Raw genomic sequence first — 56,251 nt, 5'->3', positions numbered from 1 at the left:
CGACCGCGCGGTGGACGCCGCGAAATCCGTCGAGGGTGTCGATGCTGTGATCAACCAGATGACGATCCCGCCCTTGCGCGGCTGAGGCGCGCTGGATTCTCGCGCAGGAAAGACGGTACGACGCCAGGGCGCGTCGTGCCTGAAAAGGCCGGACCGCCTGCGGCGGCGCATCGCGGATCGTCAGATCGCGGTCAGCGTCCAGCGGACGATATCCGCAACCACGTCGGCCGCCGCGCGGTCGAGACCCTTGATATAGGCCGGTGCCTCGGTGCCGGTCACCGGCACGGTGGCGCGGAACGCCTTCTGGGCCCGGACCGTGCCGTTGCGGTCGTTGACGATCTTGGCGAAGATTTCGACCACGGCGGTGCGCGACCCCGTGGTGTCCACCTCGAAGGAGCGGATTTCGGTCACGACCTGGTAGTCGATCGCCAGGCCCTCGCCGGGCTTGCCGACGCCGCCGACCTTGCCGGTGTTCTCGAAGGCCTGCACCAGCTTCGACTGGACCATGCGCGGCAGCCGGTCGCCCCACTGCGATTTTGCCAGATATTGCAGCTCGGAGCCCGAAAGACGGATGACGATCTGGTCGCTGTCGAGCGCCTTCAGCGCCGTCGGCTCGGGCACCAGGATCTGCTTGCTGGTGGCCGCCGGTCCCTGCACCGAGGGAACGGAGGACAGGCTGTAGGTGTCGTTGTTGGCCTTGCCCGCGCAGGCACTCAGCGGTGCCGCAACGAGAAGAAGAGCCAGAGCCCGGAGGAAACGCGATTTACCAGTACCGTTGACGTCCGGAAACATACAGCCATGACCCTTATTGATGGGGAGCAATCTAAGCGGCGACTTGAACAAGACAAGGGCGAAACGCCCCCATGGCATCGCCCGTAGCGCGGAAAAGCGACAAGCTGTGCAGCCATGTCACGATTCGTGCAGCAACGCGTCGCAAGAACACGCGCCGTGCGTCAAGCGACGGCTCTCAAGCGTGCAAAAAGCGCACGATCCGCGATGAAACCGGCGGTCGCTGCCGCCGGTTCAGCCTGCACCCGAATCACGCGAACCCTCGAGGGCGCCTTAGCGACGCGTGCGGCCGTCATACTGCTTGACCGTCTCGCCACCGAAAAGAAGCCGCTGCGGGTTCTTGTCGAAGGTGGAGATGGTGCTGTCGAGCGACTGGACCGTGCGGCGGGTGTCGTCTACCAGAGCCTCGATGTCGCGCAGGCCGGAACTCGTGAAGCGCTTCAGATTGTTGGCGATCGGGCCGATCTGGGCGTTGATGTTGTCGGCCACGCTGCGGAACGAGGCAAGCGTCTGGCGGGCGTCCTGCGAGATGCCGGGCGCGTCCGCATCGCCGAGGAAGCCGTCGAGCTTGACGAGGATGCCATCGACGCGGCTCGATGCGGCGTTCAGCTTGTTGGCCATCTGCGTCACGTCGGTGATGGTCTGGTCGATTTCCGGCTGCCGCTCCCGCACGCTGTCGGCCAGCGACGCGAAGGTCGAGATGGCGCGACGGGCGTCGGCGCTCGCAACCGAGGCATCGTTGATGACGTTGCCGACCTTCTGCGAATCGACCGCGCCCAGCAGCGTATCGACCTTGGCGAGCGTCGTCGTCGCATTGGCGCCGAAGCGCTCGTATGTCTCGGCGGTCTTGCGGATCGTCGCGATCGTGTCGGACACGCCGGCGGAGGCCGCGGTCAGCTCGTCGCTCATGCGGGCGACGTTGGAGACGATGCGGTTCACGTCCTGCGGATTGACGGATTTCACCAGCGCATCGGCGGAGGTGAGCGTCGAATCGAGTTTTTCGGCCGCACTGTTGATCGAGTCCGACAGCGCACTGACGCTTTCGAGGAATTTGTCGATGCCTTCCGAATTGTCGGCCAGCGACTTCGAGAAGCGTTCCGCATTGGTAATGGTGCCGGTCAGCGGTCCGCGGACGTCGGAGACGAAGCCCTGGATATCGCCGATGGCGTCGTTGGCGCGGTCCATGATCTTGTCGGCGGTCGCCAGCAGGCTGGTCACGCTCGACTGGTCGGCCTGAATCTGCGCCGAGGTGCCTTCGTCCAGCGCCTTGCGCAGGATGCTCGGCTCGCCCTTGTTGCCGCCGCTGAGCTCGATATAGGCAGCCCCCGTCAGGCCCTGCACTTCGAGCGTCGCCTTGGTCGAGGTCAGAACCGGTGCATCGGCCGAGACCTCCGTCACCGCCACCGAATAGCGCGGATCGTTGGCATTGATCGCGAGACTGCGGACGCTGCCGACCGGGATGCCGTTGAAGCGCACGGGCGAACCGACGCTCAGGCCGTTGGCCGAGCCGGGAATGCTCACCACGAGTTCCACCATCTCGCCGCCGCGGCCGAACTGGGACATCCAGTAGACGAACCCGAAGGCGGCGACGATCACGGCGATGGTGAAGAATCCGACGATCGTGTAATTGGCTTTGGTTTCCATCTTTGGCGTCTACCCTGTGGCCGCTCGGGCCTTATTGGAACTGTCTGAAAGTCTTGGGGACCGGTCAGCCCGCGCGCCCGTTCTGCCGGCTGCCCTGCGGGTTGCCTTGTCGGTTGCCCTGCGGGTTGGCTTGCCGATTGCCCGGCCGATCGCCCGGCGTGTCGTTCTCATGGCGCTGCGGCGCGTTCGCATCGTGGTGGCGCAGGTCCTCGCCGTCGTCGCGCACGATCGAGCGCGCCCGCTTGCCGCGGAAGTAGGACTGCACCCAGTCGTCGTCGGAGGCGAGCATGTCCTCGATCGTCCCCTCCACCATGACCTTCTTGTTGCCGAGAACCGCGATGCGGTCGCAGACGGAGAAGAGGCTGTCGAGGTCGTGAGTCACCATATACACGGTCAGCCCCAGAGTGTCGCGCAGCCGGGCGATCAATTCATCGAACTCGGCCGCGCCGATCGGGTCGAGGCCCGAGGTCGGCTCGTCGAGGAAGACGAGGTCCGGATCGAGCGCCAGCGCCCGCGCAAGGGCCGCACGCTTGATCATGCCGCCGGAAAGCTCTGAGGGAAACTTGTCGGCCGCTTCCGGCGCAAGGCCGACGAGCTCGATCTTCAGCCGCGCCAGATCGTCCATGATCTCCTGCGGCAGGTCGAGATATTCCCGCATCGGAACCTGGATGTTCTCCTTCACCGTCAGCGACGAGAACAAGGCGCCGTGCTGGAACAGCACGCCGAGCCGCGTGTCGAGCTCGACGCGCTCTTCCTCGCTCACCGCATCATATTCGGCCCCGAGAATCTCGATCTTGCCGGAGCGGCGCGGCAGCAGCCGCAGCACGGTGCGCATCAGCACCGACTTGCCGGTGCCCGAAGGACCGACGAAGCCGAGGATCTCGCCGCGATAGATATCGAGGTTCAGCGCATCCAGAACGACATTGGACCCGAAGGCGACCGTCAGGTCCTTGACGGACAGGATGACCTCGCGCTCGCCCTCGCCCTTGCCAGTCCCACCGGTCTCCCGGGGTCCGCGCTCGTCCGTCCGGTCCGGCGTCTGCGCGGCCGGGGTCTGCGTCTCGTCGGCGGTCTGCATCGATGTCGCCTCCATCAGAAATTGATCGCCGAATAGAAGATGGCGAAGAGGGCGTCGATGAGGATGACCACGAAGATCGACTTCACCACCGATTGCGTCACGTGCTTGCCGAGCGATTCGGCGCTGCCGCCGACCTTCATGCCTTCGACCGAGGCGACGATGCCGATGATCAGCGCCATGAAGGGCGCCTTGATCATGCCCGCCAGCACCGAGGAATAATCGACCGCCTCCTGCAGGCGCGCCAGGAAGGTGGAGAGCGTGATGCCGGAATAGATATTGACCACCATGGCCGCACCGGCGAGCGCCGCGAAATTGGCGATGATCGTCAGAAGCGGCAGGGCGATGGTCAGCGCCACGAGGCGGGGGAAGACGAGAATGCCGATGGGGCTGAGACCCATGACCTTCAGCGCGTCGATCTCCTCGCGCATCTTCATCGAGCCGACTTCGGCCGTGATCGCGCTGCCGGAACGCCCCGCGATCATGATGGCGGTCAGGAGCACGCCGATTTCGCGCAGCTGCAGGATGCCGACGAGATCGACCACGAAGAGTTCGGCGCCGAAATAGCGCAGCTGGAAGGCACCCTGCTGCGCGATGATCGCGCCGATCAGGAAGGACATCAGCGTGATGATCGGCACGGCCTGGACGCCCATGCGGTCGATCTGGTTGATGATTGCGGCCGGCGACAGCCCGCTGTGGCGACCCACCTTCAGCTGCGCGCCGCGCACGGCCGAGCCGACGATGTACATCGCCGCGACCATGTCGTCCCACATCGACAGGACGGCCTTGCCGATCGGCTGGAACGCGCGGTCGGCGAGCGTGCGCGGCGGGCCATCGTCTGCCTGCGGTTCGCGCAGTTCGGCCGGCAGCGCCTTCACCAATTCGAGATAGCCGGCATTGCCGCCGTCGAGCGTCACCGCTTCATCGCCGCCGAGCTTCGTCATGAAGCGGCGGATGATCCACGCGCCGGCCGTGTCCATCGCGGCGATGTCGGACAGGTCGAATCGTACCTGCGCGCCCTGCGGCCCGCCGGCGGGTTTCGCCATTTCGTCCAGGCGCTTGACCACGGGGGGCAGGCCGGACGCGCGCCAGTTGCCGCCGAAACGATAGACCGTGTCCCCCTTCTCGCCGGAATCGTCGCGTTCGACGGTCGCTTCAGTCTTGACGAGGGTTTTGGTCACGCGGTTCTGGATTCTCTGTGCAAAGGTTGCATCGGTGTCGATCAGCAAACACTCATAGCGACTGCCGCTGACGATGTCACCGATGGAAAGGGGGCGAAGGACAAAGGTTAAGACAGGCAGTTGACGACCGTGATGTCGATGCCACGTTCTCCGGCAGGATCGTTGAGAAAGTTCGTTTCGGAAGGGCTATACGCAGATGACCACGCTTGAGATCACCGTCGAACATTTTCCCATTGCGGGCGCGTTCACCATTTCGCGCGGCTCCAAGACGGCGGCCTCCGTCGTCACCTGCCGGCTGCGCGAGGGCGGGTCGAGCGGCATCGGCGAATGCGTCCCCTATGGCCGCTACGGCGAGACGATCGAAAGTGTGGTCGAGGCCATCGAAGCCTGCCGCCACGCGATCGAGCGCGGCATCGGCCGGGCGGAACTCGCCCGCATCATGCCGCCCGGCGCCGCCCGCAATGCGGTCGATTGCGCGATGTGGGATCTGGAGGCGAAGAAGAGCGCCCTGCCCGTCTGGCAGCTCGCCGGCCTGTCCCTGCCGCAGCCGCTCGTCACCGCCTATACGATTTCGCTGGCCGACGCCGAGACCATGGCCGCGCGCGCCGCAGAGGCCGCCTTCCGTCCGCTGCTCAAGGTCAAGGTCGGCACCGCCGACGACACCGCCCGCATCCGTGCCGTGCGACGGGCCGCGCCCGAAACGATCCTCGTTCTCGATGCGAACGAGGCCTGGACGGAAGACAATCTCGCCGCCCATTTCGCCGTCTGCGAGGAAGCCGGCATCGCGCTCGTCGAGCAGCCGCTGCCGGCCGGCCGCGACGAGATCCTGGCCCGCCTTTCCCGGCCCGTCCCCGTCTGTGCCGATGAAAGCGTCCACACCATCGCCGATCTCGATCACCTCGCCGGCCGCTACGACGCCGTCAACATCAAGCTCGACAAGACCGGCGGCCTCACCCACGCCTTCGACATGCGCGACCGGGCGCGGGCATTGGGCCTCGACGTCATGGTCGGCTGCATGGTGGGCACCTCGCTTGCCATGGCGCCCGCGGCGCTCGTCGCGCAGGGTGCGGCCTTCGTCGATCTCGACGGCCCGCTTTTATTGTCGCGCGATCGCGAGCCCGGCCTGCGCTACGAAGGCTCGCTGCTCATGCCGCTGGAGCCGGAACTCTGGGGCTGAAGCGTCCAGGCGACGATCAGGAGCGCAAAGCCGATGAAGGCGGCGACGGCCATGGCGAGGAAGCCGTGCACCCCGAACCAGCCGTAGAAAATGCCGGAGACGAAGGTGCAGAGCGCGGTGAACATGCCCGTATAGAAGAAATAGAGCCCCTGTGCCGCCGTCTCCTGCCGCTCCGCCACGCGCCGCACCAGCATGGTCTGCAGCCCCGTATGCATGATCGCATAGGTGAAGGCATGGGCGCATTGCAGCGCGAAATAGCCCCAGAAGCCGAGATCGAGCGGGAAGAGCAGCCAGCGCAGGATGGCGAGGCCCGCACCCGTGAAGATCATCGCCCAGAGGCTGACCCGGACGAGAATCATCTTGGCGGCCACGAACATCGCGATCTCCGCCGCAACCCCGGCGCTCCAGAGCAGCCCGACCTCCGTTCCGGAAAAGCCGATGCTCGTCCAGTAAAGCGCCGAAAACGCAAACAGCATGCCGTGGCTGCCGTTCACCAGCCCGACGCCCATCAGCAGCAGCTGGATATCCAGCGCCCGCAAGGCCTTTGGCGGGGGATCGGCAAGCGTCGTCAGCGTGGACGGGCGACGCGGGGCGCCGACCCGCGGCGCCAGAAACGTCACCGCGACCATGGCGACGAAACCGACCGTCATCGCCGGCAGCACCATCGCGCCACCGAACCGGCTCATCAGCGCGCCGCCGATCATCGTCGCGCAGATGAAGGCGATCGACCCCCAGAGCCGCATCCGCGCATAGTCGAACCCCCAGCGCCGCACGCCGGTCAGCGCCACGGCCTCGACGATCGGCACATAGGGCGAATAGACCACGCCCTGCAGCGTATAGACGACGAGAACCACCCAGAACCCGTGGGAGACGAACAGCCCGAGCGCCGTCAGAAGCGACAGGCCGGCCGACCAGAGCAACAGCCGCGTCCGCTCTCCGAGCCTGTCCGCGATCATGCCCGCGACCGGCGCCGAAAACACCCGCACGAACATCGGCACCGCGAGGATGATCGAGATCTGCGCCGCGTCGAACGACAGCGACGACAGCCAGACGGGAAAGAACGGCATGGCAAAGCCGTTGATGAACAGCGGCGCACTGAAAAGCAGCGCGATCCGGACCACGAATCGCGACGGCGGGGCCGGCTCGGACAGCCGGGACGGGAAAGGAGAATCCATCGGGAACGACCTGCTGCAACCATCCAGAGACCGGAATCGGTGTCGGGATGCTCTTCTCCGGCCGGTATTATGCGTTCCACCGGAGCGGAGCACGTCATTTTTGACGGAGAGCGCGGGAATATCGCCCTGCCGGTCATCCCGACTCCGACACCATCCGGCGCCGGGCACGTCGCCGGGCACGTCGCCTCAAGCGGCGTGACGCGCGAGAAACGACCCGACCAGAGCCTGCGCCTCGCTGGTGTCCTCGGTCGCCTGCGGCACACCGGCCAGCACGTTCCAGGTGATCAGCTCCATGCGTCCGTCCGCATGCTCGGCGATCGCCGTGCAGCTTTCCACCCAGTCGCCGGAATTCATGTAGCGGATGCCGTCGATATCCTCGATCACGGCATGGTGGATATGTCCGCAGACCACGCCGTCCGCCTCGGCCTTGCGGGCTTCGGCCGCAACCACCGTCTGGAACGCGCCGATGAAGTTGACCGCGTGCTTGACCTGCTGCTTTGCCCAGGCCGAGAACGACCAGTAGGGCATGCCGAGCCGCCGGCGCACGGCGGCCAGACCGATATTGATGACGATCGCCGTGTCGTAGGCCCAGTCGCCGAGATAGGCGAGCAGCCGGGCATTGCGCACCACGACGTCGAACTCGTCGCCGTGCAGCACGAGATAGCGCAGACCGTCGGCGCTCTCGTGGATGTGGCGCGAGGCCACTTCGATGCCGCCGAAATGCGTGCCGGGGAAGGCGCGCAGGAACTCGTCGTGATTGCCGGGGATATAGATGATCCGCGTGCCCTTGCGGGCCTTGCGCAGCAGTTTCTGCACCACATCGTTGCAGGATTGCGGCCAGTACCAGGAGCGCTTCAGCCGCCATCCGTCGACGATGTCGCCGACGAGAATGATCGTATCGGCATCGTGCAGCCGCAGGAAGTCGAGCAGGTAATCGGTCTTTGCGGCCTTGGAGCCGAGATGCACGTCGGAAATGAACAGGGTCCGATAGTGCCGGACGGCGGGTTCGCTCACTCTCTTGTCCATCTGGTGTCTCCGCGTTTCAGGTCCTGACATGGTTGAAAACAGACTCCTGTTTCAGGAGCGTGACAATGGCGTCCGGGAACGTGAGAACGCGGCCAAAACCCGACCGGCGAACTGTACGGACCCGCGAAATCATGCCAAAAGGACCCCGTTCAGAGAGAGGGTATTGCGCAATGAGCAGTGGCGATAACACGACGACACCGAAGACACCGGCCGGCGGCGATCTTGACGAACAGGCGCTGTTCTTCCACCGATACCCACGGCCCGGCAAGCTGGAGATCCAGGCCACCAAGCCACTCGGCAACCAGCGCGATCTCGCGCTCGCCTATTCCCCTGGTGTGGCAGCCCCCTGCCTTGCCATCCGCGACGATCCGTCGATGGCGGCCGAATACACGGCCCGGGCGAACCTCGTCGCGGTGGTCTCCAACGGCTCCGCCGTTCTCGGCCTCGGCAATATCGGCCCGCTCGCCTCCAAGCCCGTAATGGAAGGCAAGGCCGTCCTCTTCAAGAAATTCGCCGGCATCGACGTGTTCGACATCGAGATCGACGCGCCGGAAATCGCGCGCATGGTCGATGTCGTCTCGGCGCTGGAGCCGACCTTCGGCGGCATCAATCTCGAGGACATCAAGGCGCCGGAATGTTTCGAGGTCGAGCGTCAGCTGCGCGAGAAGATGGACATCCCCGTCTTCCACGACGACCAGCACGGCACCGCCATCATCGTCGCCGCCGCCATCCTCAACGGCCTGGAACTGGCCGGCAAGGATATCGCCAAGGCGAAGATCGTTACCTCGGGCGCGGGTGCCGCGGCTCTCGCCTGCCTCAATCTCCTGGTCGAACTCGGCGCCATGCGCGAAAACATCTGGGTCCACGATCTCGAAGGCCTCGTCTACGAGGGCCGCGAGGTGCTGATGGACGAGTGGAAGTCGATCTACGCCCAGAAGAGCGACAACCGGGTCCTGGCCGACAGCATCGCCGATGCCGACGTCTTCCTCGGCCTGTCCGCCGCCGGCGTGCTGAAGCCCGAACTGCTCGCGCAGATGGCCGAACGCCCGCTCATCATGGCGCTTGCCAATCCGAACCCGGAGATCATGCCCGATCTCGCCCGCGCCGCCCGGCCGGACGCGATGATCTGCACCGGCCGCTCGGATTTCCCCAACCAGGTCAACAACGTCCTCTGCTTTCCCTACATCTTCCGCGGCGCGCTCGATTGCGGCGCCCGGACGATCAACGAGGAAATGAAGATGGCCGCCGTGCGCGCCATCGCCGGCCTTGCCCGCGAGGAGCCGTCGGACGTCGCCGCCCGCGCTTATTCCGAGGAAACGCCGATCTTCGGGCCGGATTATCTCATCCCCTCGCCCTTCGACCAGCGGCTGATCCTGCGCATCGCCCCGGCGGTCGCCAAGGCTGCCGCCGACAGCGGCGTCGCCGCCCGGCCGATCGCCGATTTCGACGCCTATCTCGACCAGCTGAACCGTTTCGTGTTCCGCTCCGGCTTCATCATGAAGCCGATCTTCACGCTGGCGAAAGCCGCCGAGAAGAAGCGGGTCATCTTCTCGGAAGGCGAGGACGAGCGCGTGCTGCGCGCCGCCCAGGTCCTGCTCGAGGAAGGCACGGCCCTGCCGATCCTCATCGGCCGTCCGCAGATCATCGAATCGCGCCTGAAGCGGTTCGGCCTGCGCATCCGCCCGGAGGTCGATTTCGAGGTCATCAATCCGGAAAGCGACCGCCGCTTCAAGGATTACGTCGACCAGTATCTCTCCATGGTCGGCCGTCTCGGCGTCATCCCGGAAGCCGCCCGCACCACCGTGCGCACCAACTACACCGTCATCGGCGCCCTGGCGCTGAAGCGCGGCGAGGCGGATGCGCTGATCTGCGGCCTCGAAGGCCGCTACAGCCGCCATCTGCGCGACATCGCGCAGATCATCGGCAAGCGGCCCGGCGCGCTCGATTTCTCGGCCATGAGCCTTCTGATCTCGCAGCACGGCGCGACCTTCTTCACCGATACCTTCGTCACCTTCGACCCGACCTCGGAAGAGATCGCGCAGAAGACGATCATGGCGGCCGAGGAGATCAAGCGCTTCGGCATCACCCCGCGCGCCGCCCTCGTCTCCCACTCCAACTTCGGCTCGCGCGAGTCCGAAAGCGCCAGCAAGATGCGCCGGGCGATGGAGTTCGTGCGCGAACTGGCGCCCGATCTGGAAGCCGACGGCGAAATGCACGGCGAATCCGCGATCTCGACGGTCCTGCGCAAGCGGGTCATGCCGAGCACGACGCTGCACGAGGACGCCAACCTCCTCGTCTTCCCCAATCTCGACGCCGCCAACATCACCTTCGGCGTGGTCAAAAGCATGATCGACGGCCTGCATGTCGGGCCGATCCTGCTGGGTGCCGCCCTGCCCGCCCACATCCTCTCGCCCTCGGTCACCTCGCGCGGCGTCGTCAATATGGCGGCCTTGGCCGTGGTAGAAGCGTCACACCCGGTCTGAAGCGTGCGGCAGAACCCTGCGTCCCCGCGAAAGTGATCGCGGGGCGCGTTGCGGCGGACCGGAAAGCGGCTATGATGAACCTTCGACCGCGCCCGGAATGGCGCGGACCTTGCGATCTATCCGAGATCGACCAATTTCGCAGATGCAGGCAAGACGTTTGACGATCCGCAGACTCTCCATGGCCGCAGTGCTGGCGCCGCTTCTGTTCCTGTCAGCGGGCGCCGAAGCGTCTACGCTCTGCGACAGGCTCCATGCGCGCCTTGCCGACCTTCCCGAGGCGACGTCGAACGACCGTGACAACGGGCGAGACGGTTTCGGCGAGGCCAGCCAGCGAAACTTCACCGGCGCCATCTCGCGGCGAAACATCGAGCTGCGCAGCGCGCGCAGCGAGCAGCGGGCGCTCGGCTGCAGCACGGAGAGCGTGACCGTCATCAACGGCGACAACGAGGAGGCCTGCGCCGATCTCGACAACCGCATCGCCGCGATCAGCGCCGACCTCGAGGACATGAAAGCCCGCCGCCGGCAGGACATCGCAGGATCCGCCGGCTATGCGGAGCGCCGGCGCGTGCTGGTCGCGATGCAGACCAACCGTTGCGAGGCGATCGATAGCGATCTCGTCAGCGCGTCGGTCTCGGGCCCGGATGCCACCATGAACGCCGGCACGGACGCAGACCTGGGGATCGCAGACTTGGGAATCGACGAGTCACGGCCGCGCCGCTTTCGCAATATCATCGCGGACCTCCCGCCGATCGGCAGCGAGGAGACGAGCCTGCGCGGCCCCTCCGACGGCGCGGTGTCCGAGCCGTCGCTCTCGGATCTCTCCGCCCCCGACCTGCACCGGCTGACGCTGGATGGCCCGCTGCGGACCATGTGCGTGCGCACCTGCGACGGCTCGTTCTTCCCGATTTCCGCCAATGCGACGCCCGACGATTTCGCGCGCGACGCGCAGGCCTGCAGCGCCCGCTGCCCGGGCGCCGAGACCGAACTCTATTTCCATCCGCTGTCCGGCGAGACGCAGGACATGATCTCGGCTGGCACCGGCAATCCCTATACGGATCTTCCCACGGCCTTCGCCTATAAGAGCGGCAGCCCCGCAAGCCGCAGCCAGTGCGGCTGCCGCCTGCCGAACGCCGCGGCCGCCAGGTCGTCCGGCGCCGGTTTCTCCACCCTGCCGGGCGATGCCCCGGCCCCGCGGATGAGCACGCCCTCCGACAAGGCCGTGGTGTCCATCACCACCGATCCCGCCGCGTCGAAAAGCCTTCTGCCAGAAACCACAACGGCAACGGCGCCGGCAGACGCCGCACCGCGCGAGATCCACGAGCGCCCTTACGACCCCAAGGCCAACCGCGTCCGTCAGGTCGGCCCGACCTTCCTGCCGACAGAGGAATCCTCCATCGACCTGCACCATCCCGCAGGCCCCGGCTATCAGCCGGAGCAGACGAACTGACGCCAGGCGTCGATCATTCCGGCGCGTAGCGGACGAAGGCGAACGTCTTGCCGTCCGGCGACCAGTTCGGCACGTTGATCGTCCCCTGACCGCCGAAGAGCGCGAACAACGTCCGCGCCTGTCCGCCATCGGCATCCATCAGCCGCAGCCGCACCGTCAGGTCGCGCGGATGGTCGAACACATCGCCATCGTAGGAAAGCACGAGCAGGTGGCGCCCGTCCGGCGAGGGATGCGGAAACCAGTCGCCATAGGGACTGTCGGTGATCTGCTCCGCATCACCCCCTTCGGACGGTACTCGCCAGATCTGCATCCGGCCCGATCGGCTGGAGTTGAAATAGATCCAGCGCCCGTCCGCCGAATAGTCCGGCCCGTCATTGCGGCCCTCGCCATGGGTCAGCCGCGTCTCCTCGCCGCCCTCGACCGCAATCGTGTAGATATCGAACACCTGGTCGCGAATGCCGCAATAGGCAAGCCGCGTCCCGTCCGGCGACCAGCCATGCCAGTAGGACGGCAGGTTGCGCGTCACGAGCGTCGGCACGCCGCCGCCGATCGGCAGCGTGTAGATCGCCGATTTGCCGAATTCGGTCTTGTCGCTGATCGCGAGCCGGCGTCCATCCGGCGAGAGGCCGTGATCGTTGTTGAGACGATCGGCAAAGCCGGTATCGATCGCCTCCGGCACCGGATCGGCAAGACCGATACGCAGCAGCCGGCCGTCGCCGTTGAGGATCAGCCCGTCGCCGGCCGGCGTGAAATTCGGCGCCTCGACCAGCCGGTCCGTCTGCCAGACGACGCGCGTCTCGCCCGTCTCCACACTGTATAGTTCGACCGAACTGCGCATCTCGTCCTCCTTCGCGCGGGCTTCCTCTTATCCCGGCGATCCGCGGGAGATCACGCGCATTGTGCATGGGAAAGCACATTCATCCTCTGTTCAACATGACACCGATATGACAGTCATGCGAAGAATTTGTGAAGGGAGCCGGCCATGGCGAGTTTTCAGTCTGCCGTGAACGCAAGACCCTCCGCGGACGTCTATGGGTCCACCGGCGCGCAGGATGCACGCCCGTCGCGGCTTCTGTCCAACGTCCGCAGCGTCGTCGTCTCGTTCCTGCTCGCCGTCTCGCTGATCTTCGTCGTCGAATGGATCGCGCGCAATTCCGCGACCGAAGCCACCGCCTTCTTTCTCGATCCCGCACGCCCGGCCTGGGTCACGGCTTTCATCTTCTTCCTGCTGTTCCTCGCCGTCGATGCCATCGCCGGCCGCGCGGAATACGGCATCGTCCTCATCGCCCCGCTCGCTCTGGTGCCGGCCGTCACCACGCGCCAGAAGCAGATCTTCCTCTCCGATCCGCTCTATCCCACCGACTTCCTGTTCGGCCGCCAGATCATGGAGCTGATGCCGGTGCTGGTGCGCGATCGCCCGGGCACGGCCATCGCCATCGCGGTCGGCCTCGTCCTGTCGCTGGCCGGCCTCACCTGGCTCATCCGCCACGCCTGGCGCCGCTTCCCGCGCCTCACGCGCCAGCAGCGCCTGGCCCGCCTTGCCGTGGCCCTGCCGCTCCTCGGCGGCTTCTATCACCTGATGGACTACAACCAGTTCTCCTGGGTGCGCGACCGGCTGCAGATCATTCCCATCATGTGGGACCAGGCCGAGAACTATCGCCACAACGGCTTCACGCTCGCCTTCGTGCTGAACCTGCCGATGGCCAATGTCGCCGCGCCCGCGGGCTACATGGCCGATGCCATCGACAAGATCCCGACCGAGCCGGTCGCCGCCGGCACGACGCATCGCGGCAAGCCGGATGTCATCGTCCTCATGAGCGAATCCTTCTGGGATCCGACGCGCCTGCCGAACGTTACGCTCTCGCCGGACCCGATGCCGACGATCCGAAGCATGCAATCCGGCAACGTGTTTTCCCCGGAATTCGGCGGCATGACCGCCAATGTCGAGTTCGAGGCGCTAACCGGCTTCTCCAACGCGTTCCTGCCCTATGGCAGCATTCCCTATCAGCAATATATCCGCAATCCGATCCCGTCGCTTGCCACCTTCTTCCGCGGCGAAGGCTATGTCGCGCGCGCCGTCCACCCGTTCCAGGGCTGGTTCTGGAACCGCAGCGCCGTCTACAAATCCTTCGGCTTCGAGCAGTTCCGCTCGGAGGAGAGCCTGCCGCCCATGGAAAAGCGCGGCATCTTCGCTTCCGACGAGGCCCTGACGAAGGAGATCATGCGCCAGGCCGACGAGCTGCGCGATCCCTTCTTCTTCTTCACGGTGACGCTGCAGGGCCACGGCCCATACGAGGCCAATCGCTATGCGCAGAACACCATCAAGGTCGAAGGCGATCTGCCGGAGACCGACCGGCAGGTTCTGGCCACCTATGCACAGGGCGTGAAGGAGGCCGACGACAGCCTGAAGATGCTGATGGACTGGGCGAAGGAGCGCGACCGCGAGACGATCATCGTGCTCTTTGGCGATCACCTGCCGCCGCTGAACACGGTCTACACCTCGACCGGCTACATGCCGGACGTCACGGCCTCGCGCAAGGGCACGGTCGACCAGATGGCCTCGAGCCACGAGACGCCGCTGGTCATCTGGTCGAACAAGACAGGCCCCGTGAAGAACGTCGGCACCATCAGCCCGGCCTTCCTGTCCTACCAGATCCTGAAGACCGGCGGCTTCGAGCACCCCTATTACACCGCCTTTCTCGGCGACGTCTTCGACCGCTACCACGTCATCGACCGCTACATGCTGATCGACGCCGCCGGCAAGGACACCGAAGCCTGGTCCCGCAACAAGAAGATCGCCCCCGTGCTGCGCGACTACCGCTTTCTCCAGCACGACATGATGTTCGGCAAACGCTACGGCACCGACCGCTTCTTCGAGACCCACGGCGAACTCTTCCCCCAGCCGGCGATGTGACGCCTGGCGGGGGCGCCGATCGGCGCCTCCCCATGCCTCTGGCCCCTCCTCAACCGTCATTCCGGGTCAAGCCCGGACTGACGGAGAGGGATGCGGCGGCTGGCAAGTCCACGGCACAAAACACCGCCGTGCCGAAACGCAGAAAGGGGCGCGGACATCGCCCGCACCCCTCTCGTCCCGTCCGCGCCTGTAAAACCTTACGCCGCGCGGCGGGCGCCGGTGTCGTAGCCCTGCTCCAGCCGGAACCGGGCGAGGAGCTGCTGCAACTGGCGGCTCTGGTCGGCAAGCGTTTCGCTGGCGGCGGTGGTTTCCTCCACCATGGCGGCGTTCTTCTGCGTCATCTGGTCCATCTGGTTGACGGAGGTGTTGATCTCGCCGAGCGCCGTCGATTGCTCGCGCGCCGCCGTCGCGATGCTCTCGACATGGGCGTTGACCTGATTGACCAGCGTCTCGATCTCCAGCAGCGCTGCGCCGGTGGAGCGGACCAGCGTCACGCCGCCCGCCACTTCGGTGGCCGAGGCGCTGATCAGCGTCTTGATCTCCTTGGCCGCATTGGCCGAGCGCTGGGCAAGTTCGCGAACCTCCTGGGCGACCACGGCAAAGCCGCGTCCGGCCTCGCCGGCGCGGGCCGCCTCGACGCCGGCATTCAGCGCCAGAAGGTTGGTCTGGAAGGCGATCTCGTCGATGACGCCGATGATCTGCCCGATGCGGCTGGAAGAGCCTTCGATGCGTTCCATGGCATCGACGGCGCTGCGCACGATCGCGCCGGAGCGCGCCGCACTCTCCTTGGTCTCCCGCACCATCTCCTGCGCCTCATGGGCGCGGGTGGACGAGGTGCGCACCGTGGCTGTGATCTCGTCCAGCGCGGCGGCCGTCTCCTCGAGCGCTGCGGCCTGCTGCTCGGTGCGCTTGGACAGATCGTTGGCCGCCCCGCTCAGTTCCGCCGAGCTTTCCGAAATCGTCGAGCCCGCGCCGCGCACGCTCTCCATGGTCGAGCGCAGCGTCACCATCGTCGCGTTGACATTGGCCTGCAGCTCGCCGAAGGCGCCCTGGAAGCGGCCGTTCATGCTCTGCGTCAGGTCGGCCTGCGACAGGGCCTCGATGACGCGACGAAGTTCCGCGATCGCATTGTCGACGCTGCCGACGAGCTCGTTGACGCTCGCGGCAAAGCGGTTGAGATCGGGCGATCCATAGTCGCGGTCGATGCGCGCGGTAAAATCGCCGGCAACGGCTGCGGCAACGACGGAGGCGATGCTCGACTGAAGGTCGCTGCTGCTCGCCTGAAGGGCGGCTTCCTGCGCCTTCATGTCGCGCATGGCGATGGCGTTGCGGCGGAAAACGTCGAGCGCGCGGCCCATTTCGCCGATCTCGTCGCGCCGCGCGGTGTCCATGGTCCCGACATCGAGCCGGCCCTCGGACAGTTCGCGCATCACGCCGGTCATGGCCCGCACGGGCGCGACGATGCCGCGGCGCGCCACGAGCAGGCTGACGAAACCGCCGAGCGCGATGGCCGCGACGGCCGCGCCGATGGCAACGAACATCGTCATCGACGAGCTGTCGAGCGCGGCGGAGCGGGCAGCCGCCAGCGCGTCGCCGGAATAGGTGCTGTATGCCTTGACCGCCGTCGTCACCGCCTTCTGCGCATCGAGCGCCAAAGCCAGCGGTGCCGTCATCGAGGCGCTGCTGGCGCCCGGAGCAGCGGCAGCCTCCACCATCGTGTCGATCGTCGCGAAGTAGGCCTGAAGTTTCTCCGCCACCGTCTTCAGCTGGGCGCGCTGCGTGTCGTCGGCGGCGAGCGCGATCTTGGGCAGTCGCGCCAGCATTTCGCCCTGCCGCCGCGCCGATTCCGTGCGGACATCCGCGGCCTTGGCGGGATCGGCCGCCAGCTGATAGGTCATGCGGCTGATCGAGATGACGTCCACCCGAAGATCCATCGCCTCGCGGGCCACCTCTTCGCGCGCACCGACGGAGACCATCGTATCCTCCAGCGCACCGATACCCTGGATTCCGACGGTGGCGATGGCGGCCGAGGACAGTCCCATGACGAGGACGACCAGCCCAACCTTTTTCAGGATGGAAAGATTTTGAAACGACATGCGGAAAACTCCGGCGAAGCGCATCACCGCGCAAACAGACAGGTAAGGGGGAAAAACGAGGACTCATGTCCGTCAAAGGCGCATCGGGAGTGCCGCACATCGCGCAGCAGCATTTTTAGCGCGGAAACGGATAACTAAGGCTTAACTTACCCAAAATCCGGCGGGTCCGATTCGTTTGCCGGCGCGAACCGACACAGTTCCGCCGGAAACAAGGCGACATCGCTGGCAGAGATCCCGTCCAGGACCCGGAGCCCGCATGTCCAGCATCGAAGATATATCCCGCCGCCTCTTCAACAAACCGGCAACCGCGCTGGGCCGGGTGGAGCGCCACGTGCTCGGTCGGGCCCATGCGCGCCAGACGCTGTCGGAAGACGTCAATGCCAGCTTCGTCGCGAGCCAGAGCGTTGGCGACCGCGTCGCCGACCAGATCGCCCGCATCGGCGGCTCCTGGGGCTTCATCATCAGCTTTCTCGTGTTCCTCGCGGGCTGGGCGCTGCTCAACACCGTGCTTCTGACGCAGAGCGAGGCCTTCGATCCCTATCCCTTCATCTTCCTCAACCTGGTCCTCTCGATGGTGGCCGCGCTGCAGGCGCCGATCATCATGATGTCGCAGAACCGCGAAGCGGCAAAGGACCGGCTGAACGCCTCCAAGGACTACGAGGTCAATCTGAAATCCGAGATCGAGCTGATCTCGCTGCACCACAAGATCGACGATGTCCTCCTTAAGGAAATCGCCCTGCTCCAGGCCAATATCGCCCGCCTCCACGATCGCCTCGAAGCCTATGAGGCGCGGCGCGACTGAGCCCGTCGTTTGACGGTCGGTGCGCAAACGAAAGGGCCGGCGATCGCTCCCCGGCCCTGTCCTGTTCGTGCTGACTGAACGATCCCGCCTGGGATCATGCCCAGCCGTTGACGATCATCCGCTTCTCGTCTCGCCCGCCCTTCATCCGCTCGGCGAGCAGGAAGGCCAGTTCCAGCGCCTGGTCGGCGTTGAGACGCGGGTCGCAATGCGTGTGGTAGCGGTCGGCAAGGTCGGCGCCGGACAGCGCGCGGGCGCCGCCCGTGCATTCCGTCACGTCGTTGCCGGTCATCTCGATGTGGATGCCGCCGGGATGCGTGCCTTCGGCGCGGTGGATCTGGAAGAAGCTCTCCACCTCGCTGAGAATCCGCTCGAACGGCCGCGTCTTGTAGCTGTTGAGCGTGATCGTGTTGCCGTGCATCGGGTCGCAGGACCAGACGACCTTCTTGCCCTCGCGCTGCACGGCGCGGATGAGGCGCGGCAGGTGCTCGGCCACCTTGTCGTGGCCGAAGCGGCAGATCAGGGTCAGCCGGCCCGCTTCGTTGGCGGGGTTCAGGATATCGATCAGCTCGATCAGCCCGTCGGCCGTCATCGACGGGCCGCATTTCAGGCCGATCGGGTTCTTGATCCCGCGGCAGTATTCGACATGCGCATGGTCGGGCTGGCGCGTGCGGTCGCCGATCCAGATCATATGGCCCGACGTCGCATACCAGTCGCCCGAGGTCGAATCGACGCGGGTCAGCGCCTGCTCGTAGCCGAGCAGCAGGGCCTCGTGGCTGGTGAAGAAATCGGTCTCGCGCAGCGACGGGTTGGACTCCGGCGTGATGCCGATGGCCTTCATGAAGTCCATCGTTTCGGAAATCCGGTCGGCGAGCTTGCGGTAGCGCTCGGCCTGCGGGCTGTCCTTCACGAAGCCGAGCATCCATTGGTGCACGTTGTCGAGATTGGCATAGCCGCCCATCGCGAAGGCGCGCAGCAGGTTGAGCGTCGCCGCCGACTGGCGGTAGGCCATGATCTGCCGTTCCGGGTTCGGAATGCGGGCGTCGGAGGTGAAATCGATGCCGTTGATGATGTCGCCGCGATAGCTCGGAAGCTCGGTTTCGCCCTGGCGCTCGATGTTGGACGAGCGCGGCTTGGCGAACTGGCCGGCGATGCGACCGACCTTGACCACCGGCTGCTGCGCGCCGAAGGTCAGAACGACGGCCATCTGCAGGAAGGCGCGGAAAAAGTCGCGGATCGTGTCGGCGCCGTGCTCGGCAAAGCTCTCGGCGCAATCGCCACCCTGCAGCAGGAAGCCGCGGCCTTCCGAAACATTGGCAAGCGCCTTCTTCAGGTTGCGCGCCTCGCCGGCAAAGACGAGCGGCGGATAGGTCGCAAGCTGCGCCTCGGTCGCCGCCAGGGCGGATGCATCCGGGAAGTCGGGAACTTGGCTGATCGGCTTCTGCCGCCAGCTGGTCGGTGTCCAGTTCTGTGCCATCTCGATCGCCTTTCACGGTCCCGCCTCGTCCGGCGGGCCTCGTCGCACCGGCGCCTCCTCCGGCGCCCTCTTCGATGCGGGCTTATAGACGTTAAGATGCCGCTTGCAAAGCCCGTCGGCAGGCCAGACGCGGCGCGCGGCCGATCAGGCGGTCGCCGTCTCGCAGGCGCCGGAAAACCGGCCGGCCTGGGCTTTCAGGAGAGCCGCCAGGCGCTCGATCACCAGCCGCACTTCGGGCCGGCGCCGCTCGTCGTCGTGGCTGACGATCGTCAGCGTGTGGTCGAGGTCGGCGATCGGCGCGCCGATCCGCCGGAGCGCGGGGTCGGCATCGCCGACGAAGACCGGCATCAGGCTGCGGCCGGCACCGTTGCGCACCAGCCGGTGCAGAAGATCGGCGCTCGTCGTCCAGGTGTGGATATCGGCCTCGTGGTTCTCGAAGACCCAGCGCTCGGGCGGCAGCCGCGCCGTATCGGTCGCCATCGAGATCCAGCGGCCCTCCGCCTGCGGCGGCGCGTTGCGTGCGGCATAGACGGCGTAGCGCATGCCGACGGAGCGCAGGGCCGCCACATTGCCGGCGGCGGGCGCCTTCGGCAGCAGGCTCACATCCACGCCGCGAAAGGCCAGGTCCTCCGTCATCCCGCTGCAGCAGATCCGGAACGCATCCGACGGCCCCCGCAGATCGCTTAGATGGTCGGCCATGAACCCGGCCATCCAGCTGTCGCCGGCCAGCGTCACGATGGGAAAGGCGAAGCCCCATCCGGCAATGCCGTCGGCCGCCGCCTGCATGGCGCGGACATGATCGAGCAGAATCTCGCCGTCATGCGCCAGCCGGTACCCCTGCTGGCTGCGCTCGAACAGCGTCCGGCCGAGGGATTTTTCGAGCGCCAGCATCCGCCGCCCGATCGTGGGTGCGCTCAAGCCCGTGCGCACGGCCGCCGCACTCAGCCCGCCCGCCAGCGCCACCTGCAGGAAGAGCTGCAATTCGTCCCAGGCCGTCTCGTCCATCGCAAGCCCCACCTCTGCCGGTCATCTGCTTCATCCCGCCCCACCCTGTCCGGGCCTGCCTTGTCCGGTCCCGCCCTGCCCCGTCAGCAGCCCGACAGCCTATAGCACAAGGGTTCCGGCGCGGCGCCCCACACAGATGAAACGCCCCTTTCATTCCTGCGTCTACGATCGCGTCGCGTCGATGGCTATGTCCGGTTCAGGCACACTGACCAAGGAGATATCCATGCGCGACCAGCTCGTCATCCACGCCCTTTCGCATCGCTCAGGCGCCGCCGCTCGGGGCCAGACATCCGGCGCCGGCGGAAAGCGGGACGCCTTCGCCGATCCGCTCGACCAGCCGGCCTGGGAGGGCCTCACCTGGATCGTGCCTTTCCTCACGGCGGTCACCGGCGGGGCGCAGCCGCGCCCGGCAAAGCCGTCGAGAACGCCCCGGCCGCAGCCGGTCCGGTTCTATACCCGCTCGCCGTTGCGGATGCGGTAGCTCGGCGCATACATCGTCACCAGCTCTTCCGACGCCGTGGGATGCACGGCCATGGTCCTGTCGAAATCGTCCTTGGTCACGCCGGCCTTCAGCGAGATGCCGAGAAGCTGCGCCATCTCGCCGGCGCTCGGCCCCAGAATATGCGCGCCGACCACCTTTCGGTCCTCGCCGTTCACGACCAGCTTCATGATCGTCTTTTCGGCGCGGCCGGACAGCGTCGCCCGCATCGGCCGAAACTCGGTCCGGTAGATCTCGACGCCGGAGAGCGTCTGCGCCGCCTCGTCTTCAGAGAGGCCCACCGTGCCGATCTCCGGCTGGGAGAACACGGCGGTGGCGATCAGGTCATGGTCGGGCGAGGTCGGGCGACCCTTGTACTCGGTCTCGATGAAGCACATGGCCTCGTGAATGGCGACCGGCGTCAGTTGCACGCGGTTGGTCACGTCGCCCAGCGCATAGACGCCCGGCGCGCTGGTGCGGGAGAACGCGTCCACGATGATGGCGCCCTGATGGTCCGTCTTCACGCCCGCAGCCTCGAGCCCCAGCCCCTGCGTGTTCGGCACGCGGCCGAGCGCCAGCATCACCTGGTCCACGGTCAGGGTCTCGCCCTTCAGCGTCGTCACCAGCCGCCCGCCCGTCTCGGCATCCGAGATGGTCTCGATGATGTCCTCGCAGAGAATGTGGATGCCCTTTTCCACCATCGCCTTGTGCAGGCCCTGGCGCATGTCCCTGTCGAAGCGCGAGAGGATTTCCTTGCCGCGATAGATCAGCGTCGTCTCGACCCCGAGCCCGTGCAGGATATTGGCGAATTCCACGGCGATATAGCCGCCGCCGGCGATCAGGATCGATTTCGGCAGTTCGGGCAGGTCGAACACCTCGTTCGAGGTGATGGTCAGTTCATGCCCCGGCAGGGCCTCGTGCGGGGCCGGCCGGCCGCCGACGGCGATGACGATCCGCTCGGCCGTGACGATCTGCCCGGTCGAAAGCAGCTTGATGCGGTTCGGCCCGACCAACTCGGCCCGCGTATGGAAAATATCGGCGCCGGCATTGGCGAGCCCCTTCTGGTAGAGCCCTTCCAGCCGGGTGATTTCCGCGTCCTTCGCCGCCACCAGCTTTCGCCAGTCGAAGGACGTCTCGCCGACGCTCCAGCCGAAACCTTCCGCGTCCCGGAAGTCGGTCGAAAACGCCGATGCGTAGACATAGAGCTTCTTCGGCACGCAGCCGCGGATGACGCAGGTGCCGCCATAGCGGAATTCCTCGGCGATCCCGACCTTCTTGCCGAGCGAGGCCGCGACCCGCCCGCTGCGCACGCCGCCCGACCCGCCGCCGATGACGAAGAGATCATAGTCGTAAGATGTCATGGAAGGCTCCGGGGACCGAGAAGACGAGAGGGGTCAGATGGCGCGGCACGGTCCGTCCGGCGCTGCCTGCTGGCCTGTCGCTGATATAGTGCGCCCGGTCGGCAAAAGAAAAGCCCCCCGGGATGCCCGGAGAGCTTTGAAGATGTTGAGCGGCCGTTGAGCGGCAGCATGAGAGCGCCTTGGCGCTCGTCAGGGAGACGCCGGTTAGGGCGCCGGGGCCGGTGCCGGTGCGGTGGCCGGTGCGGGGGCCGGAGCCGTCGGCGGCTGGCCGGCGGCGTCGGCCGGCGGTGCGAGCGTCGCCTGCAGGGCCTTGGTGGCTTCGGCGTTCAGGTCGCGCGAGACGCCGGCCGCCCAGATATCGGCCGCCTTCATCATTTCGCGCGAGGCGATCGGGCCGTCGTTGAGCAGCTTCTTGCCGGCTTCCGACTGGTAGAAGGTGCTGATCGCGTTCAGCTGCTCGATCGTGAACGTCTTGGCGTAGATGGTCGCGGCTTCGCGCTCGAGGTCTGCACGCCGGCCGGCCAGTTCCAGCGCCTTGGTATCGACCGTGGTCGAGATCAGGTCCTGGTAGTTCGGCGAGGACTGGATCAGGTTGACCTTCAGGCGCTCGGCGAGGTTCGGGAGGATATTGTCGAAATTGTCGGTGGCGCCGATGGCGGAAATGGCGGCGCGCGCAGCCTTCAGGTGGTCTTCCGTCACGTCCTGGGCGAAGGCTGCCGGTGCGGTCGTGGCGAGAAGAACGAAGGCGGTCAAGACGCGGACCCGGCCTGCAAATCTGTTCATTCGAAATAGCTCCTGTATGTTCAAGGGCGTCGCGTCGGTTCGACGCGTCCGGTAAAGTCTGTGGGGATCAGGCCGATCGAGCGCCCATCATCATCCTGGCACCCGCCGCGCCGGCGATGATCGCCAGGGACGCCATGCCGATGAAGAGGCCGTGTTCGACCACGCCCGGAAGTCCGTTCAGCTCGCGCGCCAGCGCATCTGCATCAGGAATGCGGCCAAAAGATGCATCGACGATCAGATGCCCGCCATCGGTCTCGAACAGTCCGTCGCCCGAGCTGCGGAGCGTGAGATCGCCCGACAGGCCCAGTTTCGCGGCGGTCTTCTCGATGGCGATCAGCGTCGCCTTCTGCCCGAAGGGGTTGATCTCGATCGGCAGCTTGAAGGCGCCGAGCGTGCCGACCACCTTGCTCTCGTCGGCGATCACGATCATCCGTGCCGAGGACGAGGCGACGATCTTCTCGCGAAGAAGCGCGCCGCCGCCGCCCTTGATGAGGTTGAGGTCGGGATCGACCTCGTCCGCCCCGTCGATGGTGAGGTCGAGTTCCGGCAGCTCGTCGAGCGAGCGCAGGGGAATGCCGAGATCGAGGCACAGCCGCGCCGTGCGCTCGGAGGTCGGAACCCCCTCGATGCGAAAACCGTCCGCGACTTTCTCGGCCAGAAGCCGGATGAACTCCTCGGCCGTCGAGCCGGTGCCGATCCCGAGCCGCATGCCGTCCTCGACATGGGCCAGCGCCGCCTCGGCGGCTTTGATCTTCATGTGGCGGGCATCCATGCGCCGCTGTCTCCCGTTGAACCCGTCGTCCGGGCAGGGCCCGGCCGCCCGGAGGTTTACACGGCCCATGCGGCAGAGGAAAGCCCCCGGCGCGAAGACCCCCTGCGAAGGTGCCCGCGAGTTCCCCTGTGGGGCTGCGCGTCCGAAACGCCCGGGAGCCTGGGAGCCTGGAGCCTGCGCCCGGGATTATGCGAAGCTCGATGCGGACCGATTGCATTTCGCTGCCCGGTCGCTTACGCCCGCAGTCGCCATCAGACCGCAAAGGCCCGCCCCCATGCCCGCTTCGCTCTCCTCCGCCTCGACCGCTTCCGCTTCGATATCCGGCGCCCTGCCGCCCGCCACCATCGTCTTCGACCTCGACGGCACGCTGGTCGATACCGCGCCCGATCTGGTGGCGAGCCTCAATCATGCGGTCACCCAGGCGGGCCTCGCGCCGGTCGGCTATGACGACCTGACGCATCTCGTCGGCCATGGCGCCCAGGCGATGATCGAGCGCACCTTCGCGATGCGCGACAAGCCGCTGAGCAAGGACGATCTCGCCTGGCAGATGAAGGAATTCGTCGCGCACTACCACGCCACCATGCCCGGCGCCTCGATGCCCTATCCCGGCGTGCTCGACGCGATGGACCGACTGTCGGCTGCCGGCTATCTGCTGGCCGTCTGCACCAACAAGCTCGAAATGCTGGCGCGGACGCTGATCGACAGCCTCGGCCTCACCGCGCGCTTTGCCGCCATCACCGGCGGCGACACGTTCGATGTGCGCAAGCCCGATGCCGAGCACCTGCTCGCCACCATCCGCCTGGCCGGCGGCACGCCCGCGCGGGCGGTGATGATCGGCGACAGCCGCAACGACATCCTCGTTGCCCATAACGCCGCCATCCCGTCCATCGCCGTGCCCTTCGGCTATTCCGACGTCGCGGTGGAAACGCTCGGCCCCTCCGTCGTCATCACCCATTTCACCGAACTGACGCCGGACCTCGTCGAGCGCCTTCTCGCCGGCACAGCCTGACACGCACGCGTCTCTCCGAGGCGCGGTTAGCCCCGCGCCGCCTTCGCCGCCATCGTCTCGATCACAACGGCGGCCGCGCGTTCGCCCGGTGGCACCTCCGTGCGCATGATGTCCCAGACCGCGTCGAAGCCGCCGATCATCGCGCGGCGCTCCGGCGTGTCGGTCGCCAGCCGCTCCATCCACCGGGCCAGCGCGCCCGGCCGAATGGATTCGTTGAAATATTCCGGGACGATCACATAGTCGCCGATCAGGTTCGGCAGGTTCGCGGTCCAGATCCGGATACGCTTGTGCATCATGCGGATCAGCCAGTCGGCCTTGTAGTTGGACACGACGGGAATGCTGCAGAGGCCGAGTTCGAGGATGACCGTGCCGGAGGCCGCCATGGCGACGTCGGCCTGCGCGAAAGCGTCCCATTTCGCCTGCGCGCCCACCCGCACCTCGACCTCCACCGGCCAGTCGCGCAGCATCGCGCGCACGGCGTCGGCCTGGCGCGGCACGGTCGGCAGCACGAAGCGGAAGCCCGGCGAGCGTCGCGCCAGGATCTCCACCGCCTCGCGGAACACCGGCAGCAGCCGCGTGATCTCCGAGCCGCGCGATCCGGGAAGGATCAGGCAGGTCCGCTGCGTCTCGCCGCGCGCATGGGTGCCGCCCTTCGCCCATTGCGCGGCGCGCACGGCGAGAACATTGGCATCGGAGGCGAGCCGGTGCCCCACATAGGTCGTCGGCGGCCCGCCGAGCGTTTCCATCGCCTCCGGCTCGAATGGCAGGATGGCGAGAACATGATCGACATAGGGCCGCATGCGCAGCGCCCGCTCCGGCTTCCAGGCCCAGACGCTCGGGCACACGTAATTGACGATCGGCAGCGCGGGCAGCGCGGCGCGAACCGCCTTCGCCACCCGGTGGGTGAAATCCGGGCTGTCGATGATCACCAGCACGTCCGGCTTCGCGGCGATGATCGCATCGGCCGTCTGGCGGATGCGCATCAGCAGTTTCGGCAGCCGGGCAAGCACCTGCGAAATGCCCATGATCGACAGTTCGGAATAGTCGAACAGCGAGACCAGCCCCTCGGCCTCCAGCGCCTCGCCCCCGACGCCCACGAGCGAGACGGAACCGACTTTGAGCTTCAGAGCCCGGATCAGGTCGCCGCCGAGAAGATCGCCCGACACCTCGCCGGCGATGACCGCAACCTTGATCCGTCCCGGGATTGGCCCGGGCTTGTTTTCATTCGGCATGCACGCACCTCGATGATCAGACAGTTTCACGCAGCCTGACGAAAAGCCGCACCGACGCGAGCCCGACTCACACCCGATTCACACGAGCGGCTGCGTCCGGTCGAGCCCCGTCACGAACAGTCCGGAACGATCGGCAAGCGCAATGGTTGCGGCGCGCTCCAGAACCAGCGCCCGGCCCGCTTCCACGGCGATGCCGGCAAGACCGGCCGCCAGCGCGCTTTCCACGGTCGAAGGCCCGATGGAGGGCAGATCGGCCCGCAGGTCCTGCTGCGGCTTGCAGAGCTTGACCAGCACGCCGCGCCGGCGCTGCGAAATCCGCCCGTCGCGGCGCAGGCCAGCCACGCGCGCGATCATCGCATCGGTGCCCTCCGGCCCCTCCAGCGCGACCACCCGCCCGCCGACGGCGATGGCGCCTTGCCCGACATCGAGCGCACCGAGCGCATTGGCCGCCGCCGTCGCCGCGGCGATATCCCGCTGGTCGTCGCTCTCCGGCACGATCCGCCCGATCGGCCCGATCTCGGCCAGAAGCTCCGGCACGATGTCCTGGACGCCGATGACGCGGGCGCCGCTCGCCTCGATCAGGGCGATCGCCATTTTCAGAACGGCATCGTCGCCGCCCGAAATCAGCGTCTTCAGCACCGCCGGCACGCGCGACAGCGTCTTCAGCGTCGGGCGGATGTCGCGCCATTCCGGCCGCCGCTGCACGCCGCCGGTGAGCACCACCCGGTCGATGCCCTCACGACGGAAAGTGGCGCTGATATCCCGGAAATTGCCGATGCCGAGCGTGCGGTTGTCGTAACCGCTCCAGCCGTCGCCGGCCTCGCCGGTCAGCGCGATGATATAGGGGTTTTCACCATGGGCGCGGGCCGCATCGGCCACATGGTGCGGCAGACGGCCGCCGCCGGCGATGATCGCCAGCCGCCCCCGCACCTCAGGACCCGCTCGTGGCGACGTCCCGTCCGGACCCTCGGGCGGTTGGCCGGGCATGGCGCTCAGCCCTTCTTTCCCCGGGTGGGGGAGGACAGCGCGCGGTCGCTTTCCGCGCCGATGAAGTCGAGGATTTCCATGACCGGCGCGCAGCCGAGATAATCCTCGCGGATCGCCGCCGCATTCGCGCGCACGGAGCCCGTGCCCTCGAAGATCTGCTTGTAGGCGCGGCGCACCTCGTGGATGACGGCCTTGTCGTGGCCCCCGCGCGACATGCCCACGACGTTCAGCCCGGAGAGAATGCCGGGATTGCCGTTCAGCATGCCATAGGGAATGACGTCGTAGCTGACGGCCGAAAGGCCGCCGACGAAGGCCTGGCGGCCGACGCGGGTGAACTGGTGCACGGCCGAGCCGCCGCCCAGAATCGCCCGGTCCTCGACCACGACATGGCCGGCCAGCATCACATTGTTCGACAGGATGATGTTGTTGCCGAGCCGGCAGTCATGCGCCACATGCGCATAGGCCAGAAACAGGTTGTTGTCGCCGACGGAGGTCAGACCGCCATGCTCCACCGTGCCGGTGTTCATGGTCACGCCCTCGCGGATCGTGCAGTTCGCGCCGATCACCAGCCGCGTGCCGACCGCGCTGTGATGCACGCTCTGCGAATCGCCGCCGATGACGGCCGACGGAAAGATTTTCGTGCCGCGGCCGACGCTGGTGCGGCCGATGACGACGACATGGCTCATCAGCACGACATCGTCGGCAAGCTCCACCTCCGCGCCGACATGGCAGAACGGACCGATGGTGACGTTCTCGCCGATGACGGCCCCGTCTTCGACGACGGCGGAGGGATGGACCTTGGCGCTCTCGGCAATCATGTCAGGCTTCGTCCTTGCTGATGATCATGGCACCGATATCCGCTTCCGCGACCAGCTGCCCGTCAACTTTGGCGTCGCAATGAAACTTCCAGATACTGCCGCGCTGCTTCTGCTTGACCACGTGATACTCCACGCGATCGCCGGGCACCACCGGCTTGCGGAACCGCGCATTGTCGATCGTCATGAAATAGACGAGATTGCTGCCGGTCGCGGTCTTGCGCGCACAGATCGCGCCCGCCGTCTGCGCCATGCCCTCGATCAGAAGGACGCCCGGCATGATCGGCTGGTCGGGAAAGTGCCCGGTGAAATGCGGCTCGTTCGCCGTCACGTTCTTGATGCCGATCGCCGAATTGTCGCTGTCGATCTCGATGATCTTGTCGACCAGCAGAAACGGATAGCGGTGCGGCAGGAGCTTCATGATCTCGCGGATATCGGCCGTGCCGAGAACCGTTGCGCCCACGTCACCTTTCGTCTCGCCCCCCGTATCGCCCATTGGGGTTTCGCTCATTGCTTGTCTCCCGTCGTCGTCTTGCGCTTTCTCAGGTTGGCCCGCGCCGCAATCTCGGCCGCTTCCCGCAGGAAGTCGCGCATGGGACGCGCGGGAATGCCGCCATAGCGCTCGCCGGCCGGCACGTCCGCGGCCACGCCGCTCATCGCGCCGATCTGGCTGCGGTCGCCGATCGTGATATGTCCGTTGATCGCGGCCGCGCCGCCGATCATCACGCCGTCGCCGATGCGCGTGCTGCCGGCGATGCCGACCTTCGCTGCAATGCCGCAATGGCGCCCGATGCGGACGTTGTGGCCGACCTGGACGAGATTATCGATCTTGGTGCCCTCGCCGATGACGGTGTCGTCCATCGCGCCGCGGTCGATCGTCGTATTGGCGCCGATCTCCACGTGATCCTGCAGGATGACGCGGCCGATCTGCACGATCTTGATCATGCCGCCACGCGGACCCGGCGCATTGCCGAAACCGTCCTGGCCGATCCGGGCGCCCGGATGAATGATGACATTGTTGCCGACGAGCGAGCACAGAATGGTCGCGCCCGCCGAAATCGTGCAGTCGCGGCCGATGCGCACGCCGGGACCGATGACGACGCCCGCGGCAATGCGCGTGCCGGTGCCGATCTCGACCCCTGCCCCGATCACCGCCGTCGCCTCGATGTCGATGCCGTCCTCGAGCCGCGCGGTGGGATCGACGAAGGCCGCCGGCGAAATACCGCTCTGCCCGGCAAGATTCTGGATCGGACGCAGGGCTTCGGGATGGAAGATGGCGCCGGCAAGGGCAAAGGCCGTATGGGGATATTTCGCAAACAGCACGGGGATGTGCGGCGGAACGATCGAGGCGACCGCCTCGTTGCAGATCACGGCCGCCGCCTGCGACGTCGTGAACTCGTCGCGGTAGCGCCGCTGCAGCATGTAGCAGATGTCGCGGGGGCCGGCCCGATAGGTCGGCGCGACCGAGGAAACGATCCGGTCGCCGACGCTCTCGTCCTGCAGCGAAGCGCCGATGCGCTCCGCCAGATCGCTCAGGCGGAGCCCGTCATGCGGCGGGAAAAACCAGTTAGCATCCATGGGCCAGACTCCAGAACAGTTTGGCATGCAGTTCTGGACTGCCGATATCAGAAATTCGACGAAATACCGAACTTGATGTTCTGCACCTTGTCGTAATCTTCCTTGGCGACCGGGACCGCGTAGTCGATGCGGAGCGGACCGAAGGGCGACGCCCAGAGCAGGCCGACACCGACCGAGGCCCGAAGCGAGGCATCGGTTCCCACGATACGGTCGCTGGCACGGACATTGACGTCGTTGCCATAGAGCGTGCCGGCATCTGCGAAGACGGCGCCACGGAAGCCCGCATCGCGCGGAATGCCCGGCAGCGGGAAAGTCGCTTCGGCCGAAGCCGTGAAGTAGGTCGTGCCGCCGATGGCATCGTCATATTCGCGGCTGCGCGGACCGATACCGTTGCGCTCGAAGCCACGGATTTCGTTGCTGCCGATCTGGAACTGGTCGAACACTTCCATCGGGCCGGTCGTGCCGACCACATGGCCCGCACCTGCCGACAGCGAGGCGATCACGTCGGCATCGTCGTTGACGGTGTAGTACCACTTGGCCTTGGCCGTCAGCTTGTAGAAATCGGACGTGCCGCCGAGGCCGGCCAGTTCCTGCGTGGCCGACGCCAGGATGCCTTCATGCGGCAGCTGGGCATCGTCGAGCGAATTGTAGGTGAACGAGTTGGACACCGACGAACGGGTCCACGGCGAGTTGTTGACGACGCGACGATACGGCGTCGACAGGTCGGCCAGTTCGTCGCTCGAGGCGTGATAGTCGAGGCGCGTGTAGTTGTAGCGCAGCGTCGAGGACAGCCGCTCGGTGATCGGCGCGGTCACGCGCAGGCTGAAGCCCTGATCCTCGTAGCTGTAGTTGTCGTCGTTGAAGTCGTTCTCGTTCTTGAACACGTCGAAGCCGGCGGCCAGACGGTAGCCGAGGAAATAAGGCTCGGTGAAGGAGACGTTGTAGGTCCGGCTGTCTTCGCCGCGACCGGCTGCGATGCGGATGTACTGACCACGGCCGAGGAAGTTCTTTTCCTCGATCGAGGCTTCCACCAGGAAGCCGCCGCCGCTGCCGGCCGAATAGCCGGCGCCGATGCCGAACGAACCGGTCGACTGATCCTGCACGTCGACGATCACGACGACGCGGTCGGACGCGGTGCCCTGCTGGGTCGAGATGTTGACGGTCGAGAAGTAGCCGAGCGCTTCGAGACGACGCTTGGCCGTCGCGATCATTTCCTGGTTGAAGGCGTCGCCTTCGCTCATGTCGAATTCGCGACGGATGACGTAGTCGCGCGTGCGGGTGTTGCCGCGGATCTCGATGCGCTCGATATAGGCGCGCTCGCCCTGGTCGACCAGGTAATCCACGGCGATCGTGCGGCCCGCGAAGTCGCGGTTGCCGCGCGGCGTGACGCGGGCGAAGGGATATCCTTGCGCGGCGACGCGCTTGGAGATTTCCGACATCGTTTCCTGCACGTCCTTGGCCTTGTAGATCGTGCCCTGACGGCTCTGGACGAGACCCTTCAGTTCGTCGGCATTGATGCCTTCGACGGTCGATTCGACATTGACCGCACCGAAATCGTAGCGCTCGCCTTCTTCGACCGTGATGGTGATCGTGTATTCGTTGGCGGTCTCGTCGAGAACGGCATCCGAATTGACGACGCGGAAGTCGGCATAGCCGCGATTGTAGTAGAACTGGCGAAGCTGCTCTTCGTCGGCGCGCAGCTTGTCGGCATTGTAGACGTCCTTCCGGTTCAGGAAGGAGAGAATGCCGGACTTCTTGGTGGCGATGACGCCCTGAAGGCGGCCGTCGCTATAGGCATTGTTGCCGACGAAGTTGATCGAGCGGATCTTGGTGCGGTCGCCTTCGTTGACGACGAACGCCACGTTGATGCGGCCTTCGGCAACCGGTGCCGTCTGCACGGTCACGGTCACGTCGTTGCGGCCGATGCCGGCATAGGCATCCTTGATCGACTGGATGTCGGCCTGAACGGTCGCCTCGCTATAGGCGCTCAGCGAGCGGGTCTTGACGGCCGCGGCCAGCTTGTCGTCGGTAATCTTGCGGTTGCCGTTGAAGACCACCTGATTGATCAGGTTGTTCTCGCTGACGTTCACGACCAGCGCGCCGCCGGAGACGTTGATGCTGACATTGGAGAAGTAGCCGGTGTCGTATAGGCGCTTCACCGAAGCGTCGATGTCGGCATTGGTGAATTCCCGACCGGGAACGATGGTGATGTTCGAGCGGACCGTTTCGGCGCTGACGCGCGTCGCACCGCGAACGTCGACGCGACGGATCGTCGCGGCTTCAGCGACAGACGCACTGGCAAGAACGACGACGCCAGTTCCAGATGCGACAATCCCTGCAGACAGCGCAACCGCCGACACCGCGTTCAAAAACTTTGAACCAGCCTTCATGTTCTGATCTTACCTTCTTCCAATGTCCCGCGGCGAACTCGTGCCGACTCCGGTCATGCCTGCCGTTTTACCCGCTTTTCTCATACAAGCAAGGTAGCACGTTAATTTCCGTTTACTTCAATTCCCACCGTGGCTGAACGGCCACTACAGAGAAGAATTATCGTAAACAAATCGTTTCTAATCAAATCCTTGAAGAGAAGCTTCATCCGTTTTAGCGCCTCTTCCTTAACCTTTAGCCAACCGCGCCGCTCATTCGTCCGACAAGCGAGGAAATATCGTTCCAGGTGGCGAAAACCATCAGCATCAGGACCATGGCGAAGCCGATGCGGAAGGCGATATCCTGTGCCGAGGCGCCGAGCGGACGACCGCGAACGGCTTCGATCGCGTAGAACATCAGATGCCCGCCGTCGAGCACCGGCACCGGCATCAGATTGAGAAGGCCGATGGAGACGGAAAGCACGGCCGCCAGCTGCAGCACGGCGGCGACGCCGAGCGTCGCCATCTGGCCGGAGGCCTGCGCCACGCGGATCGGCCCGCCCAGCTGGTCGGCCTTCATGTTGCCGGTGACGAGATTGCCGATATAGGCGAAGGTGCCGGTGACGATATGCCAGCTCTCGATCGCGCCCTGCCCGATCGCCTCCAGCGGGCCAAAGCTCTCCAGACGGAAATTGCCGCTTTCCTGGTTCGTCAGGATGCCGATGATGCCCATTTCCATCTTGTTGCCGAACTGGTCGGTGATCTCGGTGCGCTTCGGCACCATGGGCACGTCGACGCGCTGCCCGTCGCGGCGGATCTCCACGACGATCGGGATCTCCGGGCGAACGCCCACATAGCGGCGGACATCGTCGAAGGTCGTGACCGTGGAACCGTCGATGGAGACGAGCAGATCGCCCGGCCGGATGCCCGATTCGGCCGCCGCACTGCCGGCCTTCACCTCGGAGACGACGGGGTCGGCGATCGGCTTGCCATAGATCGAAAACAGGAGCGCATAGATGACGATGGCGAGGATGAAATTGGCAATCGGCCCGGCCGCGACCGTTGCCGCCCGCTTCCACAGCTTGGCCCCGAGAAAGGTCCGCCCGCGATCCTCGGCTGAGAGGCCTTCGAGCGTGTGATAGTCCGGCGTGCTCGCCGCATCCTCGTCGCCATAGAACTTGACATAGCCGCCGAGCGGGATGGCGCAGAACTTCCACCGCGTGCCGTGCCGATCGTTGAAGCCGACCAGTTCGGGCCCGAACCCGATGGAGAAGGCGACGATCTTGATGCCCGACCAGCGCCCGACGAGATAATGTCCCATCTCGTGCACGAAGACGAGCAGCGTCAGAACCAGGAGAAACGGGACGATATAGCCCACGAAGAGATGCAGAAGATCGGCCAGGTAGGTCATAGTCGTCCTTATCAGGTCGCCGGAGGCGGGCTAGGTCGCCGGAGGCAGGCGCCACGCGCGCCACCTTACAGATGCGGCATGAAGAATGCGATATGGCCCCGACATCACGTTTCCGCGGCCCGTCCGTACCCGGGAATCGGCCCCGAGACTCCGCGCGCCCCAGACTCAGAGCCCTAGACTCAGAGCCCGAGCAGCAGAGCCCCGATCCGTCCGCCCGCCCCCGTCATCGCCTCCCCGAGCGCGATGATCAGGGCCGCAAAGCAGGCGACGACCAGCCCGTCCACCCGGTCCCAGACGCCCCCGTGGCCGGGAATGATGCGGCCGCTGTCCTTCACGCCGCAGCGCCGCTTCACATAGGATTCGAACAGGTCGCCGCATTGGCTGGCGATCGACAGCACCAGCGCGACCAGCGGAATGCGCGCGTCCTCGAGCGGGAAATAGGCGGCGTAGACGGCGGTGCCGGCCACGACGCCCGAGACCGCCCCGCCGATGGCGCCCGACCAGGTCTTGCCCGGAGAGATGCTCGGCGCGAGCTTCGGCCCGCCGATCGCGCGACCGAAGAAGAAGGCGAGAATGTCGGTCGCCCAGACGACGGAAAAGACGAAGAGCATGGCGACGAAGCCGACCTGCGTGTCGTCGCGAATGGTCGCGAGCGAGATCGTCGTCATCCCGGCATAGGCGACGCCGCCCGGCAGCCACCAGCCCCGGCCATGGAATCGCGACCAGACGATGGCGGCGATCGCGGCGAGGATGAGCACCGGCAGGGCATATTCGTCGCCGCCGCCGATGATGAGCACGGCGACGACCGCCTGCACGCCCCAGCCGGCGAGATAGGCGCCACGGTCGCCGGCGGCGATCCGCGTCATGCTGGTCCATTCATGCCAGACGGCAAGCCCGATGACGGCCGAGAGGATGGCAAAGGCGGGACCGCCGATCCAGGTATCGCCGAGCGCGACCGCGGCAAGCACGATGCCGGAGAGGATCCGGAGCCGGAGTTCGCGGCTCATCACGAACCGACCGCAAGGCTGGCCGGCGGCGGGGTCCCGGGAGATGCCGCATCGGTGGCGGAGGCGACATTGCCGAAGCGGCGATCCCGCTGCCGGTAGGTGTCGATCGCCCGCATCAGAAGCGCCCGGTCGAAGTCCGGCCAGTATTCCGGCAGGAAGACGAATTCCGAATAGGCGGATTGCCAGAGCAGGAAGTTGGAGAGCCGCTCCTCGCCGCTCGTGCGGATGACGAGGTCGGGATCGGGGATGCCGGCGGTGTCGAGCCGGCTGGCGATCATCGCGGGCGTGATCTCCTGAGGGCTGAGCCGGCCGGCGGCGACGTCGACCGCCAGCGCCTGAACGGCGCGGGCAATCTCGTCGCGCGAACCGTAGTTGAAGGCGATGCAGACGGTGATGCCGGTATTGTTGCGCGTCGTCTCTTCCGCCTCCAGCAGCAGCGGCAGCACGTCGCTGCGCAGGTTGGAGCGGCAGCCAATGATGCGGATCCGCACGTTCTGGCGGTGCAGTTCCGCCAGATCCCGGCGAATGAACACCTTCAGCAGGCCCATGAGGTCGCTGACCTCCGGCTCCGGCCGGCTCCAGTTTTCCGAGGAGAAGGCGTAGAGCGTGAGATAGCGGATGCCGAGCGCGCCGGCGGCGCGCACCGTCTCGCGAACGGCCTCAACACCCTTGCGGTGCCCCATGGTCCGCGGCAGGCCGCGCCGGGCGGCCCAACGGCCATTGCCGTCCATGATGATGGCGACATGCGCGGGAAGCGTTCTGGCGGACGGATCGGACATGGACGGCCTGACTTCGCGAAGGAGGGTAAAACGCAGGGATGCAGACTAGACCTGCATGATTTCCTTTTCCTTATCGGCGAGCAAGCGATCGACGTCGGAAATCACCTCGTCGGTCATCTTCTGGACCTTTTCCGACTGGATGCGGCCGATATCCTGGCCGATCGTGCCGTCCTTCTCCGCCTTCTTGAGATTGTCCATGCCGTCGCGGCGCACGTGACGAATCGCCACCTTGCTCTTTTCGGCATAGTCGTGCGCCACCTTCACCAGCGAGCGGCGGCGCTCTTCGTTGAGTTCCGGCAGGGGAATGCGCAGCGTCTGGCCGTCCATGATCGGATTGAGGCCGAGATTCGATTCGCGAATCGCGCGATCCACGGCATTGACCATCGAGCGGTCCCAGACCGACACGCCGAGCATGCGCGGCTCGGGAACCGTGATGTTGGCCACCTGGTTCAGCGGCACGCGCGAGCCATAGGCTTCGACCATCACCGGATCGAGAACGTTGGCCGAGGCCCGTCCGGTCCGCAGCGAGGCGATGTCGTTCTTGAACGCAGTGATCGCGCCGTCCATGCGGCGCTTCAGGTCGTTGAGGTCGATACCTTCACTCATCTTATTTCTCCGTGCTCGATCGGCGTGATCCCGCTGGCGCGGGACCGTCCGCCGTCTGTTGGCCGCTCTTTCAGTTGTCGGTGACGATGGTGGCGCGGCCGCCGCCCGTCAGGATATCGGTGAACCCGCCCTTCTCGTGGATCGAGAAGACGATGATCGGAATGCTGTTTTCGCGCGCCAGCGCCACGGCCGACACGTCCATGACGGCGAGGCCCTTGTCGAGCACTTCGCTGTGGGTCAGCCGCTCGAAGCGGGTGGCGTTGGGGTCCTTCTTGGGGTCGGCGGAATAGATGCCGTCCACCTGGGTGCCCTTGAAGATCGCCTGCGCGCCCATTTCGGCGGCGCGAAGGGCTGCGGCCGAATCGGTCGTGAAGAACGGGTTGCCCGTGCCGCCGGCAAAGATCACGACGCGGCCGAGCGAGAGATGGTAGAGCGTCGCGCGCTGGGAGAAGCTTTCGCAGATCTCCGGCATGGCGATGGCCGAGAGCACGACCGTGTCGATGTCGAGCTTGCGCAGCGAGGTGGCGAGCGCCAGCGCGTTGATGACGGTCGCCAGCATGCCCATATGGTCGCCGGTGACCCGGTCGCCCCCTTTGGATGCCACGGCAACGCCGCGAAAGATGTTGCCGCCGCCGACGACCACGCCGACCTCGACACCCATGCCGCGGGCGGCCGCGATGTCGGAGGCGATCCGGTCGACGACCGTGACGTCGATGCCAAAACCCTGGTTGCCCATCAGCGCTTCGCCGGAGCACTTCAAAAGCACGCGTTTATAGAGCGGTTGGGCCGACATCATCACTCCTGTCGTGGTGCACGCCCGGGGATCCGGCGCGCAATATGGGTCGAGAACGCCGCCCCCGAAGGGCAGCGTCGCATCCGAACAATCGGGCGGCCAGCCGGCGCCTTTGCGTCAAGCCATATGGACGCCGATTGCGTCAAGCCGGATACACGAAGGGCACCGCGTTGTCCACGCGATGCCCTTCCGTTTTGCATGAAGCCGATGAAGAATCAGCCCTTGGCGACAGCGGCCACTTCGGCGGCGAAGTCGCTTTCTTCCTTCTCGACGCCTTCGCCGAGCAGCAGGCGGGCCATGCCGGTGATTTCGATCGGCGCGCCGACCGTCTTCTCGGCTTCCTTGATGGCAGCCTCGACGGTGAGGTCGGGGTTCATGACGAAGGCCTGGCTGAGCAGCGCGACCTCTTCGAAGAACTTGCGCATGCGGCCGTCGACCATCTTCTCGATGATGTTGTCCGGCTTGCCGGACGCGCGCGACTGCTCGATGAACACGTTGCGCTCGCGCTCGGCGACCGCCGCATCGACTTCCGTCGAGCGAATGGCGAGCGGGTTGGTCGCAGCGATGTGCATGGCGACCTGGCGGCCGATGGCGTTCAGCGCGTCCTTGTCGCCGGTCGACTGCAGCGCGACGAGAACGCCGAGCTTGCCGAGGCCGTCGGCAACCGCATTGTGGATATAGGTGGCGACGACGCCGTCGGTCACCGAGAGCAGGGCTGCACGGCGCAGCGTCATGTTCTCGCCGATCGTGCCGATTGCGTCCTTGATGCTGTCGGAAACCGACTTGCCGGTGGCCGGATAGGTGGCGGCGTTGATCGCATCGACCGAACCGTCCGTGTCGACGGCAACCTTGGCGAAGCCGCGGACCAGTTCCTGGAAGGCGTCGTTCCGGGCCACGAAGTCGGTCTCGGAGTTGACTTCGATGACGACGGCCTTGGTGCCGGCGCTGGTGATGCCGATCAGGCCTTCGGCGGCCGTGCGGCCCGACTTCTTGTCGGCCTTGGCGATGCCCTTGGCGCGCAGCCAGTCGATCGCGGCTTCCATGTCGCCGTTGGTTTCGCCCAGTGCCTTCTTGCAATCCATCATGCCTGCGCCCGACTTCTCGCGCAGTTCCTTCACCATTGCTGCCGTAATGGTCGTCATCGTCTTGGCCTCTTTCTGTCTCTCGTCCGGTGCGCTCAGATGCGGTCGAGCGGCTCTGTCCGGAAAGTGTGTGAGGGTGTGCCCCCTCAAGATGACATCGTGATGAACAATCTCACCCGATGCGGATCCGCCCGAAAACGGCGGTCTCCTCGAAAAGATGCGGGGCCGTCCACTTCGTCAGTCGCAAACGGCCCCGTCGAATAGGTCTCGGCCGGCCCCTTGTTCAGGAGACCGGCCGTGATCGTGCTGTGAGATCAGGCGTCGGTCGCGACGGCTTCTTCTTCCAGAGCCGGCTCGAGCGGCAGGTCGCTGGCAGCGCCGAGGTCGCGGCCGGAAGCGCCCTGCTGACGGGCGATGCCGTCGAGAGCGGCACGGGCGATCAGGTCGCAATAGAGCGAGATGGCGCGCGAAGCGTCGTCATTGCCGGGGATCGCGTAGTCGATCTGGTCCGGATCGCAGTTCGAGTCGATCACGGCGACGACCGGGATGCCAAGACGCTTGGCTTCTTCGATCGCGATCGACTCCTTGTTGGTGTCGATGATGAACATCAGGTCGGGAACGCCGCCCATGTCGCGGATACCGCCGAGCGCGCGGTTGAGCTTTTCGCGCTCGCGCTCGAGGTTCAGGCGTTCCTTCTTGGTGAAGCCCGAAGCGTCGGAAGCGAGGATCTCGTCGAGCTTGCGCAGGCGCTGGATCGAGTTGGAGATCGTCTTCCAGTTGGTCATCATGCCGCCGAGCCAGCGGGCGTTGACGTAATACTGGGCTGAACGCTTGGCGCTGTCGGCGATGATTTCCGACGCCTGGCGCTTGGTGCCGACGAAGAGAACGCGGCCGCCCTTGGCAACCGTGTCGCTGACGGCCTGAAGGGCGCGCGACAGCATGGGCACGGTCTGTGCCAGGTCGATGATGTGAACGTTGGACCGTTCGCCGAAGATGTAGGGCTTCATCTTCGGGTTCCAGCGGTGAGTCTGGTGGCCGAAGTGAACACCAGCTTCAAGAAGCTGGCGCATGCTGAAATCGGGCAATGCCATGCCGTTTATCCTTTTCCGGTTGAACCTCCGTGGGGAAAACAGCAGGCTCGGATGACCCTGCCACCGGGCGGAACGCAACGGATGTCTCCCGAAACGTCCCAAACCCCACGTGTGGAATGCGGCCCGCCATACAGCGGCACGCCACGGATATCAAGGAAAAAGGCGCAATCTCCGCGGTTTTATGCCCGCGACGGCCTGTGCCCCCAACGGCCTGTGCCCCCGACGTGAGGCCTGTGCCGCCTACTTGCAGCTGCCCTCGCCGCCCTGCTTGAACATTTCGAGATTGGCGAGCTTGCCGCTCAGCACGAAGTCGCCATAGTCCATCGTCAGGTCGCGGGTGATGCCGTTTTCGTAGAGCTTGAAGGCCATGCGGTAGATCGGCACGGCGTCGCCGGTCGCCTCGTCGTTGAAATAGGAGATCGTCACCGGCCAGAAAGGCTTCTGCGCCATCACGCCCGCCTTGGCGACGTCGGCATCCTCGTCGCTGGCGTTCGGCTGGTGCTGCGCGCCGACCAGCGTCGTCGTCACCAGCGTCTTGTCGCCGCTGTCGGAGCCGTCGAAGATCCGCGATTCGAAGATCTTGTCGCCGCGCTTCGCCCGGTCGATCACTTCCAGCATATGCTCGGTCGGAAACAGGCTGTGGGCGAGGTCCACCTCGCGCTTGTCCGGTTCCGTCAGGTCCACCCGCACGCCGTCCTTGGCGTCGTGGGCCGCTCCGCGCACTTCCTTGTCCAGCTTCTCGTCGGTGAACGAGCGGGTCAGAAAGCGGAAATTGCCGCTCTTCAGGTCCTCGAACGTGGTCGTCTGCTGGTCCGTCAGCCGCACGTCCTCGCCCGTATCCACCTTGGTCACGAATCGGAAGCTCACCGTGTAGCCGTCGCAGGCCGAACCGTTGAACTCGTAGACCATGCGGCCATACATGCTGGAAATGCCGGAGCGCTCGGACGAGTCCTTGAGCTCCAGATCATAGACCGCCCGGTGCGGAACCAGGATGTTCGCCGCTGCGTTCTCCACCCCGACCGCCATCGTTCCGAAAAACGCAGCGGAGAGGACGAGGACGCGGGTCATGCCTGAACGAAACATCCAATAGCTCCTGTTGGATCGACGCGCGATGCTATATTGAAACATGCGTCGAAAGCGAGGCGTGGGATCTGATCCCCGCATCGAAGAAAGACGTGCATGACGCATTCCCCATAAGAATACAATATTGTCCGGAGACATCCATGTCCGCAGAAATCGAAGCCCGCATCGAACAGCTCGGCATTACCCTGCCGGTTGCCGCGGCACCCGCCGCAAACTACGTTCCCTTCGTCATCAGCGGCCAGCACCTCTACATCTCCGGGCAGCTGCCGATGGAAAACGGCAAGGTCGCCGTGCTCGGTCTCGTCGGTGCCGATGTCGATGTCACCGCCGCCCAGCGCGCCGCCGAACTCTGCGCCATCAACGTGCTCGCCCAGGCCAAGGCCGCGCTCAAGGGCGATCTCGGCCGCATCCGCCGCATCGTCAAGCTCAACGGCTTCATCGCCTCCGCGCCGGGCTTTTCCGAGCAGCACCTGGTCATGAACGGCGCCTCCAACCTCATCGTCACCATTCTGGGCGAAGCCGGCGTTCACGCCCGCGCCGCCGTCGGCATGGCCGGCCTGCCCTTCAATGCCGCCGTCGAGATCGACGCTGTCATCGAGATCGCATGATGGCGATGCCGGCCCTGCGTCCCCAGAAGGATACGGCCTTCCTCAAGGCCCAGCCGGTCGCCCATCGCGGCTACCACGACATGAACAATGCGATCTGGGAAAATACCGTCTCCGCCTTCCAGCGCGCCATCGATCATGGCTATGCCATCGAATGCGACCTGCAATATACGGCGGACGGCGTGCCGGTCGTCTTTCACGATGACGACATGAAGCGCCTCTGCGGCGTCGAGGGCGATATCCGGGTGAAGACCGTCGGCGAACTCGGCCTGTTTTCGATCGGCAACACGGCCGACCGCATCCCCTCGCTCTCCCAGCTCCTGCGCCTCGTCAAGGGCCGCGTTCCCCTGGTGCTGGAGCTGAAGGGCCGCCAGGGCGACGACGAAGGCTTCGCCGATTCCGTGGTGGATATCCTCGAATCCTATGACGGCCCCGTCGCGCTGATGAGCTTCGACCACTGGCTGCTGAAGGACCTGAAGGCGCTCGAGTCGCGCTTTCCCCTCGGCCTCACCGCCGAAGGCGCCCGGCCGGAAGACTTCGCCCTGCACGAGGAAGCCATGGCGCTCGGCCTCGATTTCATCTCCTACCATTATGGCCACCTGCCGAACCCCTTCATCTCGGCGCAGCGCGATCGCGGCCGCACCGTGATCACCTGGACGGTGCGCGACGAGGAGGCCGCCGACCACACGTTTCGCCACGCCGACCAGATGACGTTCGAGGGTTTCGAGCCCCGCGCACGCGCAACCGGGGACCTGGTGGCCTAGCGCATGGCAGACGACGTCAGCATCCGCATCGAGACCTCGTTCAAGGACATCGACAAGCGCGCCTGGGACCGGCTCATCGGCACCACGAGGGCGTCCGCGACCGCAGACGTGCCCTACAACCCGTTCGTCTCCCATGCCTATCTCTCGGCGCTCGAAGACTCCGGCTCGGCCACCGCCGAGACCGGCTGGCTCGGGCAGCATCTTCTGATGGAAGACGGCAACGGCGCGCTGGCCGGCGCACTGGTCTGCTACCTGAAGAACCACAGCCAGGGCGAATATGTCTTCGACCACGGCTGGGCCGATGCGCTGGAGCGGGCAGGCGGACGCTATTATCCGAAGCTGCAAAGCTCGGTGCCCTTCACCCCCGCCACCGGCCCGCGCCTTCTGGCGACGTCGGAGCCTTTCGCGGTCGAGGCCGTGCAGCAGGCGCTGGCGACCGGTCTGACCGAGCTTGCCAGGCGCCACAAGGTCTCCTCCGCCCACGTCACCTTCGTGCCCGAGGCCGAGATCGCGACCTTCGAAGATGCCGATTTCCTGCACCGCACCGACCAGCAGTTCCATTTCACCAATGACACCTATGGCAGCCACGACGATTTCCTCGAGACCCTCGCCTCCCGCAAGCGCAAGGCACTGAAGAAGGAGCGCCGGGCCGCGCTCGAAAACGGCATCACCGTGGACTGGCTGACCGGCGCGGACCTCACCGAGGAGATCTGGGACCAGTTCTTCCGCTTCTACATGGATACCGGCAGCCGCAAATGGGGCCGGCCCTACCTCACCCGCGCCTTCTATTCGATGATATCGGACCGCATGGCCGAGGATATCCTCCTGGTCATGGCCAAGCGCGAGGGCCGCTACATCGCCGGCGCCATCAATTTCATCGGCGGCGATGCGCTCTACGGCCGCCACTGGGGCGCGATCGAGGATCACCCCTTCCTGCATTTCGAGGTCTGCTACCACCAGGCCATCGATTTCGCCATCTCGCGCGGCCTGAAGCGGGTGGAAGCCGGCGCGCAAGGGGAGCACAAGCTCGCCCGCGGCTACCTGCCCGTCACCACCCATTCCGCCCATTACTTCACCCATCCCGGCCTCAAACGCGCCGTCGCCGACTATCTCGAGCGCGAACGCCTCGACGTGGAAGCCATGGGCGACATCCTCACCGAGCACAGCCCTTTCCGGAAGGGCGAGCGGCAGGATGGCGAATCCGACAGCTGAACCTCCTGAGGGACCTGCCATGACCCAATACGACACCGACAACATCTTCGCCAAGATCCTGCGCGGCGAGATCCCCTCCCACACGGTCTACGAGGACGATGCCGTCATCGCCTTCATGGACGTGATGCCGCAGGCGAACGGCCACGCCCTCGTCGTGCCGAAAGCCCCGTCGCGCAACCTCCTCGACGCCGACCCCGCCACCCTGCCCGCGCTGATCGCCGCCGTCCAGAAGGTCGCCATCGCCTCGAAGACGGCCTTTTCCGCCGACGGCATCACCATCCTGCAGTTCAACGAAGCCCCCGCCGGCCAGTCCGTCTTCCACCTCCACGTCCACATCATCCCCCGCCACGAAGGCCAGCCCATGCGCGCCCATTCCGGCACCATGGAAGACCCGGACATCCTGAAGGCCAACGCCGAAAAACTCCGCGCCGCGCTGGGGTGAGCGGGTCGAAGGATTACCTGCCAAGCATGTCCGTCATTGCGGGCTTGACCCGGAATCCAGTCACCTGACATCCGTCAGGTCGGAAGAGTCTTTCAGCCCACAGACGTGTGGTGGCTGGATTCCGGGACAAGCCCGGAATGACGGAGAGGGATGGACGACATTCTCCTCCTACCGAAACGCCGCCCGCATCAAAAACAGCGCGGCGGCGAGGATCAGCAGGGGCATGACGAGGATCTTCACGAGGTAGGAGACGGCGATGGCGATCGAGGCGGTGAAGAGATCGGACGAGATGGCGATGCCGTCGGTGATCACCTTGGTCTTCGACGCCACGCCCTCCGTCAGCGAGGTCACCAGACCGGAGGCCGCCGATACCGTGCCCGAGATCGCCGACTGCGACTGATCGACCGCCGATCCCAGCCGACCGAGAAAGCTCCTATCCGGTGCGGCCTGCGGCAGGGCAGGCGCCTGGCTGTCGCGAAGCGCATCGATCTGCCCCACGGCCTCCGCGTCGTAATCCGCATTGATCCGGTCGAACACCACGGTTGCGCCCTGCCAGGCATCGTCCGTCATCCGCGCGCCGGCGTGGAAGGCGACGGCATAGGAGAGCGGCAGCACCACGGCGCCCAGCAGGCAGAGCGTCAGCACCGCCCGCGCCAGGCGCTCGACAGCGCCCGGCAACGGCCTGCGCGTCAGGCTCGTGCCCGCCCGCAAGAGCGCGACGCCGGCAAGGCCGATGGCCGCGACCTTGGCGACCGGCAGGAACAGCGTCGACAGCACGCCCGAGACGATCGCCAGCCAGAACAGGAGGTCGGCCATGCGGTCGATCGTGTTCGTCACCGGCTGCAGCAGCTGCCCCGGGCTCGCCGTCACCGAGGCGACGCCGACGCCGCCCGTCACGTCCGCATCCTTGGCGACGCTCATCACCGAGTTCATCACCCGCAGCGTGCCATACAGCGCCGTGCTGCCGATGGTCACATCGCGATTGTACTGCGCCGCCCGGTCCGCCAGCGGATTGACGACGACGAGCAGAACCCCGAGCGCGGCCAGCACGAGCCAGCGAAGGCAGAGCATCGCCGGCCGCCGCCGTGACGCATCGCGCTGGGGCACGCCGCCCTCGCCCGCCTCGCCCCGCGGCCTCCGCCCGTCGATCATGCCTGAAATATCCTTGGCCATAAGAGCCTCCGTCCGTCGCGTGTCAGGGTCCGCCCGGGAACCCGCCGGTCCGTCCGGATGTGCAGACGAAGCTAGAATCCCAGCAGATAGAGCCCCGCCCCCAGAAAGGCGATGGCGGAGACAATGCCGATGGCGGGCACCTGCCGGCCGAGAAAGAAGGCGAGCGCCCCGACCGCGATCGAGCCGACGCGCAGCCAGAGCGGCGAGCTTTCCAGGACGCCTGTGGGGAACACGATGAGCTTGGAGACGACGCCCGCCACCAGCGCGGTCGCCACCGCCCGCACCCAGTTCAAAACCTCGGAGTCCTCGCGCAACCGCCGTCCGGCGACAACGCCGAGCCAGCGCCAGATATCGGTCGCGAGAAAGCCGGCAATGGCGATGAAGACATAGCCCCAGGCATCCGGTTGCCAGTTCATGCCCATCCCTTCCTCAGGCCCTTCCTCAGGCCCTTCCTCAGGCCCGTCCTCATACCCGGCCCCCCAGACGCCGCCGGCGCAGCACGTCGAGCCCCCAGGCCAGCGTCCCCCCGACGATGCCGGAGAGAAGCAGGTCGAAATCCGGCGCGTACAGCGTCGCGAGCGGCCCGAGCAACAGCCCGACGACCAGCGCGATGTGGATGACCGGATGCCGCCCCGAACTCCAGATGGAGGCGAGGAAATAGACCGGCGTCAGGAAGAACAGACACCCGGCCACGATCGGCGGAAACTCCGCCACATACTGGTAAAGCGTGCCGACGACGATCATGTTGGCGATCACCAGCGTCATCCCGAGCCCGAGCACATAGGTGACCCGGTGCGGGCGCGGCACGTGCTGCACGCGCTCCATCGCCATCACCCAGGCCGTCACCGCGATGAGATGCGAGACGATCAGCAGCACGAAGGTCCGCGTCTTCTCCGCCCGGATTTCCGGGATCAGCGCCGCCACCATCGGCATCAGCCGGATCGACGACAGCGTCACCGCCACGAAGGCCGCAAACAGATTGGCGCCGGACTGGATCGAGCCGACGAGAATGAGCTTGGCCGGCAGCGCCCAGACGATCCCGGTCATGAAAACCGCCTGATCCACCGGCACGCCCGATTGCTGCGCAAAGGCGGTAAAGCCGACGAAGGAAATCAGGAGGATAGACGCCGGCAGGCTGAAGATGCCCTGCATGCCCTTCAGGAACCAGAACCCCGCCGTCCCCTCGCCGTCCCTGTCCGCCGAATACGCCACGCCACCCTTCCCGCACCCGCCCTGCGGGCGGCACCCAGTGCCTGAACCTCTACCCCGACCAGATGCCGCGACGACCACCCCCCGTCAAGCCATTCCTGCCGCAGATCCCCGATCGATAACAAGGTCCGGCACGCCGGAAGCGCGCAGGAACCCGCAGCCGACACGGCGTCGTCACCAAAACGAAAACCATGTGCCCTCTGCCATGTCGTCCGGTGCGGCGCTCCCAGGACAAGGGCCTGCGGAAAATGCCTTGTCTGCAAAGGGGCAAGGTCAAGAGGGCAATCCATCCTCCCCCCGTCATTCGGGGCTTGATCCGGACCCAGCCATCTCACGTCCGGGAGATGAAGAGACGTCTCTGACCTGACCGACGTCAGGTCGCTGGATCCCGGATCGCGCCCGGGATGACGGCGGGAAGGGTGGTCGCTCGCAAAATATCGACGCAAGAGCGGCATCCGACACTTGCCGCTGCGACGACCTTGACAGCCGCCTGCCCCACCCCGCACGATCTGCCGATCTGCCGATCTGCCGATCTGCCGATCTGCCAACCCACCACCGCCCCCCCGCGCCGAAGGACCCCGATGACCAGCCTGCGCGAGCGCATCCTCCTTTACGCCGGCCTGACCTCGCTGACCGCGCTCAGCATCGATGGCCTCCTGCCGGCGCTGCGGCGGATCGGGGCGGAGATGGCCGAGGCCCCGCCGCTTTCCACCCAGTCCGTGATCGCGCTGTTCATTGTCGGCATGGCCATCGGCGAACTCTTCCTCGGGCCCCTTTCGGATGCCGTCGGTCGTCGCAAGGCGCTCCTCCTCGGCCTCGGCCTCTATGCGTTCGGCACCCTCGTCGCCATGCTCTCGACCACGCTTCCCCTGCTGGTGCTCGGCCGCATCCTTCAGGGCATCGGCGTGGCCGGACCGAAGATCGCCACGCGCGCAATGATCCGGGATCAGTTCGAAGGCGATGCCATGGCGCGCATCCTCTCCTTCATGTTCACGCTCTTCATCCTCGTGCCCATGCTGGCGCCGCTTCTGGCGCAGGGGCTGATGGCGCTGTTCGGCTGGCGCGCGATCTTCGCCGCCTACCTCGCCATCGCGCTCCTTCTGGCTTTCTGGTTCATCCGTCGCCAGCCCGAAACGCTGCACCCCGCCCGCCACATCCCGCTGCGCCCGAGGACGCTCCTTGTGAACGCCGCCAGCATCCTCGCCGCGCGCCGCGTGAGCCTCCTCATCGTCGCCACCGGCCTCGTCTTCGGCGCGCAGCTTCTCTATCTCGCGACCGCAGCCGATCTCTTCTTCGACATTTACGGCATCGCCGAGACCTTTCCGCTCTACTTCGCGCTGCTCGCGCTCGGCGTCGGCCTCGCCTCCTTCGTCAATGCGCGATGCGTGCCCCGTTTCGGCATGGAGACCATGGCCCGCGCCGGCTATGCCGGCCTGACCGCCGCCGGACTGGCGCTGCTCGCGGCCTGCGCCGTCTCATCGGGCAAGCCGCCGCTCACCCTCTTCCTCGCCTGCGCCTTCCCCGCCTTCTTCGCCATCGGCATCCTGTTCGGCAATCTCAACGCCATGGCCATGCGCTCGCTCGCCAATATGGCCGGCCTCGGCGCCGCCCTCATCGCCTCCGGCTCCAGCCTCGTCTCCGCCCTCTTCGCCACGCTCTTCGGCCACTTCTACGCAGGAACGCTTCTCCCCCTCGCCACCGCCCTCACCCTCGCCGGCCTCCTGGCCTTCCTGCTGACGGAATGGTCCAGGACGGGCGATACGGGCCCGATCGAACCGGTCGGCCGGCCCTGAGGTGAGCAACGCCGACTGACCACCGGTCGCCGGAGCCCCCGTGTCCCGTCGCTCCCGTCTCCATCTCCCGTCTCCAGCTGTTCCGGCCGCCCCCACCGACATTCCGATACGAAGACACCCAGACACAAAAATGCCGGGCACAAGGCCCGGCATTCCCACACGCAGAGCGCGTCGTCTTTACGTCCGCGGCACCTTCGGCACCGTCCGGCCCTTGCGGGGCGCGTCGGTTGCCGGGTTGGTCGCAGCAGCCGTATCGGCGTCCTCGGCCTTCGCCTTCTTCGGCTTCGGTCCGGTGTCGGCGCCCACGGTTTCCATTTCGGCCTTGGCCGCCTTGGCCGGTTTGGCCGGCTTGCGGGGCTTCTGCTCCACCTCGGCCTTCGGCTTGATGCGGGCCGTTTCCGAGATGGTCTCGAGCACGAGACCCGTCTTGCCGTCGGCCTTCGGACCGACCGTCACCTTGACGACGCCGCCCTTCTTGAGCTTGCCGAACAGGATCTCCTCGGCGAGCGGCTTCTTGATGTGCTCCTGGATCACGCGGGACAGCGGGCGGGCGCCCATCTTCTCGTCGTAGCCCTTGTCGGCCAGCCAGGCGATCGCGTCCTCGTGCAGGTCGAACGTGACGTTGCGCTCCGACAGCTGGGTTTCCAGCTGCATCACGAACTTCTGCACGACCTGGTGGATGACCGGCGTCGGCAGCGAACCGAACGGGATCACCGCATCCAGGCGGTTGCGGAACTCGGGCGTGAACAGGCGGTTCAGCGCCTCCACATCCTCGCCCTCGCGCTTGGACGAGCCGAAGCCGAAGGCGGCCTTGGCCATGTCGGACGCGCCCGCATTGGTCGTCATGATCAGGATGACGTTGCGGAAGTCGATCTTCTTGCCGTTATGGTCCGTCAGCTGGCCGTGATCCATGACCTGCAGCAGGATGTTGAACAGGTCCGGATGCGCCTTCTCGATTTCGTCGAGCAGCAGAACCGAATGCGGATGCTGGTCGATGCCATCGGTCAGCAGACCGCCCTGGTCGAAGCCGACATAGCCGGGAGGTGCGCCGAGCAGCCGCGAGACCGTGTGGCGTTCCATATATTCCGACATGTCGAAGCGCAGCAGTTCCACGCCGAGCGAGGCCGCCAACTGTTTCGCCACTTCGGTCTTGCCGACGCCGGTCGGGCCGGAGAAGACATAGGAGCCGATCGGCTTGTTGGGCTCGCGCAGACCCGCCCGCGCCAGCTTGATGGCCGACGACAGCGCCTCGATGGCGAGATCCTGACCGTAGACGACCGAGCGCAGTTCCTTTTCGAGATTGGCGAGAACGGTCTCGTCGTCCTTCGACACGGTTTTCGGCGGAATGCGGGCCATCGTCGCGATGGTCGCCTCGATTTCCTTCTCGGTGATCAGCTTGCGGCGCTTGTTCAGCGGCAGCAGCATCTGGGCCGCACCGGTCTCGTCGATCACGTCGATCGCCTTGTCCGGCAGCTTGCGGTCGTTGATGTAGCGGGCCGAAAGCTCGACGGCCGACTTGATCGCCTCGTTCGAGTATTTCAGCTTGTGATAGTCCTCGAAATACGGCTTCAGGCCCTTCATGATCTCGATCGTGTCGTCGATCGTCGGCTCCACCACGTCGATCTTCTGGAAGCGGCGCACCAGCGCCCGGTCCTTTTCGAAGAACTGGCGATATTCCTTGTAGGTGGTCGAGCCGATGCAGCGGATCGCGCCCGAGGACAGAGCCGGCTTCAAAAGGTTCGACGCATCCATGGCGCCGCCCGACGTCGCCCCGGCACCGATGACGGTGTGGATTTCGTCGATGAACAGCACGGCGCCCGGATACTCCTCGAGCTCCTTGACGACCTGCTTCAGGCGCTCCTCGAAGTCGCCGCGATAGCGGGTGCCGGCCAAGAGCGTGCCCATGTCGAGCGAGAAGATTGTCGCGTCCTGCAACGCTTCCGGCACCTTTTTCTCGACGATGCGCTTGGCGAGGCCCTCGGCGATCGCCGTCTTGCCGACGCCCGGATCGCCCACATAGAGCGGGTTGTTCTTGGAGCGGCGGCACAGAACCTGGATCGTGCGGTTGACCTCGGTGTGACGGCCGATCAGCGGGTCGATCTTGCCGACCTTGGCCTTCTCGTTGAGGTTGACGCAATAGGCCGTCAGCGCGTCCTGCGCCTTCTTCGGCCCGCCGCCTTCGTCCTGGTCGCGCGCCGCCTTCGGCGCCTCGTCGGTCTCGTCGGTGCCGCGCGGCGTGCGCGTTTCCGAGGAGCCCGGCCGCTTGCCGATGCCGTGGCTGATAAAGTTGACCGCGTCGTAGCGCGTCATCTCCTGCTCCTGCAGGAAATAGGCCGCATGGCTTTCGCGCTCGGCGAAGATGGCGACGAGCACGTTGGCGCCCGTCACTTCCTCGCGGCCGGACGACTGCACATGGATGACGGCGCGCTGGATGACGCGCTGGAAGCCGGCGGTCGGCTTCGAGTCCTCGTCATAGCCCGTGATCAGGTTGCCGAGTTCGTTGTCGACATAGTCGGACACCGTCTTGCGCAGGGCATCGAGATTGACGTTGCAGGCGCCCATGACGGCGGCCGCATCGCCGTCGTCGATCAACGCCAGCAGCAGGTGTTCGAGGGTCGCATATTCGTGGTGGCGCTCGTTGGCCAGCGTGAGAGCCTGGTGCAGCGCCTTTTCAAGGCTTGTCGAAAATGTTGGCACGTCGGATCCTCATTTCTTTTCCATGACGCATTGCAGCGGGTGCTGATGCTGGCGGGCGAAATCCATCACCTGCGTCACTTTGGTTTCGGCTACTTCATAGGTGAAGACGCCGCATTCCCCGACGCCGTGTTTGTGGACACTCAGCATGATCAGTGTCGCCGCCTCGTGATCCTTCTGGAAGAAACGCTCCAGCACGTGGATGACGAACTCCATCGGCGTATAGTCGTCATTGAGAAGCAGCACGCGGTACAGGCTCGGCTTCTTGGTCTGTGTCTTCGTCCGGGTGATGACCGAGGTGCCGCGATTGGAATCGCCGTTCCCCTCGTCACCCCTGGCCATCCGGATCGGCAGAGCGATCATTCGTCTTCATTCCCTCGTCGGATCGCAAAGCTTGGGAGCCCATTGCGACCATTCCATGACACAACAGATAGTGTGTCGTTCGGCGATTTTAAGCCCGTTCCGTTGGACTGCAACGATATTCGAACCGCGCGCTCAAGTTTGATGGTTTTTGCCGCAATGACGCGGGCGGCGGCGGGCCCGGCACCCGGCGCGGTACGCCTCCCTCGCCTCTGCGCGGCGCGGATGGCGGCAGAGCGGGCGTCGCGGCACAGGGCGGGATGAACCGGACACGAAAAAGCCGGCCGCGGCACCCCGCAGCCGGCTTCGACTGGATCGATGGGCTTGCGCCCTCTGGTTTAGCCGATCAGGCGGCGACGGACTTTGCAGCCGAGGCGGCCGACTTGGTGGCCGTCTGCACGGCATTGGCAGCCTGTGCCAGCGGCGCTTCGTAGGATTTGTAGCTGTCCTTGGCGAGGTCGGTGACCATGCTGCCGATCTTGGTGGCTTCCGAGACGTAGCCCTCATAGGAGGACTTCAGGAACGAGGTCTGCAGCTCGACGGCCGCTTCGATGCTGCGAACGCCGGTCAGCTTCTGCATATGCGCGATGCTGTCCTCGAAGTTCTTCTTCGAGTACTCGGTAGCTTCCAGGGCGATCGCCTGAAAACCCTTGGTCATCGCGGCATAGTTCTTCGTCATCGTTTCCAGGACGTCCTTGCCGGCAAAGGCGTTATCGGAAAAGTTGAACATGGGCATTCCTCCAAATGGGTTTCGATGAAGCCATATTAGTTGCACTGCACAATAAAGTCAAGAATCGATAGTGCAGTGCAACATTTCGTGATCGCTAAAGCACAGCGCCCGACACGAAAAAGCCCGGCGGGCAGGAGCCGGCCGGGCAAAAGAGAAGACAATTCGGCCGGTTGCGGCGACGTCTTCAGAGATCGATGTCGAGGATCGCCATGGAGAAACTGAAGGACAGCTCCCCGTCTTCCTCGTCGCGAAACACCACGCCGAGAAATTCGTCGCCGAGATAGACCTCGGCCGACTCGTCCTTCTTCGGACGCGCCTTGACGACGATCTGCGGATTGAAAATGCGCTTGAAGTAGGCTTCGAGTTTCTTGATGTCTTCAGGCTTCAAGTCGTGTCTCCTAGAGCGTGTCGCGCAACAGTGCGCAGCGGTTTTGCGATGACGACATCCGCAAAACGGGAACCTCAAGCACAAGGCGCGAATCTGTGGGATCGCGTTGCGCTTCAGGAATGGGATGCGGCGCTTCTCTCATGAAGCCGCAAGGGGTGTAAACCCTGCATCGACGGAGATGGGCAGCCTCACGCCACAAGCCATGCGAGCCCCGCCGGTTCCCGAAAAAAAGCGGCCGTCGTCAGATCTCGAAGCTTTTCAGCACCTGGTCCATCGAGCGCGACGGCTCCGAGCAGCCGGCCTCGCCGACCACCCGCGCGGGAACGCCGGCCACCGTCACCTTGGGCGGAACCGGTTTCAGCACGACCGAGCCGGCCGCGACGCGCGAGCATTGGCCGACATGGATATTGCCGAGAATCTTTGCGCCCGCGCCGATCAGCACGCCGTTGCCGATCTTCGGGTGCCGGTCGCTGCCTTCCTTGCCGGTGCCGCCCAGCGTCACCCCGTGCAGGATCGAGACATTGTCGCCGATAACAGCGGTCTCGCCGACCACCAGTCCCGTCGCATGATCGAGAAAGATGCCCTTGCCGATCCGCGCGCCGGGATTGATGTCGGTCTGGAACACCGAGGACGACCGGCTCTGCAGGTAGAGCGCCAGATCGCGCCGTCCTCGCAGCAGCAGCCAGTGCGCCAGCCGGTGCGTCTGGATCGCGTGGAAACCCTTGAAATAGAGGATCACTTCCATGAAGCGGGTGCAGGCCGGGTCGCGGTCGTAGACGGCCTGGATGTCGACGCGCAGAATGCTCGCCCAGTCCGGCCAGTCCGCCGCCATGTCGAGGAAGGCCTGCCGCACGAGGCTGGCGTCGAGATCCGCATGGTCGAGACGCTCGCCGATCCGGTGGATCACGCTTTCCTCCAGCGAGCGCTGGTTGATGATCGTGGAATAGAGGAACGCCGCCAGCATCGGCTCGTGCTCGGCGGCATGGCGCGCCTCGTCCTGCAGGCTGTCCCAGATCGGGTCCATCGTCTTGACGGTCTCGGTCGCGCGCATCTCGATGATCATGTCCGTCCTGGCGACCATGTCGCACTCCTTCACGGCCGCTCTTGCCGGCCGTCTGTATTCCCAGGGCCTGCCTATAGTCCTGCTGGGCTCGGCCCGCAGGGCTTATCAAGCATAGTCTTGTGACAATAGGGCAGTTTGGCTCAAGTTTAAATGGGGGTCGGCCGGAAATGGGCAGACCCGATCCGGAAGGCCTGCGCGCCGGAGGCCCCGCCGCCTCGGCGTCCGCGCCGTTTGCTCAAGGGTCTCGGGCTCAAGGGGTCTCGCGCTCAACGGTTCTCGGGCTCAAGGGTTGTCGGCCAGAAATTCCAGCACCGCCTTCTTGAACACCCGGTCGCCGACGGCCAGCATATGGTCGCGGTTGGGAATGTCGATCGCGACCGCCCGCGGCATGAGGTCCGCCAGCGCCTGTCCGGAGCCGGCGATATCGTCCTTCGTGCCCACGCCGATCAGCGTGGGAACGGCGATCCGGCCCATCTCCGCAGGGGTCAGAAGCGCGCGCGAGGTCGCGATACAGGCGGCCAGCGCCTGCCGGTCGCTCTTCGTCTGGTCGGCGAACAGGCGGAACATTCGCCCGCGCTCGTGGGTGACATCGTCGAGCGAGGGCGCCAGCAGCGCATCGGCGATCGGGTCCCAGTCGCCGACGCCGGTCACCATGCCGATCCCCAGCCCCCCGAGCACCAGCGTGCGCACCCGGTCCGGCGCGTCGAGCGCCAGAAAGGCCGACACGCGCGCGCCCATCGAATAGCCCATGACATGCGCCGAATCGAGCCCGAGATGCGTCAGCAGCGCGCTGGCGTCGCCGGCCATGGCTGGCGGGTGATAGAGCGCCGGATCGGTCGGCTTGCTGCTCGCGCCATGGCCGCGATTGTCGAGCGCGATCACCCGGTAGCCGGCGTCGCCCAGCGTCTTCAGCCAGCCGGGAAAGACCCAGTTGACATTGGCCGACGAGGCAAAGCCATGGATCAGCAGAACCGGGACGCCGTCAGGATTCCCGGCATCGAAAAAGGCGATGTCGAGGCCCTGATGGCGAAAGGTCGAGAATGGTGGCGGCGACAGATCCATCGAAGCGGCTCCTGGGACAGGCGGTAAACGAGAACCCCAAGTGCTGCGCGCAAATCCGGGAGATCGCGACGCGCTTGAAAGGCGGGTCCGTCTCCTTTACGGCCCGCCGCGACGCGGAAAAACCCCGCTCGTGCAAAAAACGCGTCCTCCCCTCGGCAATCGTCTACCTTTTTGCCGCGAACCTCCCTAATATCCGCGCCGACACCGCCCGCGTCGGCCCATCCGGCAGCGCGCACCAGACAGACAGACAGACAGACGAGACAGTGGAGAACGACATGGCCGGGCACGGTATTCCTCATTTCCAGAACGACGGCGGTCACGCGGTGATCGAAGTCGGCGTCAAGGAATTCATGTGCACCGGCGCGTCCGTGCCCTACGATCATCCGCACATCTATCTCGACATGGGCGACGACAACGAAAAGGTCTGCTCCTACTGCTCGACCCTCTTCCGCTACAATGGCACGCTGAAGATGGACGAGACCCGGCCGACCGGCTGCCTGTTCCAGACGAAGGCGGCCTGATCCGGTCCCGGCGGGATGCCCCCTTCCGCACCCGCGTCCGAAGCCCCGCCCACGGATGAAAACGTCTCCCTGACGGTCGCGATCGTGGGGGCCGGCATGGCCGGCCTCACCGCCGCGCTGGCGCTGGCGGCAAAGGGCATCGCCGTCGACATTCTGGAGCGCGCGTCCGGCCTCGATGCGGTCGGCGCCGGTCTCCAGCTTTCTCCCAACGCCACCCGCATCCTCGCCGCCCTCGGCCTGAGCGAGGCGCTCGCCCCCCACTGGGTCGAACCGGACGAGATCCGCCTGGCCGATGGGCGCAGCCTGCGCAGGGTGGCGACCGTTCCCGCCGGCCGCTTCGCGCGAAACCGCTGGGACGCACCCTATGCCGTTGTCTCCCGCGCCGATCTGCAGCGCGCGCTGGCCGACGCCGTTCGCGCACACCCCCTCTGCCGCCTGCATCTCGGCACGCCCGTCGCCGACGCCACGCCCGAAGCCATCGCCCGGCACACCGGGAGACATCCGGACCTCATCGTCGGTGCCGACGGCGTCCGCTCGAACGTCCGCGCCACGATGGGTCTCCCCCCGGCGCGCTTCTCCGGCAACGTCGCCTGGCGTTTGACCGTGCCGCCCGGAAGACCCGTGCCACACCCGTTCGACCCCACCGTCGTCACCGCCTTTCTCGGCCGCAACGCCCATCTGGTCGCCTATCCCATGGGTGCAGGCGGCGGCCTCAACCTTGTCGCCATCGGCAGCGGCCGCGCCGAACAGGCCGACGGCGACATCGCCGCCCGCGACGCGGTGTCCGCTCTCCTGAACGGCTGGAACCCCGCTCTGCGCGATGCGTTGAAACAGGCCGAACCGCTCGGCCGCTGGCCGCTCTACGAGATCGCCGATGGGGACTGGCACGACGGCACCCGCATCCTCATCGGCGATGCCGCCCATGCCATGATGCCGTTCTCGGCCCAGGGCACCGCCATGGCCATCGAGGACGCCGCAGCGCTCGCCGACACTCTTTCCGGCACGACACGTCTTCAGACAGCGCTCGAAACCTTCGTCGCCTTGCGAAAACCCCGCATCGAGCGCGTGCGCGCCCGCGGCGCGTTCAACCGCTTCGCCTACCACGCCGCCGGCCCGCTCCGCCTCGGCCGCAATCTCGTTCTGTCGCTGCGCCCGCCGGAGCGTCTGGCCGAGGATTTCGACTGGCTCTACGCCCATCGCCTCCCCGGCGCCTAGCGCCTGACCGTGCTCAGCGCGTCACGGCCGCAGCCGCCGCGAACCCGGCTTCGAGGTCGCGCCGGAGATCCGGCACATCCTCGAGCCCGATCTGCAGCCGGATGACCGGCCCCTCGGCGGGCTGCTTGCAGATCCTCCGGTCCGACAATCCGACGACGAGCGCAAGGCTCTCATAGCCGCCCCAGGAATAGCCGAGCCCGAAGAAGGACAGCGCATCGAGAAACGCATGCGCCCGCGCCTTCGCCTGCGCCGGATCGGACACCTTCAGAACGATGGAGAAGATGCCGCTCGCCCCGGTAAAATCGCGTTTCCAGAGATCGTGCCCCGGAAAACTCGGCAGCGCCGGATGCAGCACCCGCGCCACGTCCTCGTGTTCCTCCAGCCAGCGGGCGAGATTGAGCGCGCTCTCCTGGTGCCGCTCCAGCCGCACGCCCATCGTCCGCAGGCCGCGCAGGATCTGGTAGCTGTCGTCCGGCGAGCCGCAGATGCCGAGCGTGATCGTCGCCTCGTGCAACTGCTCCCAGTGCTTGCCATTGGCCGACACCGTGCCCATCAGAATGTCGGAATGCCCGCTCGGATATTTCGTCGCCGCATGGATCGAGATGTCGACGCCGTGGTCGAGCGGCTTGAAATAGAGCGGCGTCGCCCAGGTATTGTCCATGGTGACGACGCAGTCCTGCCGGTGCGCGGCCCGGGCGATCGCGCCGATATCCTGCATCTCGAACGTGTTCGACCCCGGCGCCTCCGTATGCACCAGCCGCGTGTTCGGCCGCATCAGGGCCGCGATCCCGGCGCCGATGGCGGGATCGTAATATTCGACCTCCACGCCCATCCGCTTCAGCATCGTGTCGCAGAAATGCCGCGTCGGGAAATAGACGCTGTCGACGATCAGCGCATGGTCGCCCGAGGAGAGAAAGGCGAGAAAGGGAACGGTGACGGCGGCAAGCCCGCTCGGCACGAGGATCGTGCCCGCCGATCCCTCCAGCGCGTCGATGGCCGCGCAGAGCGCATCCGTCGTCGGCGTGCCGCGCGTGCCGTAGGTGTATTTCTGCGCCCGCGTCTCCATCGTCCGCGCATCGGGGAAGAGGACGGTGGACGCCCGAACGACCGGCGGATTGACGAAACCGTGATAGTCCGACGGCGCGTTGCCCGTATGCGCCAGCCGCGTGTTGACGCCGGCACCTGCCAGAAAATCCTTGTCGTCGCTCATCTTACATCCTTGTCTGTCGCCGTCTTATTGACCCGTCGCTGGCCGACCGTCCGCCATGCGCGTTGCGCTTCTTGTCGGTCGGCTTCGCGCCAAAGGTCAAGCCCGGATCGTCAGTCAGAAAGGGCTTACGGGCGCTTCTGCCTCATTTTTCGCCAACACTTTGCACTCGTCATCCGTATCGGCAGATAAAATAAGCAGGCCCGCCGATAATGTTGAAATGGCCTAGAATTTCGGCAACGTCACTTGACCCGTCCGACTTTTACGAATGAGATAGCCCCACTCGCGCCAG

Annotated in this window: 52 protein-coding genes (1 of these 52 only partly in view); 15 read left to right on the top strand and 37 right to left on the bottom strand. The window is 65.7% G+C overall.

Going from position 1 to position 56,251, the window contains the following annotated elements; genetic code table 11:
- On the top strand, positions 1-85 hold the 3' end of the coding sequence (locus ASG39_RS03800; RefSeq protein WP_062592910.1) for a BON domain-containing protein. It extends 191 nt beyond the left edge of the window; 85 of the gene's 276 nt are visible here — the last part of the coding sequence; the start codon falls outside the window, past its left edge; its stop codon occupies positions 83-85.
- Positions 86-180: 95 nt separating this feature from the next.
- Here ASG39_RS03800 and ASG39_RS03795 read toward each other — a convergent pair whose 3' ends face one another.
- From ASG39_RS03795 to ASG39_RS03780, 4 genes are all read right to left on the bottom strand, one after another.
- Complete coding sequence (locus tag ASG39_RS03795; protein WP_062592908.1) at positions 181-792, bottom strand: ABC-type transport auxiliary lipoprotein family protein; 612 nt, start codon at positions 790-792, stop codon at positions 181-183.
- A 270-nt stretch (positions 793-1,062) separates the two neighbouring features.
- The gene (locus ASG39_RS03790) at positions 1,063-2,433 is read right to left on the bottom strand and encodes an MlaD family protein (RefSeq protein WP_062592906.1); all 1,371 of its coding nucleotides are present in this window, start codon (positions 2,431-2,433) and stop codon (positions 1,063-1,065) included.
- 64 nt (positions 2,434-2,497) lie between these two features.
- A complete protein-coding gene (locus ASG39_RS03785) occupies positions 2,498-3,511 on the bottom strand; it encodes an ABC transporter ATP-binding protein (protein WP_082476941.1) in 1,014 nt (337 codons plus the stop codon).
- A 14-nt stretch (positions 3,512-3,525) separates the two neighbouring features.
- A complete protein-coding gene (locus tag ASG39_RS03780; RefSeq protein WP_244481126.1) occupies positions 3,526-4,575 on the bottom strand; it encodes an ABC transporter permease in 1,050 nt (349 codons plus the stop codon).
- Positions 4,576-4,885: 310 nt separating this feature from the next.
- On the opposite strand from ASG39_RS03780, the gene dgcA reads away from it, so the two are divergent.
- A complete protein-coding gene (gene dgcA, locus ASG39_RS03775; RefSeq protein ID WP_062592904.1) occupies positions 4,886-5,866 on the top strand; it encodes an N-acetyl-D-Glu racemase DgcA in 981 nt (326 codons plus the stop codon).
- Here dgcA and ASG39_RS03770 read toward each other — a convergent pair.
- Positions 5,818-7,041, bottom strand: coding sequence for an MFS transporter (locus tag ASG39_RS03770; RefSeq protein WP_062592902.1), 1,224 nt, complete (start codon positions 7,039-7,041; stop codon positions 5,818-5,820). The genes dgcA and ASG39_RS03770 overlap by 49 nt on opposite strands.
- A gap of 186 nt (positions 7,042-7,227) precedes the next feature.
- Positions 7,228-8,067, bottom strand: a complete 840-nt coding sequence (locus ASG39_RS03765) for a UDP-2,3-diacylglucosamine diphosphatase (protein ID WP_062592900.1) — start codon at positions 8,065-8,067, stop codon at positions 7,228-7,230.
- Positions 8,068-8,237: 170 nt separating this feature from the next.
- Here ASG39_RS03765 and ASG39_RS03760 point away from each other — a divergent pair, with 170 nt between their 5' ends.
- Both ASG39_RS03760 and ASG39_RS03755 read left to right on the top strand, forming a co-directional pair.
- Positions 8,238-10,550, top strand: a complete 2,313-nt coding sequence (locus ASG39_RS03760) for an NADP-dependent malic enzyme (RefSeq protein WP_062592898.1) — start codon at positions 8,238-8,240, stop codon at positions 10,548-10,550.
- A gap of 157 nt (positions 10,551-10,707) precedes the next feature.
- Positions 10,708-11,997, top strand: a complete 1,290-nt coding sequence (locus tag ASG39_RS03755; RefSeq protein ID WP_244481107.1) for a DUF2865 domain-containing protein — start codon at positions 10,708-10,710, stop codon at positions 11,995-11,997.
- Positions 11,998-12,010: 13 nt separating this feature from the next.
- Here the strand turns inward: ASG39_RS03755 and ASG39_RS03750 are convergent, their stop codons facing one another.
- Positions 12,011-12,835: a TolB family protein gene (locus ASG39_RS03750; RefSeq protein ID WP_062592895.1), complete on the bottom strand. Its 825-nt coding sequence runs from the start codon at positions 12,833-12,835 to the stop codon at positions 12,011-12,013.
- Between the two features lie 144 nt (positions 12,836-12,979).
- Here ASG39_RS03750 and ASG39_RS03745 point away from each other — a divergent pair, with 144 nt between their 5' ends.
- Positions 12,980-14,911 carry an LTA synthase family protein gene (locus tag ASG39_RS03745; RefSeq protein WP_062592893.1) on the top strand — a complete coding sequence of 644 codons (1,932 nt, stop codon included), beginning with the start codon at positions 12,980-12,982 and terminating at the stop codon, positions 14,909-14,911.
- A gap of 197 nt (positions 14,912-15,108) precedes the next feature.
- Here the strand turns inward: ASG39_RS03745 and ASG39_RS03740 are convergent, their stop codons facing one another.
- Entirely contained in the window at positions 15,109-17,007 is a 1,899-nt protein-coding gene (locus tag ASG39_RS03740; RefSeq protein WP_062592890.1) for a methyl-accepting chemotaxis protein, read from the bottom strand.
- Between the two features lie 256 nt (positions 17,008-17,263).
- Between ASG39_RS03740 and ASG39_RS03735 the strand changes: the two genes are divergently transcribed.
- Positions 17,264-17,809 (top strand): DUF1003 domain-containing protein, encoded by a 546-nt coding sequence (locus tag ASG39_RS03735; RefSeq protein ID WP_062592888.1) that lies wholly within the window; start codon positions 17,264-17,266, stop codon positions 17,807-17,809.
- Between the two features lie 94 nt (positions 17,810-17,903).
- Here ASG39_RS03735 and ASG39_RS03730 read toward each other — a convergent pair whose 3' ends face one another.
- The gene (locus ASG39_RS03730; protein ID WP_062592886.1) at positions 17,904-19,283 is read right to left on the bottom strand and encodes a 3-deoxy-7-phosphoheptulonate synthase class II; all 1,380 of its coding nucleotides are present in this window, start codon (positions 19,281-19,283) and stop codon (positions 17,904-17,906) included.
- 144 nt (positions 19,284-19,427) lie between these two features.
- Positions 19,428-20,288 (bottom strand): LysR family transcriptional regulator, encoded by an 861-nt coding sequence (locus tag ASG39_RS03725; RefSeq protein ID WP_062592884.1) that lies wholly within the window; start codon positions 20,286-20,288, stop codon positions 19,428-19,430.
- A gap of 223 nt (positions 20,289-20,511) precedes the next feature.
- Here ASG39_RS03725 and ASG39_RS03720 point away from each other — a divergent pair, with 223 nt between their 5' ends.
- Positions 20,512-20,769 carry a hypothetical protein gene (locus ASG39_RS03720; RefSeq protein WP_062592882.1) on the top strand — a complete coding sequence of 86 codons (258 nt, stop codon included), beginning with the start codon at positions 20,512-20,514 and terminating at the stop codon, positions 20,767-20,769.
- Here ASG39_RS03720 and gor read toward each other — a convergent pair.
- From gor to rpiA, 3 genes are all read right to left on the bottom strand, one after another.
- Entirely contained in the window at positions 20,739-22,127 is a 1,389-nt protein-coding gene (gene gor / locus ASG39_RS03715) for a glutathione-disulfide reductase (protein WP_062592880.1), read from the bottom strand. The two genes, ASG39_RS03720 and gor, sit on opposite strands and share 31 nt — an antisense overlap.
- 204 nt (positions 22,128-22,331) lie before the next feature.
- Positions 22,332-22,910, bottom strand: a complete 579-nt coding sequence (locus ASG39_RS03710) for a DUF2059 domain-containing protein (protein WP_062592878.1) — start codon at positions 22,908-22,910, stop codon at positions 22,332-22,334.
- A gap of 67 nt (positions 22,911-22,977) precedes the next feature.
- Positions 22,978-23,682, bottom strand: a complete 705-nt coding sequence (rpiA, locus tag ASG39_RS03705; protein WP_062592876.1) for a ribose-5-phosphate isomerase RpiA — start codon at positions 23,680-23,682, stop codon at positions 22,978-22,980.
- 274 nt (positions 23,683-23,956) lie between these two features.
- On the opposite strand from rpiA, the gene ASG39_RS03700 reads away from it, so the two are divergent.
- Positions 23,957-24,691, top strand: a complete 735-nt coding sequence (locus ASG39_RS03700) for an HAD family hydrolase (RefSeq protein ID WP_082476892.1) — start codon at positions 23,957-23,959, stop codon at positions 24,689-24,691.
- Between the two features lie 26 nt (positions 24,692-24,717).
- On the opposite strand, the gene lpxB is transcribed toward ASG39_RS03700, so the two are convergent.
- The 14 genes from lpxB to ASG39_RS03630 all read right to left on the bottom strand — a co-directional run bounded on the left by lpxB (position 24,718) and on the right by ASG39_RS03630 (position 39,464).
- On the bottom strand, positions 24,718-25,896 hold the full coding sequence (gene lpxB, locus ASG39_RS03695; RefSeq protein ID WP_062593420.1) for a lipid-A-disaccharide synthase: 1,179 nt from the start codon (positions 25,894-25,896) through the stop codon (positions 24,718-24,720).
- A gap of 105 nt (positions 25,897-26,001) precedes the next feature.
- Positions 26,002-26,910 (bottom strand): UDP-2,3-diacylglucosamine diphosphatase LpxI, encoded by a 909-nt coding sequence (gene lpxI, locus ASG39_RS03690; protein ID WP_062592874.1) that lies wholly within the window; start codon positions 26,908-26,910, stop codon positions 26,002-26,004.
- Between the two features lie 5 nt (positions 26,911-26,915).
- Positions 26,916-27,728 carry an acyl-ACP--UDP-N-acetylglucosamine O-acyltransferase gene (gene lpxA, locus ASG39_RS03685; protein WP_062592871.1) on the bottom strand — a complete coding sequence of 271 codons (813 nt, stop codon included), beginning with the start codon at positions 27,726-27,728 and terminating at the stop codon, positions 26,916-26,918.
- Position 27,729: 1 nt separating this feature from the next.
- Positions 27,730-28,221 carry a 3-hydroxyacyl-ACP dehydratase FabZ gene (fabZ, locus tag ASG39_RS03680; RefSeq protein ID WP_062592869.1) on the bottom strand — a complete coding sequence of 164 codons (492 nt, stop codon included), beginning with the start codon at positions 28,219-28,221 and terminating at the stop codon, positions 27,730-27,732.
- Between the two features lie 11 nt (positions 28,222-28,232).
- Positions 28,233-29,303, bottom strand: a complete 1,071-nt coding sequence (lpxD, locus tag ASG39_RS03675; protein WP_062592867.1) for a UDP-3-O-(3-hydroxymyristoyl)glucosamine N-acyltransferase — start codon at positions 29,301-29,303, stop codon at positions 28,233-28,235.
- Between the two features lie 47 nt (positions 29,304-29,350).
- Positions 29,351-31,693 carry an outer membrane protein assembly factor BamA gene (gene bamA, locus ASG39_RS03670; RefSeq protein WP_062592864.1) on the bottom strand — a complete coding sequence of 781 codons (2,343 nt, stop codon included), beginning with the start codon at positions 31,691-31,693 and terminating at the stop codon, positions 29,351-29,353.
- Between the two features lie 232 nt (positions 31,694-31,925).
- Complete coding sequence (gene rseP, locus ASG39_RS03665; protein ID WP_062592862.1) at positions 31,926-33,080, bottom strand: RIP metalloprotease RseP; 1,155 nt, start codon at positions 33,078-33,080, stop codon at positions 31,926-31,928.
- 179 nt (positions 33,081-33,259) lie between these two features.
- Positions 33,260-34,087, bottom strand: coding sequence for a phosphatidate cytidylyltransferase (locus tag ASG39_RS03660; protein ID WP_062592860.1), 828 nt, complete (start codon positions 34,085-34,087; stop codon positions 33,260-33,262).
- Entirely contained in the window at positions 34,087-34,866 is a 780-nt protein-coding gene (locus ASG39_RS03655; protein ID WP_062592859.1) for an isoprenyl transferase, read from the bottom strand. Before ASG39_RS03655 ends, ASG39_RS03660 begins: the two co-directional genes overlap by 1 nt.
- Positions 34,867-34,911: 45 nt before the next feature.
- Positions 34,912-35,472, bottom strand: coding sequence for a ribosome recycling factor (frr, locus tag ASG39_RS03650; RefSeq protein ID WP_062592857.1), 561 nt, complete (start codon positions 35,470-35,472; stop codon positions 34,912-34,914).
- A gap of 70 nt (positions 35,473-35,542) precedes the next feature.
- Positions 35,543-36,265, bottom strand: coding sequence for a UMP kinase (gene pyrH, locus ASG39_RS03645; RefSeq protein ID WP_062593418.1), 723 nt, complete (start codon positions 36,263-36,265; stop codon positions 35,543-35,545).
- A 215-nt stretch (positions 36,266-36,480) separates the two neighbouring features.
- Positions 36,481-37,407, bottom strand: a complete 927-nt coding sequence (gene tsf, locus ASG39_RS03640; RefSeq protein ID WP_062592855.1) for a translation elongation factor Ts — start codon at positions 37,405-37,407, stop codon at positions 36,481-36,483.
- 254 nt (positions 37,408-37,661) lie between these two features.
- Positions 37,662-38,438, bottom strand: coding sequence for a 30S ribosomal protein S2 (rpsB, locus tag ASG39_RS03635; RefSeq protein WP_062592853.1), 777 nt, complete (start codon positions 38,436-38,438; stop codon positions 37,662-37,664).
- A gap of 240 nt (positions 38,439-38,678) precedes the next feature.
- The gene (locus tag ASG39_RS03630; RefSeq protein ID WP_244481125.1) at positions 38,679-39,464 is read right to left on the bottom strand and encodes a cell envelope integrity EipB family protein; all 786 of its coding nucleotides are present in this window, start codon (positions 39,462-39,464) and stop codon (positions 38,679-38,681) included.
- 197 nt (positions 39,465-39,661) lie between these two features.
- On the opposite strand from ASG39_RS03630, the gene ASG39_RS03625 reads away from it, so the two are divergent.
- From ASG39_RS03625 to ASG39_RS03610, 4 genes are read left to right on the top strand one after another with little or no spacing between them, the layout of a single operon-like run.
- Positions 39,662-40,129 carry a RidA family protein gene (locus ASG39_RS03625; protein ID WP_062592848.1) on the top strand — a complete coding sequence of 156 codons (468 nt, stop codon included), beginning with the start codon at positions 39,662-39,664 and terminating at the stop codon, positions 40,127-40,129.
- Between the two features lie 5 nt (positions 40,130-40,134).
- Complete coding sequence (locus ASG39_RS03620) at positions 40,135-40,890, top strand: glycerophosphodiester phosphodiesterase (RefSeq protein WP_062593416.1); 756 nt, start codon at positions 40,135-40,137, stop codon at positions 40,888-40,890.
- A 3-nt stretch (positions 40,891-40,893) separates the two neighbouring features.
- Entirely contained in the window at positions 40,894-42,102 is a 1,209-nt protein-coding gene (locus tag ASG39_RS03615) for a GNAT family N-acetyltransferase (protein ID WP_062592846.1), read from the top strand.
- 19 nt (positions 42,103-42,121) lie between these two features.
- Positions 42,122-42,544, top strand: coding sequence for an HIT family protein (locus ASG39_RS03610; RefSeq protein WP_062592844.1), 423 nt, complete (start codon positions 42,122-42,124; stop codon positions 42,542-42,544).
- A 168-nt stretch (positions 42,545-42,712) separates the two neighbouring features.
- Here the strand turns inward: ASG39_RS03610 and ASG39_RS03605 are convergent, their stop codons facing one another.
- The 3 genes from ASG39_RS03605 to ASG39_RS03595 form a co-directional block, all read right to left on the bottom strand.
- Positions 42,713-43,717 (bottom strand): hypothetical protein, encoded by a 1,005-nt coding sequence (locus tag ASG39_RS03605; protein WP_062592842.1) that lies wholly within the window; start codon positions 43,715-43,717, stop codon positions 42,713-42,715.
- A 71-nt stretch (positions 43,718-43,788) separates the two neighbouring features.
- Positions 43,789-44,133: an AzlD domain-containing protein gene (locus ASG39_RS03600; RefSeq protein ID WP_062593414.1), complete on the bottom strand. Its 345-nt coding sequence runs from the start codon at positions 44,131-44,133 to the stop codon at positions 43,789-43,791.
- 49 nt (positions 44,134-44,182) lie between these two features.
- A complete protein-coding gene (locus tag ASG39_RS03595; RefSeq protein WP_062593412.1) occupies positions 44,183-44,869 on the bottom strand; it encodes an AzlC family ABC transporter permease in 687 nt (228 codons plus the stop codon).
- Between the two features lie 638 nt (positions 44,870-45,507).
- On the opposite strand from ASG39_RS03595, the gene ASG39_RS03590 reads away from it, so the two are divergent.
- The gene (locus ASG39_RS03590; RefSeq protein ID WP_062592840.1) at positions 45,508-46,719 is read left to right on the top strand and encodes an MFS transporter; all 1,212 of its coding nucleotides are present in this window, start codon (positions 45,508-45,510) and stop codon (positions 46,717-46,719) included.
- 177 nt (positions 46,720-46,896) lie between these two features.
- On the opposite strand, the gene clpA is transcribed toward ASG39_RS03590, so the two are convergent.
- From clpA to ASG39_RS03560, 6 genes are all read right to left on the bottom strand, one after another.
- Entirely contained in the window at positions 46,897-49,416 is a 2,520-nt protein-coding gene (gene clpA, locus ASG39_RS03585; RefSeq protein WP_062592838.1) for an ATP-dependent Clp protease ATP-binding subunit ClpA, read from the bottom strand.
- A gap of 9 nt (positions 49,417-49,425) precedes the next feature.
- Entirely contained in the window at positions 49,426-49,776 is a 351-nt protein-coding gene (gene clpS, locus ASG39_RS03580) for an ATP-dependent Clp protease adapter ClpS (protein WP_062592836.1), read from the bottom strand.
- Between the two features lie 343 nt (positions 49,777-50,119).
- Positions 50,120-50,503 carry a phasin family protein gene (locus tag ASG39_RS03575; RefSeq protein WP_062592834.1) on the bottom strand — a complete coding sequence of 128 codons (384 nt, stop codon included), beginning with the start codon at positions 50,501-50,503 and terminating at the stop codon, positions 50,120-50,122.
- Positions 50,504-50,687: 184 nt separating this feature from the next.
- A complete protein-coding gene (locus ASG39_RS03570) occupies positions 50,688-50,891 on the bottom strand; it encodes a DUF3126 family protein (protein ID WP_062473820.1) in 204 nt (67 codons plus the stop codon).
- A 241-nt stretch (positions 50,892-51,132) separates the two neighbouring features.
- Positions 51,133-51,972, bottom strand: coding sequence for a serine O-acetyltransferase (gene cysE / locus ASG39_RS03565; RefSeq protein ID WP_062592832.1), 840 nt, complete (start codon positions 51,970-51,972; stop codon positions 51,133-51,135).
- 264 nt (positions 51,973-52,236) lie between these two features.
- Positions 52,237-53,016 carry an alpha/beta fold hydrolase gene (locus tag ASG39_RS03560; protein ID WP_062592830.1) on the bottom strand — a complete coding sequence of 260 codons (780 nt, stop codon included), beginning with the start codon at positions 53,014-53,016 and terminating at the stop codon, positions 52,237-52,239.
- Positions 53,017-53,291: 275 nt separating this feature from the next.
- Here ASG39_RS03560 and ASG39_RS03555 point away from each other — a divergent pair, with 275 nt between their 5' ends.
- Together ASG39_RS03555 and ASG39_RS03550 are read left to right on the top strand one after the other, a co-directional pair.
- Positions 53,292-53,537, top strand: a complete 246-nt coding sequence (locus ASG39_RS03555) for a zinc-finger domain-containing protein (protein ID WP_062592828.1) — start codon at positions 53,292-53,294, stop codon at positions 53,535-53,537.
- A 15-nt stretch (positions 53,538-53,552) separates the two neighbouring features.
- Entirely contained in the window at positions 53,553-54,752 is a 1,200-nt protein-coding gene (locus ASG39_RS03550; RefSeq protein WP_082476890.1) for an FAD-dependent monooxygenase, read from the top strand.
- Between the two features lie 13 nt (positions 54,753-54,765).
- On the opposite strand, the gene ASG39_RS03545 is transcribed toward ASG39_RS03550, so the two are convergent.
- Positions 54,766-55,962: a cystathionine beta-lyase gene (locus ASG39_RS03545; RefSeq protein ID WP_062592826.1), complete on the bottom strand. Its 1,197-nt coding sequence runs from the start codon at positions 55,960-55,962 to the stop codon at positions 54,766-54,768.
- Positions 55,963-56,251: the final 289 nt, after the last annotated feature.

This window comes from Rhizobium sp. Leaf371 (assembly GCF_001424045.1).
Classification (GTDB): Bacteria; Pseudomonadota; Alphaproteobacteria; order Rhizobiales; family Rhizobiaceae; genus Ferranicluibacter.
Note: the sequence above shows the minus strand (reverse complement) of the source record. Positions and strands in the feature narration are given on the sequence as shown.

Excerpts from the sequence above, each read along its gene's own strand:
- ASG39_RS03795 (WP_062592908.1), bottom strand. The coding sequence starts at position 792 with ATGTTTCCGGACGTCAACGGTACTGGTAAATCGCGTTTCCTCCGGGCT.
- ASG39_RS03790 (WP_062592906.1), bottom strand. The coding sequence starts at position 2,433 with ATGGAAACCAAAGCCAATTACACGATCGTCGGATTCTTCACCATCGCC.
- ASG39_RS03785 (WP_082476941.1), bottom strand. The coding sequence starts at position 3,511 with ATGCAGACCGCCGACGAGACGCAGACCCCGGCCGCGCAGACGCCGGAC.
- dgcA (WP_062592904.1), top strand. The coding sequence starts at position 4,886 with ATGACCACGCTTGAGATCACCGTCGAACATTTTCCCATTGCGGGCGCG.
- ASG39_RS03770 (WP_062592902.1), bottom strand. The coding sequence starts at position 7,041 with ATGGATTCTCCTTTCCCGTCCCGGCTGTCCGAGCCGGCCCCGCCGTCG.
- ASG39_RS03765 (WP_062592900.1), bottom strand. The coding sequence starts at position 8,067 with ATGGACAAGAGAGTGAGCGAACCCGCCGTCCGGCACTATCGGACCCTG.
- ASG39_RS03760 (WP_062592898.1), top strand. The coding sequence starts at position 8,238 with ATGAGCAGTGGCGATAACACGACGACACCGAAGACACCGGCCGGCGGC.
- ASG39_RS03750 (WP_062592895.1), bottom strand. The coding sequence starts at position 12,835 with ATGCGCAGTTCGGTCGAACTATACAGTGTGGAGACGGGCGAGACGCGC.
- ASG39_RS03745 (WP_062592893.1), top strand. The coding sequence starts at position 12,980 with ATGGCGAGTTTTCAGTCTGCCGTGAACGCAAGACCCTCCGCGGACGTC.
- ASG39_RS03740 (WP_062592890.1), bottom strand. The coding sequence starts at position 17,007 with ATGTCGTTTCAAAATCTTTCCATCCTGAAAAAGGTTGGGCTGGTCGTC.
- ASG39_RS03735 (WP_062592888.1), top strand. The coding sequence starts at position 17,264 with ATGTCCAGCATCGAAGATATATCCCGCCGCCTCTTCAACAAACCGGCA.
- ASG39_RS03730 (WP_062592886.1), bottom strand. The coding sequence starts at position 19,283 with ATGGCACAGAACTGGACACCGACCAGCTGGCGGCAGAAGCCGATCAGC.
- ASG39_RS03725 (WP_062592884.1), bottom strand. The coding sequence starts at position 20,288 with ATGGACGAGACGGCCTGGGACGAATTGCAGCTCTTCCTGCAGGTGGCG.
- ASG39_RS03720 (WP_062592882.1), top strand. The coding sequence starts at position 20,512 with ATGCGCGACCAGCTCGTCATCCACGCCCTTTCGCATCGCTCAGGCGCC.
- gor (WP_062592880.1), bottom strand. The coding sequence starts at position 22,127 with ATGACATCTTACGACTATGATCTCTTCGTCATCGGCGGCGGGTCGGGC.
- ASG39_RS03710 (WP_062592878.1), bottom strand. The coding sequence starts at position 22,910 with ATGAACAGATTTGCAGGCCGGGTCCGCGTCTTGACCGCCTTCGTTCTT.
- rpiA (WP_062592876.1), bottom strand. The coding sequence starts at position 23,682 with ATGGATGCCCGCCACATGAAGATCAAAGCCGCCGAGGCGGCGCTGGCC.
- ASG39_RS03700 (WP_082476892.1), top strand. The coding sequence starts at position 23,957 with ATGCCCGCTTCGCTCTCCTCCGCCTCGACCGCTTCCGCTTCGATATCC.
- lpxI (WP_062592874.1), bottom strand. The coding sequence starts at position 26,910 with ATGCCCGGCCAACCGCCCGAGGGTCCGGACGGGACGTCGCCACGAGCG.
- lpxA (WP_062592871.1), bottom strand. The coding sequence starts at position 27,728 with ATGATTGCCGAGAGCGCCAAGGTCCATCCCTCCGCCGTCGTCGAAGAC.
- fabZ (WP_062592869.1), bottom strand. The coding sequence starts at position 28,221 with ATGGGCGATACGGGGGGCGAGACGAAAGGTGACGTGGGCGCAACGGTT.
- lpxD (WP_062592867.1), bottom strand. The coding sequence starts at position 29,303 with ATGGATGCTAACTGGTTTTTCCCGCCGCATGACGGGCTCCGCCTGAGC.
- bamA (WP_062592864.1), bottom strand. The coding sequence starts at position 31,693 with ATGAAGGCTGGTTCAAAGTTTTTGAACGCGGTGTCGGCGGTTGCGCTG.
- rseP (WP_062592862.1), bottom strand. The coding sequence starts at position 33,080 with ATGACCTACCTGGCCGATCTTCTGCATCTCTTCGTGGGCTATATCGTC.
- ASG39_RS03660 (WP_062592860.1), bottom strand. The coding sequence starts at position 34,087 with ATGAGCCGCGAACTCCGGCTCCGGATCCTCTCCGGCATCGTGCTTGCC.
- ASG39_RS03655 (WP_062592859.1), bottom strand. The coding sequence starts at position 34,866 with ATGTCCGATCCGTCCGCCAGAACGCTTCCCGCGCATGTCGCCATCATC.
- frr (WP_062592857.1), bottom strand. The coding sequence starts at position 35,472 with ATGAGTGAAGGTATCGACCTCAACGACCTGAAGCGCCGCATGGACGGC.
- pyrH (WP_062593418.1), bottom strand. The coding sequence starts at position 36,265 with ATGTCGGCCCAACCGCTCTATAAACGCGTGCTTTTGAAGTGCTCCGGC.
- tsf (WP_062592855.1), bottom strand. The coding sequence starts at position 37,407 with ATGACGACCATTACGGCAGCAATGGTGAAGGAACTGCGCGAGAAGTCG.
- rpsB (WP_062592853.1), bottom strand. The coding sequence starts at position 38,438 with ATGGCATTGCCCGATTTCAGCATGCGCCAGCTTCTTGAAGCTGGTGTT.
- ASG39_RS03630 (WP_244481125.1), bottom strand. The coding sequence starts at position 39,464 with ATGGCGGTCGGGGTGGAGAACGCAGCGGCGAACATCCTGGTTCCGCAC.
- ASG39_RS03625 (WP_062592848.1), top strand. The coding sequence starts at position 39,662 with ATGTCCGCAGAAATCGAAGCCCGCATCGAACAGCTCGGCATTACCCTG.
- ASG39_RS03620 (WP_062593416.1), top strand. The coding sequence starts at position 40,135 with ATGCCGGCCCTGCGTCCCCAGAAGGATACGGCCTTCCTCAAGGCCCAG.
- ASG39_RS03615 (WP_062592846.1), top strand. The coding sequence starts at position 40,894 with ATGGCAGACGACGTCAGCATCCGCATCGAGACCTCGTTCAAGGACATC.
- ASG39_RS03610 (WP_062592844.1), top strand. The coding sequence starts at position 42,122 with ATGACCCAATACGACACCGACAACATCTTCGCCAAGATCCTGCGCGGC.
- ASG39_RS03605 (WP_062592842.1), bottom strand. The coding sequence starts at position 43,717 with ATGGCCAAGGATATTTCAGGCATGATCGACGGGCGGAGGCCGCGGGGC.
- ASG39_RS03600 (WP_062593414.1), bottom strand. The coding sequence starts at position 44,133 with ATGAACTGGCAACCGGATGCCTGGGGCTATGTCTTCATCGCCATTGCC.
- ASG39_RS03595 (WP_062593412.1), bottom strand. The coding sequence starts at position 44,869 with ATGCAGGGCATCTTCAGCCTGCCGGCGTCTATCCTCCTGATTTCCTTC.
- ASG39_RS03590 (WP_062592840.1), top strand. The coding sequence starts at position 45,508 with ATGACCAGCCTGCGCGAGCGCATCCTCCTTTACGCCGGCCTGACCTCG.
- clpS (WP_062592836.1), bottom strand. The coding sequence starts at position 49,776 with ATGATCGCTCTGCCGATCCGGATGGCCAGGGGTGACGAGGGGAACGGC.
- ASG39_RS03575 (WP_062592834.1), bottom strand. The coding sequence starts at position 50,503 with ATGTTCAACTTTTCCGATAACGCCTTTGCCGGCAAGGACGTCCTGGAA.
- cysE (WP_062592832.1), bottom strand. The coding sequence starts at position 51,972 with ATGGTCGCCAGGACGGACATGATCATCGAGATGCGCGCGACCGAGACC.
- ASG39_RS03560 (WP_062592830.1), bottom strand. The coding sequence starts at position 53,016 with ATGGATCTGTCGCCGCCACCATTCTCGACCTTTCGCCATCAGGGCCTC.
- ASG39_RS03555 (WP_062592828.1), top strand. The coding sequence starts at position 53,292 with ATGGCCGGGCACGGTATTCCTCATTTCCAGAACGACGGCGGTCACGCG.
- ASG39_RS03550 (WP_082476890.1), top strand. The coding sequence starts at position 53,553 with ATGCCCCCTTCCGCACCCGCGTCCGAAGCCCCGCCCACGGATGAAAAC.
- ASG39_RS03545 (WP_062592826.1), bottom strand. The coding sequence starts at position 55,962 with ATGAGCGACGACAAGGATTTTCTGGCAGGTGCCGGCGTCAACACGCGG.